The following is a 55,194-nucleotide window of genomic DNA, read 5'->3' as shown; positions in this document are numbered from 1 at the left end:
CACTACCACCCGGCTTTAAAACTCAGAACTGATCCGAAGCTTACTTGATCAACGGCAGAATGCTGTCGATCGACTTCTTCGCGTCACCGTAGAACATTCGCGTGTTCTCCTTGTAGAACAGCGGGTTCTCGATGCCCGAATAGCCGGTGCCCTGGCCGCGCTTGGAGACGAAGACCTGCTTCGCCTTCCAAACCTCGAGCACTGGCATCCCGGCGATGGGCGAGTTCGGGTCTTCCTGGGCGGCCGGGTTGACGATGTCGTTCGAGCCGATGACGATCGCCACATCCGTATTGGGGAAGTCCTCGTTGATCTCGTCCATTTCCAGGACGATATCGTAGGGCACCTTCGCTTCCGCAAGCAGCACGTTCATGTGGCCCGGCAGGCGACCGGCAACCGGATGGATGGCAAAACGCACGGTCTTGCCGGCGGCGCGCAGCTTGCGCGTCAGTTCCGAAACCGACTGCTGCGCCTGGGCGACTGCCATGCCGTAACCCGGGATGATGATGACCGAGTCCGCATCGTTGAGGGCATTGGCGACACCATCGCCGTCGATCGCGATCTGCTCACCGGTCACTTCCATCTGCGGTCCCGTCGTGCCGCCGAAGCCGCCGAGGATGACCGAGATGAAGCTGCGGTTCATCGCCTTGCACATGATGTAGGAGAGGATCGCACCGGACGAACCGACCAGCGCGCCGACGACGATCAGAAGATCGTTCGACAGCGAGAAGCCGATGGCCGCTGCAGCCCAGCCGGAATAGCTGTTCAGCATGGAAACGACGACCGGCATGTCGGCGCCGCCGATACCCATGATGAGGTGATAGCCGATGAACAGCGCCAGAAGCGTCATCAGGATCAGCGTCCAGCTGCCGGCGCCGTTGAAATAGAGCACAAGTAGGATCAGCGAACCGAGAGCGGCACCGGCATTCAGCATATGGCCGCCCGGCAGCTTGTTCGCCTTGCCGTCGACCTTGCCGGCGAGCTTGCCATAGGCGACGACCGAACCGGTGAAGGTGACCGCACCGATGAAGACGCCGAGGAAAACCTCGATCTTCAGAACGGCGATTTCAGCACCGGTCTTCTCGGCAATCTTCAGGGCAAAGCCGGCAAAGTCGCCGAACAGCGACGGCTGGCCAGCCTGGAGCGCGCAGGCAACGGCACTCAGCGGATCGCAAGCGGTCAGGCCGGCTTCCGTCAGCGTGCTGGCGATGCGCCACATCTCGATTTCGGCGTTGAATCCGATGAACACGGCTGCGAGACCGACCAGCGAATGCATGGCGGCGACGAGTTGCGGCATCTCCGTCATCTGCACGCGCTGGGCAACGACCCAGCCGATCCCGCCGCCGATGGCGATCATGACGACAGAGACGAACCAGTTGCCGGCACCGGGGCCGTAAAGCGTCGCGACGACTGCGAGCGCCATGCCGACGATGCCATACCAGACGGCGCGCTTGGCGCTTTCCTGGCCAGACAAGCCCCCGAGCGACAGGATGAAGAGAACGGCTGCGACGACATAGGCCGCTGTGGTGAATCCGTATTCCATGTGTGTGTCCCCTCCCCTAACTCAAGACTTCTGGAACATGGCGAGCATGCGCCGCGTCACCATGAAGCCACCGAAGATGTTGATGCCGGCCATCAGGACCGACAGCGCGGCGAGGATGATCACCAGGAAGTTGCCCGATCCGATCTGCATCAGGGCACCCAGAATGATGATCGAGGAGATGGCATTGGTGATCGCCATCAGCGGCGTGTGCAGCGAATGGCTAACATTCCAGATGACCTGGAAACCGACGAAGCAGGCGAGCACGAAGACGATGAAATGGCTCATGAAGCTGGCCGGCGCATAGAGACCCGCGAGCAGGATCAGCGCACCGCCACCGGCAAGCATCGCCACCTGGTTGCGGGTTTGCGTCTTGAAGGCGACGACTTCCTGGGCCCGCTTCTCCTCGGGCGTCAGCTCCTTCACCTTTTCCTTGGGCTTGGCAGCCGCGATCGCCTGGATCTTTGGCGGGGGTGGCGGGAAGGTGATCTCGCCGTCCTTGGTGACCGTAGCACCACGGATGACGTCGTCTTCCATGTTGTGCACCGGCACGCCGTCCTTGGCCGGCGTGAGATCCGTCATCATGTGTCGGATATTGGTCGAGTAGAGCGTTGAGGCCTGGGCGGCCATGCGGCTCGGAAAGTCGGTGTAGCCGACGATGGTGACGCCATTGTCGGAAACGATCTTCTGATCGGGTACCGTCAGGTCGCAATTGCCACCGCGCTCGGCGGCAAGGTCGATGACTACGGAGCCGGGCTTCATGGCGGCGACCATGTCGGCGAGCCACAGCTTCGGCGCATCGCGACCGGGAATCAGCGCCGTGGTGATGACGATATCGATCTCGGGCGCCAGTTCGCGGAACTTCGCCAGTTGCTTCTCGCGGAATTCCGGAGACGAAGGAGCGGCATACCCCCCGGTCGCAGCGCCATCCTGCGCGGCTTCGAATTCGAGATAGACGAATTGTGCGCCCATGCTCTCGATCTGTTCGGCCACTTCAGGACGCACGTCGAAGGCATAGGTGATGGCCCCGAGCGAGGTCGCCGTGCCGATCGCGGCAAGACCGGCGACGCCGGCTCCAATCACCAGCACCTTGGCCGGCGGCACCTTGCCGGCAGCCGTCACCTGTCCGGTAAAGAACCGACCGAAATTGTTGCCGGCCTCGATGACAGCGCGGTAGCCGGCGATATTGGCCATCGACGACAGCGCATCCATCTTCTGGGCGCGCGAGATACGCGGCACCATGTCCATGGCAACGACAGTCGCACCCTTGTCCTTCGCCTGCTCGAGCAGGACAGGATTCTGGGCGGGATAGAAGAAGGAGATCAGCGTCTTGCCGGGGCCGAGGCGATCCACCTCCGAACTCTCCGGCGGACGCACCTTGGCGATGATGTCGGCCGTTTCGAAGAGGGCGGCGGCCGTATCCACAACCGTCACACCGGCGGCACGATAGGCATCGTCCGACAAACCCGCGGCCTTGCCGGCACCGCTCTCGATGACGCAGTCATAGCCGAGCTTCTGCAACTGGGTGGCGCTATCAGGCGTCATCGCGACGCGCGCCTCACCGGCATAGATCTCCCTTGGCGATCCGATCTTCAATCCCATCTCCCAAACTCCGTTCGAACGGGTTCAACCACTGTCCCCCGCCTTAAAGTCGAAGGACACTCCGATCGCGGACACGAACAGAAGTAAGGGCCCCTGTCTAGTCCAGCAGGCAAAACATGTGACGGTTTTCGCCAGGGGAGCGAGGGCTTAAACCGATTTTTGTTGCAGCGCACACAAGCTTCCAGAAGGAGCGGAGATGGAACAATTCGATCCGCTTCCTGTTGTCAGATGGAACAACAAGGGAGACACACATGCTGCAATGGATCCTGATCCTTCTTCTCATCGCCGCAGTCGCGAGCCTTCTCGGCTTCCGCGGTGTGGCCGGTGCTTCCGTCGGCATTGCCAAGATCCTGATCTTCATCGTCCTGATCGTCATGATCATCGCGCTGTTTACCGGCGTGCTCATCGTCGCCTGACATCGCTCGGATAGACAGCAAAAAGCTTGCGACGCCCTTGGCGTCGCAGGCTTTTGTGTTCGAGAAGATCTGGCTCAGATAAAAGGTCTGACGCGCGTTTCTTCCGGTTTCCATTCGGCGATGTCCTGAAGTCCCTCGGGATCCAGAACGTCACAGCCGCGATCGCGCCACCGGATCAGGCCACGATCAGCGAGCTTCTTCAGCGTCTTGTTGGTGTGTACGATGGAGAGGCCGAGCGTATCGGCAAAGTGCATCTGGGTCACCGGAACATGCCGCTGATTGTCCCCCAGAATGCCGGCGCTCATTCCACGGTCGAACAGGAATGCCAACAGATATGATGCCCGTTCGAGTGCCGAACGACGGCCGATGCTGAGCAGATGCTCATCGAGAATGGATTCTTCGCGTGCTGCGAGCCATGTCAGATCGAAGCTGAGCCCCGGATGGAGCTCGAACAGCGAAAACAGCCGGCTGCGTTCGAAGACGCATAGCGTCATCGGCGTCAACGCTTCGACCGAGTGCTGCATCTCTGCCATGACGGCCCCCTGCAGACCCACCATGTCGCCCGGCACAAGATAGTTCAGGATCTGCCTGCGCCCATCCTCCAGGATCTTGTAGCGAAAGCCCCAGCCCGACAGCACGGAGTAGAGATGGGCGCTACGGGCGCCTTCGACGAGCACAGTGGTGCCGGGATCTGCGAGCAGTTCCCCGCGCTTGAAGGTGGAGACGAATTCGAGCTCCGAGTCGGAGAAGGGCCGGAACCGTTTCATGTGTCGCAGCGGACACTCGTAGCAACTGACCCTTATCGGATTTTGGCGCGGTTCGATTGCCATTGGATCACCTCGTTTGCCTGCCACTGTGTTCCCTATGGAACATCCAAGCTTCGATATGTCTTTTTTAAATGACGCTGATCAGGGGGAGCCTCATAAAGCGCCCCTGACAAAAGGAAAGTTCATGAGCTCAGCGCCGCTCCGTGTTCTCGTTGCCGAGAACCAGTATCTGATCGCCATGGAGGTGGAGCGGCTGCTTGGCGAGACCTTGCCATGCGAGGTGACGATCACCCCATTGGCGCAACTTCGCGGAACACTGGCGGCTGGAATGTTCGATGTGGTGATTGTCGAAGCCGCCCTGACGGAATCCCAGAACCTTGAGCGGGCGCTCGCAATTACGCAGGCGGGGGCGAGACCTGTGTTTCTGTCTTCCTACGATCACCCTGCAGTCAAGGGCACAGTGGCCTCGGTCCATCCAATCGTGGCCAAGCCGCCGCAATCCGATGAACTGGCTGCGGCGGTCTTGAAAGCATCTCATCGTCATAGCCAATCAGACGGCGAAGGCCTTCTTGATGACGGCTGAGCTGTGGGCATCCGGGCCATAATCGCCCTCGCCGCTTACGCCCAGGATTTCCTGCAGCTTGTTACGCGCACGGTTGATGCGACTTTTAATCGTGCCGACGGCACAACCGCAGATCTCGGCCGCCTCTTCATAGGCAAAACCTGATGCACCCACGAGGATGATGGCTTCACGCTGATCACTCGGCAACTGGTCGAGAGCACGCTTGAAGTCCTGCAGATCGAGCGAACCATATTGCTGCGGATGCGTTGACAGCTGCGAGGTGAAAATGCCGTCAGTGTCGGACACTTCACGACCGCGCTTGCGCATCTGCGAATAAAACTCGTTGCGCAGGATGGTAAAGAGCCAAGCCTTCATGTTCGTGCCGGGTTCAAAATGGTCCTGCTTGGCCCAGGCCTTCATGATCGTGTCCTGCACCAGATCATCCGCCACATGGTGCCGACCGGTCAGGGATACGGCAAAGGCGCGAAGGTTCGGCAGCGCTGCCAGAAGGTCGCGCTTGAAGGAGTGGTCAGTCGACTTGTCGCCAACAGTCATCGAGCAGTGTCCTTGATTCGGTTACCTTCGCCGGCCTGGCGCTCAGCCATGTCCAGCCGCTCGAGAAGCTGGAGAAACCGTTCCGGTATCCCCTCTTCCTGCACCGATTGATAGTAGTCGCGCAATTGCGCAGAGACGCCTGGAGGAAAAGCCGCCATTCCAGGCAGGCCGTTCGAGACAGGCGTTTTCTTCGAATGTTCTGTCATTGGGTCCAACGGGTTCCATAGAGTGTCGCCTGACAACGCCTCGGAGCCGATAAGGTTCCAGGGCGTAGATCATTTTTCCGAGCGAGATCCGTCACTTGCCGTCAGGCTCGCGAAACCGTGAAGGAAATGGAACAAAGTCTGATAATCGACGTTCTTCCGGCATCGAAACAGGGAGAATTCAACATGCTCTACTACGCCCTCGTCTTTCTCGTTGTCGCTCTGATCGCCGGTGTTCTCGGCTTCGGCGGCATTGCAGGCGCCTCCGCCGGCATCGCAAAAATCCTCTTCGGCATCTTCATCATCCTGTTCCTGATCTCTCTCGCCATGCGCCTGTTCCGGCAGGCCTGATCGCAAGCTGGATCAAAAACGAGGCCGTGCCCCGAGGGGCGCGGCCTCTTTTTTTCAATAACGCCGATTCAAATGATGATCCAAATCACGGCGGCAACCATCAGGACCAGGATGACACCGAGCGTCGTGACCGTAAAGGCGCCATAGCGGGGCGGCACCTGGGATTCGAGATCCTGGTCAAGCCCGGCCTCTTGCGCGATGTGACGGTTCTGCGCATCGATCCGAGAAGCGTCCGGGGTTGGCGAAACAGGTGAAGTCATCGCATTGCTCCATACCGGTCAGCGGGAATGGGTGGCACCAAGGCCTGGGCTTCGGTCGGGCCCGCCGTGTTGACGGGACTGTCGAGGACAGCAAGCTTCTCAGGGTTGATGGTTTGGCGAATGTTGCGGCCCGCAACCAGATCGGCGGCAACGGGGAAGCAGTCGCCGTAGATCACATCAGTCATGGCCTTGGCGCGCTGAAGTTCTTTCGGCAGCGCCTGATAGCAAGCATCGTCCGTATCGTAAGAAATAACCGCAACCGGATCCTGCAGACAGCTCGTGTCTTGCGGATGACAGGCCACAATGACCAGAAGGGCAGCCATACTGTTCATGATCGGTCTCCGTGTTACTCAAACGTTAACGCAGAGACTTGACAGAGGTTCCGATAGCACCCCAGCGCCGGCAGAAAGCTCAGGAGTGGATGAGGGCGTGAATGAACCGCAGCTTGTCGAAAACGGGTTCGGACAAGACGAAAGGGTAGAGATCCGGCTGGCCCATGCTGCGATTGATGCTGTTGATCGCGAGTGTCAATGGCACCCAGGCGCGGATAAGAGCCTCTGCCCTCTCGACAGTATAGCTGTCGAAGGTCCGCTTGAGTTCGATCTCCGGCATATCGGCTTCGACATCGGGATTGGTTCTGAGCCCGAAGGCATCAGCGGTGTCCAGTGCATCGACGATATGGAAGTAATGGGCAAATGTTTCCGCGAAATCTTCCCACGGATGACTTGCCGCATAAGCGGAAATGAAGTTGCTCTCCCAGCCGAGGGGTGGCCCTTCCGCATAGTGACGCTTCAGCGCTGCACCATAATCCTGGCGTTCGTCGCCGAACACCGCGCGGCAGGCATCGAAGGCGCCCCGATCGCGAACGAGGACGTTCCAGTAATAATGCGCCACCTCATGCCGGAAGTGGCCCAGCAACGTGCGAAACGGCTCACCCAGCGCCACGCGCCGTGCTTCCCGCTCGGCATCGGACGCCTCCGCGATGTTGAGCGTGATCAGGCCCTCTGCATGACCAGTCAGCACCGGCCCCTCTCCGCCGACCTCGGCGTCATCGGCCAGAAATTCGAAGCCGAGCCCATTTTCGGGGGCTTCGGTTCGCGTGGCAAGCGGCAGCTTGAAGCGCAGGAGTGAGTAGAACAGGCCGCGCTTGGCGAGTTCGATCTTCTGCCAGTTCTGCAGATTTTCATGGATGGAGAGATCCGGAATGGTCACATTGTGCCGGCAAGCGACACAGAAGCCGCTGCCGTCGCCATCATCGACCAGCCAGTTGCATCCCCCGAGCGCAGCATTGGCGCACGGGCTGACGGGCGCTGGAAGGATTTGCCCCCGTTCCAGCACATGCGTGCCCGACACTTCCAGCGCCACCATGTCGAGTGACGCCGGGCGGAAAGCAAGCCGCGCACCGCAGGTGACGCAGCCGTCGTTTTCGAAATGCACGACATTGGCGCAGTTGCTGCAACTGAACAGGCGCATGGACTCGTCTTCTTTCAGGTAGACGCCGGACCGGGCGCGAGCGGAATTAGTCGAACATTTCGAGCGGGAAACGCAGTTCGTAACGCACACGCCCATCGCTCAGTTCATGCTTGGCCTCACCATTGACCGAGGCTGGCACGACACGTTCCAGAACGGTGCTCCCGAAACGCGCCGCCTTGGAGTCTTCATCACCGCGTGGCGTGAAGGGCTCGGTCCAGAGGATCAACACCGAAGGACCCTCCGCCGTCTGGATCTTTTCGCAGGAAACCTCGATGGGCTGACGCCGTTGCAAGAATTCCCCGTGACTGACGGCATTCACCACGAGCTCGTGAAGGGCCAGCCCGATATGCAGCGAAGCGTTCGGGGTCAGCAGCACGTCATCGCCTGAAACCTTTACGAGATCCGCGTTCTCCTGGACGTAGCGATCAACCTGCTGCTTGAGAAGGTCGCGGAAATAGGCTCCACGCCAACTGGAATCGGTGATCAGATCCTGCGACTGCGAAAGCGCATGCAGCCTTCCGCGGAACTTGCCGAGGAACATGTCGAGCGTCCCCGAATACCGCGCCGTTTGCGAAGCGATGCTCTGGATGATCGCGAGCAGGTTCTTCGATCGGTGACTGACCTCGCGCAACAGAGCACGCAAAAGCCTCTCGCGGCGACGGTCCTCGGTGCGGTCGATCACCACGGTGATGAGGTGCAGGTCGTGATCCGTCATTTCAACCATGCGACAACGGAACTCGAAGAAGGTGTCGTCACCTGCCTCGATTTCCAATTCCGCCCGGTCCCCCGACTTCACCAGCCCAGACTTCAAATCGGCCAGTTTCTGGCCGATCTCAGGTCCGAAGACAGAGCTGTCGGAAGGAACCGTACCGGGCGGCATGCGCCAACGGGCCGGCAATGAAGTGATGCACACATATGTTCCGTCCTTATCCTGAAGGATAAGGCTGGCGCCCATGTCGATGAGCGCGGTTATGAAGAACTCCCGCAGCTGCTCGTCGCCGCGCTGAGGTTCAAACCATGTCAGTCGATGTACCAAGTGTCCTGCTCCGCCGTCGTTCGGCTTGTTGGCCCGGCGGGCAGCATGGCGCTGCAACCTCGCCCATCATCCTCGTTTAAAACTATGCCTGCTCTGCCACACGCTCATTGAAGAACAGTGCCTGGCTGATCAGGGCCTTTACCATGTCGGGGTTGAAAGGCTTGGTGACGAGGAAGGCGGGCTCAGGTCGTTCTCCGGTCAACAGACGCTCCGGGAAGGCCGTGATGAAGATAACCGGGATCGTGTCGACCTTGAGGATGTCGTTGACCGCATCGATACCCGACGAGCCATCTGCAAGCTGAATGTCGGCCAGCACCATCTTCGGGCTAGTGCGCTTGTAGAGATCGACGGCCTCGGCATGCGTACGGGCGATGCCGGTCACGCGATGGCCCAGATCCTCGACCATCTGCTCGATGTCGAGTGCAATCAGCGGCTCGTCCTCGATGATCATGATATCGGTCGCGACCTGCCGCGAGATCTCCATCGATGCTTCGTTGAACAGGGCGTTGAACTCGCTGTCACCGACACTGAGAATGGCGGCGGCCTCGGTCGTCGAAAAACCTTCGACGGTGATCAGAAGGAAAGCGTGACGCGCACGGGTCGGCACGGATGCGAGGTTTGCCGCAGCTCGCTTTTCCCAGGCAAACGGCGAGGTGATCTGCGGAAGCTCCACCTTGGTGGAATCGTAGATGGTCACGAACAGCTTGTAGAGTGCTACGCGATCATCCCCCGTGTCCGGAAAGATCGAGATGTCGGCGATGAGAGCTTCCAGAACGGCAGCGACATAGGCATCTCCGGATGTCTGCGAGCCGGTGACGGCGCGCGCATATCGCCTCAGATAGGGAAGGTGGACAGCGACGCGGGCAGTAAGGGACATGCAGTTCTCCAATCGATATGGAACAAGGTGCGGACTCGGGTGAAAACGTGGAGCCTGGAAAAAAGTTCCGGCCCTGTGGAACTTTTTTGCATCCGAAACCTTATAAGCGTAATTCTCACCCGGCCTAGAAAAACAATGGAACTGGATGAACATGGCTGAAGGCCCTGCGGACAAGTCGGCGAAATCGAAAAAGCCCTCCGAAGCACAACGCCAGAACGCCAATGCGATGATCGCTTCGAAGCTGCGTGGCTATTACGACGGCATCATCGACGAGGGCACGCCGTCCCACCTGCTTGACCTCCTGGAACGACTGCACGACGCGGAATCCAAGGCGAAGAAATAGGCACTCGGCCGAAAACGGCCAGAGACCTCCGCCACTGGCCGCACAGGATTTAACTCCCCTAGTCGTCACGCCCGTCCCGACCGACACCCTGCATCTTCGCAACCCCGAAGACCAGCGCGGCAATTGCCGCCGTTGTCAGCAAGGACCGCCCCTTCATCATTGCAGGAACGCCCGCGAGCAATTGCAATGTCATGGGATCTGGCAGCTGCGACTTCGCCGCACGGCGACGTGCCTCCATGCGCCGTTCGGTCGCCTTGTTCATGACCTGGATCACGAGAATGACGATCACGCCACACACAGCGGTCAGACCTGCAATGACCAGCGCCGCATAGATCGCGCCGAGCTCGCTGGACAGGTAGAAGCCGAGCGCCAACAACAGAGCCACATAGGCGGTGAGCGCCAGAACACCGACAATTGCGCCCCCGATGAGGGAGCGCGTGATGCGGGTGGCGGTGGGCTGCACCCTGCCGAAGGCGAGGATGCCGAGTTGCCTGAAGAGTGGGAACATGATTAGCGCCGGGTGATCAATGCGAGCACGTAACCGACACCCGCCGCGATGGCGAGCGACTGGAACGGGCGCTGATGCACATAGGCTTCCAACTCCTCCTCGACATTCGCGATGCCTTCACGGGCGCTGTCGACATACTGCTGCGATGTCTCGCCTGCCTGACGAATCTTGCTGCTGCCGAAGGAGGCAACCGTCTGCGTTAGCGCGGCGATATCGCGGCGAAGAGCTTCCAGATCGGCCTGAATGTCATCCGTGGTAGCGCCGCCGACGGAATCGGCCTTCGCTTCGATCCGGTCGGCAAGATCGTTCGCCGTGTCTTCGATCTTGTTAGTGGAGGCGCTCGGTATCTGGGCCATGGGTATGTCCTTCGTTCGTTCAATCGATTGCTGTTCCCGACAGAAACGCCGAGCGGGGGTGAGTGTTCCAATGATCCCCGAGATTATGTCACCAGCAATGTCGGAGACACTTTCGGGTCCTCGCCGCTCGAAGAAACGACGGAACTTCTCCGCTGAGACGACGTTTTCTGCCCCGAGGACATCACGCCTCGACATTTCACCAGACACGGGAGAACACCGATGAATTGGAACCAGATCGAAGGCAATTGGGAGCAGTTCAAGGGCAAGGCCCAGACCCAGTGGGGCAAGTTGACAGGTGACGATCTCGACGTCATCGCCGGCAAGCGCAAGGAACTCTCCGGCAAGATTCAGGCTGCCTACGGCAAGACCCAGGAAGAAGCCGATCGTGAGATCGACGACTGGATGACCCGCAACTAAGACAGCCAGGTTTTACGATGCCGGAAACCCGGAAGCCCCCGCTTCCGGGTTTTTTGTTGCCTCAGGCGGCGACTGTCGTCGCCCCGTAAGTCACACCCTTTTCCTTCAGCCAGCGGCGATAGGCGATGGACGAGGCATCCGCCCGCGTCGGCACTTCCTTGCGCGGCTCGAGCGGCAGAAGCACCGGCCGCTGGTTTTCCAGAATGATCCGGTCCTGCAGAAAGATCATCTGCTGGAAATGGATGAGCTCCGTCGTCGTCGAGACATCGTCGATCAGATACATGATCGGATGCGCCCGGCAGCGGCCCGGATCAAGCGGTTGGACGAAGAGCCCGATGACATCCCAACGGTTGGTGGCGTTGGGACATGTCTTGTAGAGGATCGTCGTGAACGGCGTCATCACCCGGTACATGTATTGCGTGGTGATGCCGTCGGATGCGGACAGAGCCGCCTGCGGCTGGAAGAATGTGCAATTCGTCGCCCAGACCTCGTCTTCCTCGCGCCTGATCTCGACATCGTAGCTCTGCACTTCCGTATGCGGCTCCGCACCCAGAACATCGGTATGCACGAAGGGGAAATGCGCCATGTCGAGAAAGTTCTCGACAATCCTGAGGCCGGACGCCTTCACAGTCACGACGCCACAGGGGACGTAGCGTCGGTCAGGCTCGTCAGCCTCCGGCAGCGGAAAGATCTCGCGCTCGGGCTGGCCGAGCGTCGCCCAGAGAAAGCCGAAGCGATGGCGAAGCGCCAGCGGCTCAGCCCGCCCCTCAGCAAAGACCTCGATCGCCCCATCCGCCTGTTTGACGACGGTGAGATCCGTCCCGAGCAAGCGGTTCTGCGATCGGCCGACCGGGATCACCGCCTCGGTATCGAGCACATACCACTGATCAAGGGACGCCTTGTCGATACCGTTCTGCATAGTCTGTCTTTCCTCTGGAGCACGGGAGAAACCACTTGAACCCCCATCTCGTCGCCCGCTAGATTGCCCAAAAATTAGAGCGCGCACAATTGCAAGGCAACACTGATCCCCATCCGATGACGGCAAAGGCCGACCATTCGACCGTTGGCTTCACCTTTTCCGGGAGGCTGGAGCCGGCTGGCTTCATCGCCTTTGCCGAACATCGCGCGGCACGGCTATCGCTCGGGCTCACGATTGCCGCCTGCGACCACGATCGCTGTCGCCTGACACTCTCGGGACCGGAAGCCCTGATCGATGCCTTCGAAATGGCGGTCAGCCTTGGCCCCTATGACAGCATCGTGCTCGACGTGACGAGATTTCCAACCGACGAAGACCTGCCCGCAAAGGCCGCATCATGACATCAGCCTCTCCCTGGATCCCCGTTGCCCTCTCCGCCGACATCGAAGCCGGAACCTCTGCCGGAACGCTCGTCAACGGCGAGGAGCGTGTTGTCTGGCGCGACGACAAGGGCGAGGCCCATGTCTGGGAGGATCGCTGTCCGCATCGCGGCATGCGCATGAGCTTCGGCTTCGTGCGCGGCGACCATATCGCCTGCCTCTATCACGGCTGGCGCTACGATACCGGCGGCCAGTGTCGCTACATTCCGGCACACCCCGATCTCGAGGTGCCCCAGACCATCAAGGTGCCAACCTTTGCCGCAACCGAACGCGCCGGGATCGTCTGGATGGCGCCGGAAGGGGCTGATGCAGCGGACCTCTCGACACTTGCCGAGACCGCCGAAGCAGTTCGCAGCCTTTTCCTCGACCTGCCGACGAATGCGGCTCTGCTGGCGGTGACCGCAGCCCCACCCGAGGGTTACAGGCCGCTCCCGAGCGAGACCGGCACAGTGACTTTCGAAGGTTACGACGTGGCTGTCCTGATCGCAGCCCAGCCCCGCAACGCCGGCCGGACGGCCTTGCACATCACGGTGAGCGGCAACACCTCCGCCGCCATCCGCCGCGACCTGATTCTCTGGGCCACGGACCTGCGCAATCGCGTTGAATCCCAGATGGTGGAGGCCGCGTGATGATCAGACTTTACGACTACCACCTCGACGAAAACGGTTTCCGCGTCCGCCTTCTCCTCTCCATGCTCGGCCTCTCCTTCGAGACAGTTGCCGTCGACAAGGCACCGGGCCGCGAGCAGGAAAAGCCGCATATGCTGGCGCTCAATCCGACTGGCACGCTGCCGATCCTTGAAGATGGCAACGTCAGGCTTTTCGGCACCGCCGCCATCCTGGCCTATCTCGTTCGCGCCCAAGCGCCTGATAGCCCCTGGCTGCCTGCCGATCCCGGCGACTTCGGACGCGTCCAGCAATGGCTGGGCTTTTCCGGCCGCGAGCTGAAGCCCGCCGTGGACGCGCGCGAGGCCGCCCTCTTCACCTCCGAAGGGGCAAGCGAGGCCGACCTCAAGGCCGCCCGCAAAGCCTTCCGCATCATGGAAGACCACATGACGCTCCGGCAGATCGAAGGCTCGGACTGGTTCGTTGGCGGCACCCCGACGCTGGCCGACTTGGCACTCCTGCCGAGCTTTGCCCTCTCGCGCGACTGCGGCATCGACCACGACGAATACCCGGCGCTTCGCCGCTGGCTGCGCCGCTTCCGCGCGCTTCCGGGCTTCACCACCATGCCGGGCGTACCGGATTACCATTGACCTGCCTTGCTGGCCGAAAGCCGCTCGGCTAGGTCGATGACAACGCAGGGAGGTCCTCCATGATCCGTATCGTCTTTCTCGACCGCGACACGCTGTCGCCGGAAACCGTGGTCCGCGCGCCCTCCGTGCCGCATGAGATGGTAGTCCATGCCCGAACCGAACCGCATGAAGTGGCTGAGCGCATCCGCGACGCCGATGTCGTGATCACCAACAAGGCCCCTGTCCGCGCCGAGGCAATTGCCGGCGCCACAAAACTCAAGCTGATCGCCGTCTCCGCCACCGGCACCGATATCGTCGATCTCGCGGAAGCCAGGGCGCGTGGCATCGCCGTCTGCAATATCAGGAATTACGCCAAACACACGGTGCCTGAACACACCTTCGCCCTGATGCTGGCGCTGCGCCGCTCGATCCTGCCCTATCGCCAGTCGGTGATCGAAGGACGCTGGCAGCAGGCCGCACAATTCTGCTATTTCGATTATCCGATTTCAGACCTCGGCGGCTCGACGCTCGGCATCATCGGCCATGGCACGCTTGGCCAGTCGGTGGGCAAGATCGCCGAGGCCTTCGGCATGACCGTGCTCGCCGCCGGCCGACGCGGCGCAACCGAGCTGAAGCCCGGGCAAACGGCGTTCGACGAGGTCATGAAGCGTTCTGACGTGATCACGCTCCACTGCCCGCTGACGCCGGAAACGCGCGGCGTGATCGGTGCCCGGGAATTCGCGCTGATGGAACGCCGGCCGCTTCTCATCAACACCGGTCGCGGCGGCCTCGTCGACGAACTGGCGCTGGAAAAGGCGCTCGACGCCGGCCAGATCGCCGGCGCCGGCTTCGACGTGACCGATGGCGAACCGCCCGCCCCCGACAGCCCGATGATGCGCATCGCAGCCAGAGACAACGTCATCCTCACGCCACATGTCGCCTGGGCGAGCCGGGAGGCGATCCAGGCGCTGGCCGACCAGCTGATCGAGAATATCGAGCTCTTCCTGGCAGGCACCCCGCGCAATCTCGTGACCTGATCCGACCATCGGCGCACTTGCCCTTTCTCAGCGACGCATATCTAACTCTCTCAAAATACAAGGGAGGACGGCATGCGATATCTTGAGGCGGACTATCAGGGCAATGAGATCCTGACGGGGAAAAAGGGCGCACTCGGCCTCATCGCCCTCAATCGCCCGCGCGTCTTGAACAGCCTCTCGCAAGACATGGTGATGGATTTCGGCAAGGCGCTCGACGCGTTCGAGGCCGAACGCGACGTCGCCGCCGTCCTCGTCACCGGCGAAGGCGAACGCGGGCTTTGCGCCGGCGGCGACATCAGGATGTTCTATGAGAGCGGCAAGGCCGGTGATGGCAAGGCCTCCCACTTCCTCAAGGCCGAATACCGCCTGAACGCCCGCATCGCCGGCTTCAAGAAGCCCTATGTCGTCGTGATGGACGGCATCACCATGGGCGGCGGCGTCGGCATCTCAAGCCATGGCAGCCACCGCATCGTCACCGAAACGACCAAACTCGCCATGCCCGAAACCGCCATCGGCTTCTTCCCCGATATCGGCGCCACCTGGCTCCTGTCGCGCGCACCGGGCGAACTCGGCACCTGGATGGGCCTGACCGGCGAGGCGGTGAACGGCGCCGATGCCATCACCGCAGGCTTTGCCGACTGGTATGTCCCGCCGGACCGGGTGGCCGAACTCTTGGAACGGATCGCCGCCCTCCCCGCGCCCGCCCTTGGCCAATCGATCGCCTCGACGATCCGCGATTACACGGTGGACGGCCCGAAAGGCATCTTTTCCGAAGGCCGAGACATGATCGACCACTGCTTCGCCTTCGACACGGTGGAGGAGATCATCGCCGCCCTCGAACGGGAAAAGGGCGACCTCGCTACCCGAACGCTTGCGGCCATGCGCGCCAAGTCCCCGACCAGCCTGAAGGTCACGCTCCGCATGCTGCGCGCAGCCCGCGCCTCCCGGGACCTCGAAACCTGCCTCGAACGCGAATTCGCCGGCACGCTGCAGGTAGTCAAGGTTCCCGACTTCTACGAAGGCATCCGCGCGGCGATCATCGACAAGGACAGGAACCCTAAATGGGCGCCGGCGACGCTGGAGGATGTGGCGCCGGAGAGTGTGGAGGCGTTCTTTGCGGCGAGGGATGAGCGGTTGTTTGGCTAATCACTCGAAGCTCGGCTACGACTAACGAGCTACCTCCGCGGCTTCCGTGACGAGGTCTTGCTCCGAAACGTTGCTTTCGCCGGATGCGAGCGGGCTGTCGGAAGAAGCAAGACCATCAATCATATTGAAAATGTCATCCCAGAAAGCCGCGTCGCCACCTCTGACTTCTGCAACCCACCGAGCGGCGCTTTGAATATCAGCAACTGTCAATTCCCCGCCGGGATCGGAATATTCCTGGATTCCCTTGGCGACATCGAACGCTTCCCAAGCTGCCATGACCTGGGCTTGGTCAGCCGCAGGTACACCGCGCCCGTAGTCATCGGTCACAGTCACCATTCCGCCAGCTTGGACGAGATTATAGCCAGTCATTTGACGAAATGCTGCAAGTTCGTTCGGCGTGAAAAGGCCCACAGCTTCTACCGCATTGTAGTCATAGCCATTCTGCTCTTCGATCAGATTGGCCAAGATGCTGACGCTCGTGGAGCGCAGCCCGCGTTCAACGTCGGGGATGAACTCGTATCCACCGTCAGCACGGCGCACGTAATTGTCCTGCAGTTCAGGATCCTGGAGCAGGTTCTTGAACAGGCCATTGTCCTTGGATGCATAGTCGCCGTCATTGAAGAACGAGCCGAAACTCTGATCCGGGCTCTTCGCCCCGGAAGCAGAGCTCGAACTGGCAGATTTTGCCACATAGGTGTTCGTGGACTGACTGATCTGCATCGCCTCACTCCGCTTCGCGCTTCTTAGACAAGAGCTAGCGGCAAAAGCTGGCGCGAAACTTACAACCCAAAATTGTCGACGATCTCACAAACCAAGGCGCTCTCACTCAATCTCATACGGCATCGGGTTCCGCACCCGATGATCCACCACCAACTTCCGTTTCAATGGTGGCACAGCGCGGCTGGTGCATTTGATGCGCTCGCAGATGCGGCAGGAAATGCCGATCGGGTCGAAGGCGCCGCGGTTGGAGAGGTCGAGGTCGTCGGCATAGACGAAGGCGCCGGCATAGGAGATCTCGCAGCCGAGGGCGAGCGCGTAGCGCGGATTGGCGGCGCGGAAGCCGGCGGAGCCTTTTGATACCTGGGTGGCGATGCAGAGATAGCGCACGCCATCAGGCGTTTCCGCCGTCTGGCGAATGATCCGGCCGGGCGTCTCGAAGGCCTGATGGGCATTCCACAGCGGACAGGCCGCGCCGAAACGGGCGAATTGCAGGCGAGCTGCGCTGTGGCGCTTGGTGATATTGCCGGCCCGGTCGATGCGGGCAAAGAAGATCGGCACGCCCTTGAGGCCCGGGCGCTGCAGCGTCGAAAGACGGTGGCAGACCTGTTCGAGCGAGGCCTCGAAACGGGCGGCGAGCAGTTCGATGTCGTGGCGGAGATCCCGCGCGGCGGTGAGGAAGCTGCGATAGGGCAGGATCAGCGCGCCGGCGAAGTAGTTGTGCAGTCCCATGCGACAGATCTCGACCGCCTCTTCGCTGCGAAAATTCGCCTGTTTCAGCACCTGGTCGATCTTGGTGGCAGCGGCCAGCTGGGCGATCTGGATGGCGATCTGGAAATCGCGGGTGGGGGCCGAGGCATAGCGGCTGACGGTGAGGATCCGCCCCACCGGATCGAAGCGGCGGATGGCCTCGTCGCCCGCCTCGCCGCGCACCACGCGCACGCCGTGCCGCGCTTCGAGATGGCCCGAGAGCGCCGCATAATTCTCCCCCTCCCCGAGCTGCAGCTCTGTCGCCAGTTGCTCGGCGGCAAGGTCGAGATCGTGGATGTAATTGTCGACGAAATGGAAGAAGTCGCGCACTTCGTCGTAAGGCGTCACCTCCTGGCTGGGTGCCGCCCCCAGCCGGTCGTCGAGGCTCGCCAGCTGCTCGTTGCCGCGCCTGTATGCCTGGTGCGCAGCAATCAGCGCATGGGCAAAGCCGGGTGCATTCTGGGTGACGAGCTTCAGCTCCTGCAGGCTCGGCGAGTAGGTCTCGAACAGCGGATCGGAGAGCGCCTCCGTCAGCGCCGAGAGCAGGCGGTCGTTTTGGCCTGACGACAGCTCGGTGATATCGATGCCGAACTTTTCCGCCAGTGCCAAAAGCACCGAGGCCGAGACCGGGCGCTGATTGTTTTCGATCTGGTTGAGATAGCTGGTGGAAATGCCGACCATATCGGCAAACTGCGCCTGGGTGGTGCCGTTTGCCTGGCGGATGTCGCGGACCTTGCGGCCGATGAAGAGTTTCCCGATGGCCATTTCGCAAATTCGCAATTTTCACTTTGCAAATTCATAAATCCACAGATGCACCTGTTCAACCGTTTTCTTCTGCGGCACAGTGGAATAGGTGTCACATCAAGGCTCAGAAGCCAGAAGACCATTCGGGAGGATATATGCTGACGATCCTGGACCAGCTCGAAGCCCGTCGCGACGAGGCCCGCCTCGGCGGCGGCGAAAAGCGCATCGCCGCCCAGCATGGCAAGGGCAAACTGACCGCCCGCGAGCGTGTGGACGTGCTGCTCGACGAAGGCTCGTTTGAAGAATACGACATGTATGTCACGCATCGCTGCACCGATTTCGGCATGGCCGAACAGAAGGTGCCGGGCGACGGCGTCGTCACCGGCTGGGGCACGATCAACGGCCGCCAGGTCTATGTCTTCTCCCAGGATTTCACCGTGCTCGGCGGCTCGCTGTCGGAAACCCATGCCCAGAAGATCTGCAAGATCATGGACATGGCGATGAAGGTGGGCGCGCCCGTGATCGGCCTGAATGACTCGGGCGGCGCCCGCATTCAGGAAGGTGTGGCCTCGCTTGCCGGTTATGCCGATGTCTTCAAGCGCAATGTCGATGCCTCAGGCGTCATTCCGCAGATCTCCGTGATCATGGGCCCCTGCGCCGGCGGTGCCGTCTATTCACCCGCCATGACCGATTTCATCTTCATGGTGCGCGACAGCTCCTACATGTTCGTCACCGGCCCCGACGTGGTGAAGACCGTCACCAATGAGATCGTCACCGCCGAAGAGCTGGGCGGCGCCTCGACCCACACCAAGAAATCCTCCGTCGCCGATGGCGCATACGAAAACGACATCGAGGCGCTGGAACAGGTCCGCCTGCTCTTCGACTTCCTGCCGCTCAACAACCGCGAAAAGCCGCCGGTCCGCCCCTTCCATGACGATCCGGCCCGCATCGAGATGCGGCTCGACACACTGATCCCGGACTCGTCGAACAAGCCCTATGACATGAAGGAGCTGATCTACGCGCTGGCCGACGAGGGCGATTTCTTCGAGGTCCAGGAAGCCTTTGCCAAGAACATCATCACCGGCTTCATCCGCATGGAGGGCCAGACGGTCGGCGTCGTCGCCAACCAGCCCATGGTGCTCGCCGGCTGCCTCGACATCGATTCATCGCGCAAGGCCGCCCGTTTCGTCCGCTTCTGCGATGCCTTCTCGATCCCGATCCTGACGCTCGTCGACGTACCCGGTTTCCTGCCCGGAACCGCCCAGGAATATGGTGGCGTCATCAAGCATGGCGCGAAACTCTTGTTCGCCTATAGCCAGGCGACCGTGCCGATGGTGACCCTCATCACCCGCAAGGCCTATGGCGGCGCCTATGACGTCATGGCCTCCAAACATATCGGCGCCGACATCAACTACGCCTGGCCGACCGCCGAAATCGCCGTGATGGGCGCGAAGGGGGCCACTGAAATCCTCTACCGCTCGGAACTCGGCGACGCCGAGAAGATCGCGGCGCGGACGAAGGAATACGAAGTCAACTTCGCCAACCCCTTCAAGGCGGCAGAACGCGGCTTCATCGACGAAGTGATCATGCCGCATTCCTCGCGCCGCCGGATTGCCAAGGCCTTTGCAAGTTTGCGCAACAAGCAGGTCGGCACGCATTGGAAAAAGCACGACACGATCCCGTTGTGAGGAAAAGATGAGCGATCAAAAGCCAATTGACGGGTTGCAGCAAGGCATAAATGAACCCGAAACAAAGATGCCGAAGCTCGGGGCGAGCGCTGAGGCGAAGTTGATCATTGAGCGGAAGAAGATCACAACCGAAACCATTCCGGAGGACGTTAGCCGAGCCAAGGCTTCATCATGGCTGGACCTAATATCGCCTCTTACGGAATGGGCCGGGCTTCGTGGCGATCAACTTCGCCATAAACGCGAGTTGTTGCGGGTACATCAAGACAGTGTTCTTTATGACATCGTTCTGCAGGCACGAAGCAAAATCAGAGCAATCGACCATGCTGGAGCGGCAACACCAACGAAGTTCCTTATTCCGTTCATCGAAAAGGCATCTATCGAAGGACCAGAACCGGAACTGCAGGACCTTTGGGCAAGCCTACTTGCGTCATCATACGAAGATTACAAACCGGAATACATCCACTTCTGCAATATAATTTCTCAAATGTCACTATCCCAAGCGAAAGCGCTCAAATCCATCGTAGGAGACGTAAACCAACATCAACTAGAAATTGCGATGGACAACATCAACATATGGTACAACTCGAGTGTCGCTAAAAATAGCATTACTGAGCAATTGAACAAAATCTCCGGAGAATTTTCCGCCGAAAGAATTGCAAATTCCGTCCTTGAACTCCTCGATCATACTGGAATTGCCATTGTAAATATCATGGTCGAGCTTCCTGACGGAAGCATGCTATTCGGAGACGCGGGGGAAAATGAGTACAAGGATGAATTTGAAGTAGACTACAACATACTTGAAGTTATTGGTCTTATAGAACGAATTCACGTGCACTGGTTTGAATATAAGCAATGGGCCACTACGTGTACTTACTACGCTCTTAGACCGCTCGGATATCATTTTGCCTTGCGTTGCGGGCTTGCAAACCGCACCTAAGGTCCAGATTGAACAGCAACCATCAAAGGATCCGATTTCATGAGCGACGAAAAGTTCCCGCCCGAGAAGAACCTGCCGGCCGGCTACGTGCCGCCAAAAGTTTGGACATGGGAGCCCGGCAATGGCGGCGCCTTTGCCAGCATCAACCGCCCGACCGCAGGCGCGCAGACAGAAGTGGAACGCCCGGTCGGCAAGCACCCGCTGCAGCTTTATTCGCTGGCAACGCCGAACGGCCAGAAGGTAACGATCCTGCTTGAGGAACTGCTCGAAGCCGGTCATGAGGGTGCGGAATACGATGCCTGGCTGATCAATATCGGCAAGGGCGATCAATTCGGCTCGGGCTTTGTCGAGGTCAATCCGAACTCCAAGATCCCCGCCCTGATGGACCATGCGCCGAAGGATGGCGGCAAGCCAATCCGCCTGTTCGAATCCGCCTCGATCATGACCTACCTCGCCGAAAAGTTTGGCGCCTTCCTGCCGACGGAAACACGCGCGCGGGCCGAGACGCTGAACTGGCTGTTTTGGCAGATGGGCTCCGCCCCATTCCTCGGCGGCGGCTTTGGCCATTTCTACTCTTACGCGCCGATGAAGATCCAATACGCCATCGACCGTTATGCCATGGAGGTCAAGCGCCAGATGGACGTGCTAAACCGCCACCTCGCCGATAACGAATTCATGGCCGGCAAGGATTACACAATCGCCGATATGGCGATCTGGCCCTGGTATGGACGTCTCGCCCTGCATGGCGCCTACGACGATGCCGGCACCTTCTTAGCCGTCGACGACTACGAACATGTCCAGCGCTGGACGAAACAACTCGCAGCCCGTCCCGGCATCAAGCGTGGCGCCATGGTCAACAAGACCAACGGCCCGCTTTCCGAACAGCTGCATGAACGCCACGATGCCTCCGACTTCTTGACGAAGACGCAGGACAAGATCGCTGCGGCGTAAGGAGAGACCATGCCGAGCTTGCCCGACATGACCAAACATCGCGGTTTCCCCGGCGGCATGCCGGGGACCGGTGTGCAATTCACTATCCGCCGCGCCAATCCGCGCGGCGTGACCCCCATCAAGGCCTTCCCGCGCAAGGCGCGCCCCGGCACCAAGGAACACCGGATCGATGCCGCCTTCCTGCATGCACTCTGGCACCACTTCGGCGCGGAGCCTTTCGAGCGTGGCAATCTCGATGCCGCACGCCTGAGCCTCCTCTTCGGTCGCGAAGTAGTCCCCGCCACGAAGGAATTCGACCCGCTGTCTTACGAGGCCATGCTCGTCATCGACGAGAAGGTGGCGCGCAAGAGCTTCCCCGAATCCTTCGAAGACGTGTTCGAGGTGTAACGCCATGGCAAAAGATTCGCTGATGCCGAAACATCAGGGCTTTCCGCTCGGATTGCCCGGAACCCAGTGGCAATTCACGATCCGCCGGCCGAACCCGAAGGTGACGCCGCTCACCAACTGGCCGCGCCACCGCACCATGGACCCGACCGTGGCGCTGGCCGACCTCGGCTTCATGCAGGCGCTCTGGCAGTTTTTCGGCACCGAAACCTTCGAGCGCGGCAATCTCGACGGCGAACGCCTCTGCCGCCTCTTCGGCCGCGAAGTCATCGCCGCAGAGCGCGGCTTTGATCCGCAATCCTACTTCGCCAAGCTGAAGATCAACGAGCAGCTGGCCCGCAAGAACTTCCCGGAAGCCTTTGGCGACGTGAAGGACGAGCAGAGTGTGGCGAAGGGTTTGAAGAAGAAGGTGCGGGAATAGCGGCAGTCTTCGCGCATGAGCGCCTGGAGGCTGAACCCGGATGATAAACGGCAGGGAGAGAAGAAAATGATCCAGAAAATCCTCATCGCCAACCGGGGCGAAATTGCCTGCCGGGTCATCAAGACCGCCAAGAAGCTCGGCATCAAGACGGTCGCCGTCTATTCAGATGCCGACCGCAACGCGCTGCATGTCGAGATGGCCGATGAGGCTGTGCATATCGGCCCGGCGCCGTCGAACCAGTCCTATATCGTCATCGACAAGATCCTCGATGCCATCAAGCAGACCGGCGCCGATGCTGTGCATCCCGGCTACGGCTTCCTCTCGGAAAACGCCGGTTTTGCCGAGGCGCTGGAAAAGGCGGGTGTGACCTTCATCGGCCCGCCGGTTGGCGCAATCCAGGCCATGGGCGACAAGATCACCTCGAAGAAGCTGGCGGCCGAGGCCGGCGTGTCGACCGTGCCCGGACATATGGGCCTGATTGCCGATGCCGACGAGGCGGTAAAAATCTCGGATCAGATCGGCTATCCCGTGATGATCAAGGCCTCCGCCGGCGGCGGCGGCAAGGGCATGCGTATCGCCTGGAACCCGGAAGAAGCCCGCGAAGGCTTTCAGTCGTCGAAGAACGAGGCGAAGAATTCCTTCGGCGACGACCGCATCTTCATCGAGAAATTCGTCACCGAGCCGCGCCATATCGAGATCCAGGTGCTCGGCGACAAGCACGGCACCGTGCTCTATCTCGGCGAACGCGAATGCTCGATCCAGCGGCGCAACCAGAAGGTCATCGAAGAGGCCCCCTCGCCTTTCCTCGATGCCGCCACCCGCAAGGCCATGGGCGAACAGGCGGTCGCGCTTGCCAAGGCCGTCGGCTATCACTCGGCTGGCACCGTCGAATTCATCGTCGATGGCAAGCAGAACAAGTTCTACTTCCTCGAGATGAACACCCGCCTGCAGGTCGAACATCCCGTCACCGAGCTGGTGACCGGCCTTGATCTCGTCGAGCAGATGATCCGCGTCGCCTCGGGCGAGAAACTCAGCTTCGGCCAGGACGATGTAAAGCTCAATGGCTGGGCCATCGAAAGCCGTCTCTACGCCGAAGACCCCTATCGCAACTTCCTGCCCTCGATCGGCCGCCTCACCCGCTACCGCCCGCCGCAGGAAGGCCAGACGGCAGACGGCACGGTCATCCGCAACGACACCGGCGTCTTCGAGGGCGGCGAGATCTCGATGTATTACGACCCGATGATCGCAAAACTCTGCACCTGGGCCCCGGACCGCCTCACAGCCATAGACGCGATGAGCGAAGCGCTCGACAGCTTCGAGGTCGAAGGCATCGGCCACAACCTGCCCTTCCTCTCGGCCGTCATGAACCAGGACCGCTTCCGCTCCGGCAAGATCACCACTGCCTATATCGCTGAGGAATTCAAGGACGGGTTCACCGGCGTCACCCCGGATGCCACCTCGGCGGAAAAGCTCGCCGCCATCGCCGCCGTCATCAACCACCGCCTACAGGCGCGCGCGATCCAGATCTCCGGCACCATTGGCAATCATACCCGCAAGCTCGGCAAGGACTGGGTCGTCAATCTGGGAGGTGGCGACCATGCGCTGGCCGTCAGCGAGGGCACCGGCAACACGCGCGTCGCCTTCGAGGCCGGCAATGAGCTCGTGATCGCCACCGACTGGCAGCCGGGTCAGACACTCGCCCATGTCGACATCGGCGGCGACACGCTCGCGGTGAAGGTCGACCTCAAGGGCCCCGCCATCCGGCTCCGCTGGCGTGGCATGGATGTGACCGCCCGCGTCCGCTCGCCGCGCGTGGCCGAGCTTGCGAAACTCATGCCGGAAAAGCTGCCGCCGGATACGTGGAAGATGCTGCTCTGCCCCATGCCGGGCGTCATCACCGGAGTTGCGGTGAAAGAGGGCGAGACCGTCGAGGCCGGTCAGCCACTCGCCACCGTCGAGGCGATGAAGATGGAGAACATCCTGAAGGCCGAACGGCGCGGCACCGTGAAGAAGATCGTCGTCAAGCCGGGCCAGAGTCTGGCTGTCGATGAGCTGATCATGGAGTTTGAGGGGTAACAGTTCTTGCAGAGGGAAGCCCCTCATCCGCCTGCCGGCACCTTCTCCCCGTGAACGGGGAGAAGGCCGAGATGGCACCGCTTAGCACCTCCCTCTCCCCGCTTGCGAGGAGAGGGCAGCGTGAGGGGCAAACAGGAATACTAGTCGTCGGCCCGCAGTCCATGCGGAGCAGGGAGAAGACCGGATGACCAAAAAAACCATCGCCGACTGGCAGGCGCTTGCCGAGAAGGAATTGAAGCGTCCGGCAGACGCGCTCACCTGGCACACGCCCGAGGGCATCGACGTCAAGCCGCTCTATACCGCGGACGACATTGCCGGCATCGAGCACCTCGACAGCCTGCCGGGTTTCGCCCCCTTCACCCGCGGACCGCGTGCCACCATGTATGCCGGTCGGCCCTGGACGATCCGGCAATATGCCGGCTTCTCGACGGCAGAGGAGAGCAATGCCTTCTACCGCAAGGCGCTTCTGGCGGGTCAGCAGGGCGTCTCCGTTGCCTTCGACCTTGCCACCCACCGAGGTTATGACTCCGACCATCCCCGCGTCGAGGGCGATGTCGGCAAGGCGGGCGTGGCCATCGACAGCGTCGAGGACATGAAGATCCTGTTCGACGGCATTCCACTTGAGGACATCTCTGTCTCGATGACCATGAATGGCGCTGTTATCCCGATCCTCGCCAATTTCATCGTCACCGGCGAAGAACAGGGTGTCTCACGCGACAAGCTTTCCGGCACGATCCAGAACGATATCCTCAAGGAGTTCATGGTCCGCAACACCTATATCTACCCGCCCGAACCCTCGATGCGGATCATCGCCGACATCATCGAATACACGGCGAAGGAGATGCCGAAGTTCAACTCCATCTCGATCTCCGGCTATCACATGCAGGAGGCCGGGGCGACGCTGGTGCAGGAGCTCGCCTTCACGCTGGCCGACGGTCGCGAATATGTCCGGGCCGCCATCGCCAAGGGCCTTGATGTCGACGCGTTCGCCGGCCGGCTTTCCTTCTTCTTCGCCATCGGCATGAACTTCTTCATGGAGGCGGCAAAGCTGCGCGCCGCCCGCCTGCTCTGGACCCGCATCATGCAGGAATTCGAGCCGAAGAAGGCGTCATCTCTGATGCTGCGCACCCATTGCCAGACCTCGGGCGTGTCGCTCGCCGAACAGGATCCCTATAACAACATCGTCCGCACGGCGTTTGAAGCCATGTCGGCCGTGCTCGGCGGCACCCAGTCGCTGCACACAAACTCGTTTGACGAGGCGATCGCGCTGCCGACCGAATTCTCCGCCCGCATTGCCCGCAACACCCAGTTGATCCTGCAGCATGAGACAGGCGTGACCAAGGTCGTCGATCCCCTCGCCGGCTCCTATTATGTCGAGAGCCTGACCAACGACATGGCGGAAAAAGCCTGGGCCCTGATCGAGGAGATCGAGCGGCTGGGCGGCATGACCAAGGCTGTCGATGACGGCCTGCCCAAGCGCCTGATCGAGGAAGCCGCCACCCGTCGCCAGGCCGCCGTCGACCGTGCCGAGGAGGTGATCGTCGGGGTCAACAAATACCGCCTCGAAAACGAGGAGCCGATCGACATTCTGCAGATCGACAACACCGCTGTTCGCCTGTCGCAGATCAAGCGCATCGAGCAGACGCGCCGCCAGCGCGATCCGAAGCTGGTCAGCGAGACGCTCGCCCGGCTGACCGAGGTCGCCGAGAGCGGTCAAGGCAACATCCTTGAAGCCGCAGTCGACGCCGCCCGCGCCCGCGCCACCGTCGGCGAAATTTCGGATGCCATGCGCGCCGTCTTCGGCGATCACGTCGCCGTCCCCGAAGTGGTGCATGACATCTACGGCAAGGCCTATGCCGGCGATCCGGAAATGGAGACGCTCACGACCCGCCTCAACGACTACGGCAAGGCGGCCTCCAAGCCGCGCATCCTGATCGCCAAGCTCGGCCAGGATGGCCATGATCGCGGCGCCAAGGTGATTGCATCCGCCTTCGGCGATATCGGCTTCGACGTCGTGGCCGGCCCCCTCTTCCAGACGCCGGACGAGGCGGCGGATCTCGCCGTGGCCAACAAGGTCAACGTGGTCGGCCTCTCCTCGCTCGCCGCCGGCCACAAGACGCTCGCCCCGCAGCTGGTCGAGGCGCTTAAGGCCAGGGGCGCCAACGACGTGATCGTCGTCGTCGGCGGGGTGATCCCGCGCCAGGATTACGACTTCCTGCTTGAGAGCGGCGTCTCCGCCGTCTTCGGCCCCGGCACCAATGTCATGGATGCCGCACGCTCCGTGCTTGACCTCCTGGAAGGTCGCCTGCGAAACAGTTGAGGCTGACGGCTCGGGGAAGAGCATGGAGACCTGTGCCCGCCTGCAGCGAAAAAGCTAGAGGGCTTTGCGTATTCACCGCCCCTCGGTGAAGCGCCCGCCGCGGACGACTGATTCAGCTCCGGTCGTCCGCATTCGCCCCGAGCAGTTTCGGCAGGTCGCCGAAGCGGGCGACGAGGCCGAAGATGATGGCAGCGACCGCCACGAACAGGATCGTCACCGACGCCATGACCGGCGTATAGCCGTAACGCAGGGCATTGAAGATCTTGATCGGCAGTGTCTCCATCACGAAACCGACTGTCATGTAGGCGACGATGTACTCGTTGAGCGAGAGCACAAAGGCGAAGGCATAGCCCGAGACGAGATAGGGCGCGATCAGCGGCAAAACGATCGTGCGGAAGATCGTCCGATCGTCGGCGCCCATGGTCGCGGCTGCCTCGACCAGTGAGCGATCGATCGCCGAGAAGCCGAGTGACAGCGTCACCAAGGGCAGCGTCACGAAGAAGATCGCGTGGCTGATGACGGCCGTCCAGGGCTGGCCATAGAAGCCGGTCGCCGCCCAGAAGGTGAGCAAGCCGAGTGCCGTAATGACCGGCGGCAGGGTGAAAGGGGCGATGCCGAGCAGTTGGAACACTTGCGCCCAGGGGGCAAGACGCCGCCAGAGGAACCAGGCGAGCGGCAGGGCGATAGCGACCGCCAATGCAGCTGCACAAAGCGCCAGGATGACCGAGGCGAATAGGGCAGCACGCCAGCCGGGATCGGTGAAGATCGCGCCGTACCACGAGAGCGAAAAGCCCTGCGGCGGGAAGTTGAGGCTCTGCTTAGCATTTACCGAGACGCCGGCGACCACAACGATGGGCGCAGCAAGGAAAATGCCGATGAGCGTGAAATAGAGACGCGTGAGGACCGTGTTCATGCTGCCTCTCCCTTACGACCGATGAGCAGCGTCAGCGCCACCATGCCGAGCGTGACCAGCACGAGGAAGACGGCCATGGCTGCCGCAAAGGGCATGTTGGACTGATAGATCGCCTGGTCGGTGATCAGCACCGACAGCGTCCAGTGCTGCGGCCGGCCGAGGATCTGCGGCAGGAGATAGGAGCCGAGCGCGAAGATGAAGACCATGATCAGCGTGGCGATCAACGTATTGCGGAGCGCCGGCACGACCACGGTGAAGAAGGCCTTGAGCGGCGAGGCCCCGAGCGTGCGCGCGGCTTCGGTGAGCGTTGGATCGAGGCGGACCAGCGCGGGATAGAGCACGAGCACGGTATAAGGCAGCGCCTGGTAGGTCATGCCCGTCAGCACCGCACCAAAATTCGGCATCAGCGCCACCGGGCTTTCCATCAGACCGATCATGACCAACAGATTGGTGATGCCAGCTGTTCGCGAAAACAGCGTCGACCAGGCAAAACCGATGATGACTTCCGAGAGCGACAGCACGGAGAGCAGCGCCACGAGCCACAAGACCTGCGCTTTGCGCGACATCCGGGCGAGCAGATAGGTGAACGGTAAGGCGAGAACGACGCAGACGACGGCGACCGCAATCGCGAGCATCAGCGAGAAGCTGAGTACGCCGCCAAAGAAGAAGCTGAGGAAACGAGCGTAATTGTCGAAAACGAAGTCCGGCGAATAGAAGCCGGTCGGATCCCGCTTGAAGAAGGAGACGGCGATCATCGTCGCGAAAGGCATGACGAAGAACAGGATCAGCATGCCCGCGGGAAAGGCGAGCGGCGCATAGTCGAGCGCGGTCTTTGAGGGCTCGCGTCTCATGCTGAAAGCACCACAGCGGTTTCAGGATCGATGACGATGCCGACATCCTGACCGACGGTCACGACGGGCCGCTCGCGCGGCGTCGAGACGGCAACGACTTCGGTGCCTGACACATCGAGGAAGGTCTCGATCGTGCCGCCGAGATCGCGGATGAAGGTGACCTTGCCGGTGATCCGGCCTTCGCCGGGGGCTGCGAGCTTTACATCTTCAGGGCGAACCGAGAGGCTGGCCGTGGCTTGTCCCGACGGCGCCGAAATGCCGGCAACGGCATGGCCGAGCACAAGCGCTGTTCCACCCTGCGCCGTCAGCGGCAGCAGGTTGGTCGAGCCGATGAAGTCGGCAACAAAACGATCGGCCGGCTTGCGATAGATCTCGATCGGGCTCGCCGCCTGACGGATCTTGCCGCCATTCATGACGACAACCGTATCTGCCATGGTCATCGCTTCGCGCTGATCATGGGTGACGACGATTGTGGTGATGCCGAGCTGCTGTTGCAGCTTGCGCAGTTCCACCTGCATCGCCTCGCGCAGCTTGGCATCGAGCGCCGACAGTGGCTCGTCGAGCAGGAAGAGTTTGGGCGATATGGCAAGCGCCCGGGCAATCGCCACACGCTGCCGCTGGCCGCCGGAAAGCTTGTGCACCGGACGGTCGGCATAGCCGGTGAGGTGGATCATCGCGAGCAGCTCGTCGACGCGCTTCACCTGGTCCTCACGTCCGATGCCACGGATGCGCAGGGGATAGGCGATGTTCTCGCCGACGGTCAGATGCGGGAACAGCGCAAGCGACTGGAAGACCATGCCGAGGTCCCGCTTGTGTGTCGGCACCTGCGTAATGTCCTTGCCATCAAGCACGATCGCACCTTCGGTCGGACTGTCGAGACCGGCGATCATCCGGAGGAGCGTAGTCTTACCGCAGCCGGAGGGGCCGAGCAGGCAGACGAAGGTACCATGCGGCACGGAAAGCTCGACATTGTCGACCGCCGTGAACGGACCGAACTGCTTGGTGATGGAATTGAGGGCGAGGCCGGACATCACGTCTCCGAAATCAAATGGTGTAGGCTCAAAGCCCTTTGGCGCGGCAATAGCATCTCACGCCCGAATTGTCTTGCACACGCTATGTGGTCACATACTGCGCGATATGCGTTTTTGGGCCGGATCGAAGGCCCCTCACCCTACCCTCTCCCCGAAAGCGGGGAGAGGAGAAGTAGGCGCAGAGTGAACCGCTCATCTCCTTCTACCCGCGTGCGGGGAGAAGGTGCCCGGCAGGGCGGATGAGGGGCAAGAAATGCCCAGTAAAATCAACCGACGATCAGTTCCGTCCACTTCTGGTTCAGCCAGTCCGACTTGGTCTGGTAGAGATCGTAACGAGGTGTGATCGGCTCGATGTCAGAAGAGACGGACGCAAATTCGGCGTCGGTCAGGTCGAGCAGTTCGCGCTTGACTGTCGGAGCGGTGCCGACCTTGCGCGACAGGGTCGCCTGGATCGACGGCTGGCACATGTAGTCGATGAAGATGTGTGCCTCTTCCGTCTTGGCCGAAGCGCGCGACAGGGCCCAGCAACCCGAGTCCTGAATGCCGCCTTCCTTCGGGAAAGTCGAACGGACCGGCTGGCCGTCGGCTGCGGCAAGACCCGTGACGTCGTGGTAATACTGGCCCATCGGGATTTCGCCCGACTTCAACGACTGCTCGAACTGCGCTTCGTCACGGTACCAGAGGCGCACATTCGGCTTCACTTCCGCAAGCTTCTCCAGCGCCTTCAGGATGCCTTCTTCGGTGTCGAGCGCATTGGTGCCCCCCATATATGTCTTGGCGGTCACTTCCAGCAGGAAGGAGTTGGACACGAGCGCCAGCAGGCCGAGCTTGTCGGCATTTGCCGGATCCCACAGCGCTTCCCAGGAGGTCGGTGCTTCCTTGTAGACATCGGTGTTGGTGACGAGCGTGATGTACCAGGCAACAGCACCGACGCCTGCGACGCGGCCATCCGGATACTTGTTGACGAAGCGGTCGATCAGGCCAGAGGCGTTCTTGATCTTCGCCATGTCGATCGGCGCCCAGAGCTCCGTCGCCTGGCCCTTCAGCATCGCAACCTGCGACATCATCGAAAGATCGGCGGGTGCCTGACCGGCCTTGGCGGCCTGTTCCAGCTGCACGAGCCAGGCTTCACCGGTCGGCTCGGCGATGGATTCGACGGCAATGCCGGTTGCCTTGGTGAACTCAGGGAAGATGTTCTTGTCGAACGAATCCTTGAAGTAGCCGCCATAGACGCCGATCTTGATCGACTTGTCCTGGGCGCGCAGGATCGACGGCATGGCAAGAGCGCCGGCAACGGCGGCCGAGCCGGCGAGCACGCCGCGGCGGCTGACGGAAGTGGAGAGAATGTCTTTCATGGTCCTGTTCCCTTGTTGTGGTTGAGGCGTTTTCGCCCGTTCGTCTGTATCGGTTGCCGGACGACCTGAGCCGTCCGGGATATCAGCCCTCAGCGGGCCTTGATGGCCGGACTGTAGACCATCAGGCTGAGGATTTCGAAGAGGATTTGTGCGCCGACATGCGCGGTATTGTGGTTCGCGTCATATTGCGGCGCGACTTCGACCACGTCACCGCCAACAAGGTTCATGCCCTTGAAGCCGCGGATCAGTTCCAGTGCCTCGCGTGACGTCAGACCACCCACTTCAGGCGTGCCGGTGCCGGGTGCGACGCTCGGATCGAGACTGTCGATGTCGAAGGAGAGATAGGTCGGGCCATCACCGATGACGGCCTTCGCCTTCTCGATGATCGCCTGGATGCCGAGACCATTGATCTCCTCGGCATGAATGACGGTCATGCCGGACTCGTAGGAGAATTCCCAGAGATATTCGGCAGGTCCGCGAATACCGATCTGGATCGTCCGGACAGGATCGAGCACGCCGTCGAGCACGGCATTGCGGAAAGGGCCGCCATGGTGGAACTTCGTCTGGTCGAAAGCCCCGCCGGTATCGCAATGGGCATCGATGTGGATCATGCCGACAGGGCCATGCTTCTTGGCAATCGCCTTCATGATCGGATGGGTAATCGAATGGTCACCGCCGACGGAAAGCGGCAGAACGCCTTGGGCGACCAGTTTCGTGTGATAGGCCTCGATATCATCATGGCTCATCTCCAGCCGGTAGCGACTGGAAAACGGCACGTCACCGATATCGGCAACCTTTAGGTCGAAGACCGGGGCGCATTCGAGCACGTGGTTATAGGGCCCGATGCGATCGATGGCCCGCAAGGCGCGAGGCCCGAAGCGTGAGCCCGGCCGGTTGGTCACGCCGAGATCCATGGGCACGCCGACGATCGCGACATCGAGATCGCTGACATCAGGATTGCGCTGGTCGACCTGGCGATAGGGAGCAGACACGAAGGTCGGCACGCCGGCATAAGGCGCAGCACGCGTGCCGTTCGAGAAGATCTTCTCGCCAACCTTGGCAAACTTCGGATCGAAGATCTCGCCGGCCTTGTCGTTTCCGTATTTCTCGCGCAGTGCCGCCAGGCGTTTTTCGTCGAAAGTCATGTCTCGTTCCCTGTTTGTGAACGATAGAGAGGGCATCGTCCATTTTTATGGCACGATCCGTGCCTGCCTTTATTGTGAGCATTAACCCGCAACAGACTTGGAAAATCAATTCACGATGTTATAGCATTCGATGTGAGAAAAATTCACGGATCCTGAACCATCAATGGCAAGCCGCCTGCCCCCGCTCAACCCTTTGCGTGCCTTCGAGGCAGCCGCTCGTCGCGGCTCGATCTCGGCTGCGGCGCGGGAGCTGAGCGTTACCCACGGTGCCGTATCGCATCAGATCCGCAGCCTGGAAGAAACGCTGAAGACAGCGCTTTTCGAGCGCGGCGGCAAGCGGTTGAAACTGACGCCGCAGGGCGCGCTCCTCCTGCCAGCCGTCACCCAGGCTTTTGACGGCATTGCAGCGGCAACCGCCCTGATGAACCGCCCCTCGACCAGCGGCAGCCTTCGCATCTCCTGTGTGCCGGCGCTGCTCTCGCTCTGGCTCGTTCCGCGCCTCGGTTCTTTCGTCGATCGCTATCCCGAGATCAGCCTGACGCTGACCTCCAGCAACGATTCCAGCCTCATCTATTCGCCCGACATCGACATCGCGATCCTTTATGGTGCGGGTGGCTGGAAGGATTGCTGGACGCGGCTCTGGAGCAATTTTGACCTCTTTCCTGTCGTCAGCCCGACCCTGCTCAACACGCGACCGCTGCGTTCCGTCCGCGATCTGCACGACCACGTGCTTCTGCATGGCGACGATGGCCGGGAATGGCGAAGCTGGCTCGCCGCCGCTGATCAGCTCGACATGCCGAAGGCTCGCGAACACTTCATGGGCGATGCGCGGCTTTCGACCGAGGCTGCCCGTCACGGCCAGGGCGTGGCGCTCGGCGACAGCATCACGGCGTCCAGCCTGATTGCCGCGGGCGAACTCGTGATCCCCTTCGATCTCGCAGTGCCCGCACCCGATGCCTTCTATGTCGCGGCTCGCAACGACGTGCGCGCGGCCCCGATCGCCAAGGTCTTCATCGACTGGATCTTCGACATGATCGAAACCGAGCGCGCCGCCCAGCCGCGCCCGGCAAGCCGCCCTTCGGGACGAGGCCTGCCCTCGACCCGCAAGCGCAATACAAACACCGCTGGCCAGCTCTTGGAAGAGAGCTGACAACAGACCGAGGAACCTGCCATGCCCGCCGCCCCCTTCAATCCACTCGTCGCAGACCTCTCGGCACCACCAGTGCCCTCGGTCTTCGCCTGGGCGCGCGCCTATGATGGTGCTGCCGGCCCGATGATCGATCTGAGCCAGGCCGTCCCCGGCTATCCGCCGCATCCCGATCTCTTCGGCTGGCTCGCCGAGGCTGCATCCGCCCGGGCGAACGCCGGCTATGGCCCGATCGAAGGCGAGGCGCCGCTGCGCGAGGCCTATGCGGCTGAGGTAGCTGCCGTCTATGGCGCGCCTGTTACCGCTGAGAACATCCACATCACCGCCGGCTGCAACCAAGCCTTCATGGCAACAGTCTCAGCGATTGCGGGGAGCGGCGACGCAGTCGCGCTGACAGATCCCTTCTACTTCAACCAGGAAACCACGCTGGCGATGATGGGTATTCGCCGCGAGCTGATCCCGCTTGATCCGGCCACCGGCTTCGTACCCACCATCGAAGGCATCGAGGCGGTCCTGGCGAAGGGCGTCAAAGCCGTGGCACTGGTCTCGCCCAACAATCCGACCGGCGCCATCTATCCGGCGGACCTGCTGCGCCAGGCCTTCGAGGCCTGCCGCAAGGCCGGTGCTTTCCTCATTCTCGACGAGACCTATCGCGATTTTCTGCCCGGCGAAGGCAGCCCGCATGATCTGCTCTCGGTCGAAGGCTGGGAAGAGAACCTCATCCTCCTTTACTCTTTCTCCAAATCCTTCTGCATCCCCGGCCATCGCCTCGGCGCAATCACGGCCGGCCCTCGGGCCGTCTCCGAGATCGCCAAGGTCATGGACAATCTGCAGATCTGCGCGCCTCGCGCACCCCAAGCGGCCGTCGCCAAGGCGATCCCGGCGCTGAAGGCCTGGCGCGAGGACAACCGCATCGAAATCCTCAAACGCGCCGAAACCCTGAAAGGCGTCATGGCCAAGCTCCCCGCCTGGAAGATGGATTCGCTCGGCGCCTATTTCGCCTTCATCCGCCATCCCTTTGCAGGCCAGGACTCAGCCCATGTCGCGGAAAGGCTGGCAAAGAAGGCCGGCGTGCTCTGTATTCCCGGCGCCTATTTCGGCGACGACTGCCAAGACTATCTGCGCTTCGCCTTCGCCAATGCCGACAGCGCGACGATCGAAGGCCTGGTCGCTCGCCTCTCGACCTTCAAGCTGGACTGATCACTGATGAAGAAGAGTGTGGCGATCATCGGCGGCGGCCCGGCGGGCCTGATGGCGGCGGAACATCTCGCCGGCAAAGGTCATGCCGTCACCGTCTACGACGCCATGCCGACGGTCGGCCGCAAGTTCCTGCTCGCCGGCAAATCCGGTCTGAACATTACCCATGCCGAAGACTATGCGCGCTTCGTGACCCGCTATGGCGCGGCAAACGAAAGACTGCGCCCGGTGCTCGACCTGATGACGCCGGAGGCCATCCGGGTCTGGGCCACGGATCTCGGAACGGAAACCTTCGTCGGCTCCTCCGGTCGCGTCTTCCCCAAGGTGATGAAGGCCTCGCCGCTTCTGCGCGCCTGGCTGAAACGGCTGGAAGGAACGGGCGTGAGTATCCTGACCCGCCATCGCTGGACCGGTTTCGATGGTGATGCCCTGCGCTTCGAAACACCGGACGGATCAAAGCGCGTAATCGCCGACGCCACCCTGCTCACGCTCGGCGGCGCCAGCTGGCCGAAGCTCGGTTCGGATGCCGCCTGGGTGCCTATGCTTGAAGAACAAGGCGTCGACATCACACCGCTTCGCCCTGCCAATTGCGGTTTCGACTGCGACTTTTCCGAGAGCTTCGACACCCGCTTCTCAGGCCAGCCGGTCAAATCGGTCAAGGCGACTTCGGCAGCTGGCACCACCCAGGGCGAATTCGTCATCAGCCGGGGTGGCATAGAGGGCAGCCTGATCTACGCGCATTCGGCCGCGCTGAGAGATGCCCTCGACCAGGATGGCCATGCCGAGCTCATCCTCGACCTCACGCCGGGGCGAACGGCAGACAGGCTCGCAACGGATCTCGCCCGTCAGGATCGCAAGGCCAGTTTCTCGACCCGTCTGAAGAAGGCCGCCAATCTCGACGGCGTGAAGATCGCGCTGCTGAGAGAAGCGACCCCGGAGGCCAACCGGCTCGACTTCATCGAACTGGCAAAACGCATCAAGGCCCTGCCGCTCGCCGTCCACCGCCCTCGTCCGATTGCCGAGGCAATCTCGACGGCAGGCGGCGTCTCTTTGAACGCAATCGACGCGCATTTCATGCTGACATCATACCCCGGCACTTTCGTTGCCGGCGAGATGCTCGACTGGGAAGCTCCGACCGGCGGCTATCTGCTCACCGCCTGTTTCGCGATGGGCATTGCCGCCGCCAACGGCGTCGACCGCTGGCTTCAGGCATCAAGCAGCTGAGCCTCAGCGACTCGCTGTCTTGTGCGAAGAACCAGGTTTGCGGAACTCGACGGTCGTCTTGGCGACCGGAATGCCGAACTTGGTAACGAGCGCCGTATTGAGGACCGTACCATCCTCGCGCAGCACCATCTTGTCCCAGAAGTGAACCTTGTTGCCCTGGGTCTCCGGGCTCAGGTAAACGAGGTAGTTGAAGCGGGCCACCGCACCATTCAGCCGCACCGTGGTCTCGCCGATCACATCTTCCCGCGTGCCGCTATAGATGGTCGGGCTCGTCTTGGTGAAACGCCAGGTCTTGCGATCCTTTGTGCCGTCGTCGAAGACGAAGTCCTCTCGCAGCGTCAGCGTCTTGCCATCCCACTTGCCGGTCAGGTCGACGGTGAAGCTGCGCTTTACGCCGTTGATGGCACGGAACGAACCCACCGCCTCGGTGCGCCCGATGAAGTAGTCCTCGAACGTGAACTTGTCTGCCGCCTGTCCGGCGGACGGCAAGAGGCTCATGGCGAGCCCGACAAGAGCGAAGGTGAGCTTCGGCATGTTATGTCTCCATCGTTGGCGCGTATGTGCACCACTACGGAGGGGATTGGGCGGTGGATCTGGTATCGTACCGGGAAACGAATTCGTGAAGGCGAAAGGCAGCCAAACCCGCCTTACTGGCTGTCGCGCTGATAGATCCAGTCGTGTTCAGGATGGTTCTGGAAACGCCACTTGCGCAAGGGGCCGGCCATGACGTTGAGGTAGTACATCTCATAGCCATGCGGCACACCGCAGGGGTGATGTCCCCTAGGCACCAGGACCACATCACCGTCGGAGACGGCCATGATCTCGTCTAGCGAGCCATCCTCGGTGAAGACGCGCTGGAAGCCGAAGCCCTGGGCGGGGTTCAGCCGGTGATAGTAGGTCTCCTCGAGGTAGGTCATCTCGGGGAAATTATCTTCGTCATGCCGGTGCGGCGGATAGGACGACCAGTTGCCCGAGGGCGTGAAGACTTCCGTCACCAAGAGGCTGTCGGCGACATCCCGGTCTTCCATGGCGATCGGATAGATATGCCTTGTATTGGCACCCTTGCCGCGTTCGACGAAGGAAATCCCCTCAGGCCCGATCTGCTGTGCTTCGCGGCCGGGCATCGCGGGTGCGGTGCAGATGGCGAGCACACAATCGGTCGTGGCCATGGCAGACCAGTCGCTGCCGGCCGGCACGTAGACGCAATGCGGCGGTGTCTTCTCGAACACGGACAAGCGCTGGCCGAGTTCGCCAAACTCCTTGCCGCCACCGGAGATCGTGGCCTTGCCCTCGACGAGAACGAGAATGACTTCAGTCTCACCCGTCGGCTCTGCGGCGCTCTCGCCGGCCTTTAGGCGGTAGAGCCCGAAGCCGACATAACCCCAGCCAGCGGTCGCCGGCGTGATGTCATGCACCTTGCCGGATGTGCCCGAAGGCTTGCGCAACAGATCGGTCATTCCTCGTCTCCCAAAATTATGCGTCTAGTCCGCGTCGGAGCGTTCGGCCTCAGCAGCGATCCGCGCACGCTCGGCCTCTGCCTTGACTGCGGCCTTTTTTATCGTGTGGTCGTACATGAACAGTAATTCGTAGCCGGCATAGAGACCAGCCACGACGAAGACCATCGCCCAACCGGTTGCGGCATTCGAATACTCCACGCCGGCCCAGGCCAGCGGCAGCACCGTGCAGAGAATACGGATCCACAGCGGCTTGAAGAAAGGATGGGTCGGATCGAGGATCTGGAACTTCAAGGCTTTGCTCCCGGCAGTCTTGTGAATTGGTCGCCTGCAATAGAGCCCAAATCCGTGTGCTGTCAAAACACGGGGCGGAGAGAAGTCCCCGACCGGCTCCACTATCAGATCAGGCCGGCATCCTTGGCGAAGCCCTTTAGCGATTTCAGGCCGAGGCTCTGATACTCGAAGGGATTGCGCACGTCAGGATCCTGCTCGGCTTCGATGACGATCCAGCCTTCATAACCATGCTCGGCTGCGATCTTCAGCACCGGCGTGAAATTCACGCCGCCTTCGGTATCGCCGGGCACGGTGAACACGCCGCGACGAACGCCTTCGAGGAAGGAGAGCTTTTCGTTGCGCACCTGATCGGCGATCACGGGACGGACGTTCTTCGCGTGGATATGGCCGACGCGGTGCATGTATTTTTTCGCCACCGCTTCCGGATTGCCGCCGCCGAAATAGCAATGGCCGGTATCGAGCAGCAGCTTGGCATGCGGGCCGGCATGCTCCATCAGCTTGTCGATCTCCGCCTCGGTCTCGACGACCGTTCCCATGTGGTGGTGGTAGACCAGCGAGATGTCCTGCGAAGCCGAGAATTCGGCCAGCGCCTCGACGCCTGCGCCGAATTTTGCCCATTCGGCATCGGACAGAACCGGACGGTCGGCGAGCGCCGTGTCATCGGCGCCATGAATGGCGTTCGAGGTTTCGCAGACGATGATGACCTTGCAGCCCATGGCCTTCAGCACATCGAGAAAGGGCTGCATGGCAGCCTTCTCTTCCTCGATCGTGTTGGTCAGCAGGTTCAGCGAATGCCAGCCGGAGACGAATTTCAGACCGCGCGGCTCCAGCACCGACTTCAATCCGGCAGGATCGGTGGGCAGCTTGTGGCCCTTCTCGATGCCGTCGAAACCGATCTTGGCGGTTTCGTCCAGGCACTGTTCGAGGCTGATATGGGCGCCGAGGCGGCGGTCGTCATCGTTAGACCAGGCGATCGGGTTGGTTCCGAAAAGGATCATGATCAGGTTCTTTCCTTCAGAGCCGCTTCATAGGCAACGCGGGCTTGATTGACTTCAGCGCGGGCCGAGACCTCCGGCACCGCGACATCCCACCAGTAGCCGCCGGCTCCGGTGGTCGGATAAGGATCGGTATCGATGACGACAACAGTGGTCTCGGTCGCCACGCGGGCGGCGTCGAGGGCCGTTTCCAGCTCTGATATCGACGACACCTTATGGGACCGCGCACCCATCGACGCCGCATGAGCGGCGAAATCGATCGCCATCGGGCTGACATTCGTATGGGCGTAGAGGTTGTTGAACTGCACGCCCCCGGTGCCCATCTGCAGCCGGTTGATGCAGCCGTAACCCCTGTTGTCGGTAATCACGAGCGTGATCTTGACGCCCATGCCGACAGCGGTTGCCAGCTCCGAATTCATCATCATGTAAGAGCCGTCGCCGACCATGACGATGACGTCGCGATCCGGTTCGGCCATTTTGATGCCGAGGCCGCCAGCGATCTCGTAGCCCATGCAGGAGAAGCCATATTCCATGTGGTAGGAAAGCGGCAGCTTCGACTTCCACAGCTGATGCAACTCGCCCGGCATGGTGCCGGCGGCGCACATCACGACGGTATTGTCGCGCGAGGCGCGCTGCACGGCGCCGATGACCTGCATGTCGGTCGGCAGCGCATTGCTGTCTACAGGCGCTGCAGTGACCGCATCCGCCTTGGCGAACCAGGATGCCTTGAGGCCGGCATCGGGTGCGGAATACTTGTGATCACCGAGAGCGGCCGAGAGCTTTTCCAGGCCGATCTTCGCGTCGGCCACCAGCGGGATCGCATCATGCTTGGTGCTATCGTAAGGCTGCACGTTGAGCGCTAGGATCTTCCGGTTGGGGTTCTTGAACAGCGCCCAGGAGCCCGTGGTGAAATCCTGAAAACGCGTGCCGACGCCGATGACGAGATCGGCCTTTTCCGACACGACATTGGCACTCTCGGCACCGGTCACACCGACAGGGCCGAAATTCAGACCATGATCCCACGCCAGTGCCGACTTGCCGGCCTGCGTCTCGACGACGGGGATCTGGTGCTTCTCGACAAAGGCCTTCAGCGTGTCGGTGGCGCCTGCAAAATGCACGCCGCCACCGGCGACGATGACAGGGTTCTTCGCAGCCTTGAGCGCCGCAACGGCTGCCTCGAACTCCACGACGTCAGGCTCCGGTCGGCGGAAGCGCCAGGTCTTCCTGGCAAAGAAGCTCTCAGGGTAATCGTAAGCCTCGGCTTGCACATCCTGGCAGAAGGCAAGCGTGACAGGGCCGCAATCGGCGGGGTCAGTCAGCGTGCGCATGGCGCGCGGCAACGCGGTCAACAGCTGCTCCGGACGCATGATGCGGTCGAAATAGCGGCTGACAGGGCGGAAGCAGTCATTGGCCGACATCGTGCCGTCACCAAAGTCCTCGATCTGCTGCAACACCGGATCCGGGCCGCGATTGGCGAAGACATCGCCGGGCACGAAGAGCACCGGCAGGCGGTTGACATGCGCGAGTGCTGCAGCCGTCACCATGTTGAGCGCGCCGGGGCCGATCGACGATGTCACCGCCATGGCGCGACGACGACCGAGCTGCTTGGCATAGGCGATCGCCGCATGCGCCATCGACTGCTCGTTCTGGCCGCGATAGGTCGGCAGCTCGTCGCGAATGCCATAAAGCGCCTCGCCGATGCCGGCGACATTGCCATGGCCGAAGATCGCCCACATGCCGGCGATATAGGGAACGCCATCCTCGTTCATCTGATTGGCGAGGTAGCGCATCATCGCCTGGGCGGCGGTCAGCCGGATCGTTTTCATGCTTTTTCTCCCTTGGCGGAAACCGCCTTCTGCCGCGCAGCATCCCAGATCGCACAGAGGCTCTGGTAACGCGCGGCCATATCCTCCACGGCAGCGGCATCGCTCAGCGAACCGGCAAGCCACTTGCGCGCGGCGTCACCGAAGATCGTACGGCCGACGGCGAAACCCTTGACCAGATCAAACCCGGCAGCAAGCTGGAAGCTCGCTTCCAGTTCTGCCTGCGGCGCATCCAGCCCGAGCACGACGATGCCGCGCGTATAGGGATCGTTGCGCTCGATCGCATTGCAGGCATTGGCCCAGGACGCGGTCGTCTTCATCGGCTCCAGCTTCCACCAGTCCGGATAGACGCCGATTTCGTAGAAACGCTCGATGACTTTTGCCACCGTCTCGTCGTCGCAGGCGCCGACCTTGGAGGGGATGACCTCCAGCAGGAACTCCAGCCGGTTGCGACGCGCGGCGTTGAAGAGCCGCAGCACCGTCTGCTCCTGCTCGGCCTTCATCTCGGGCGTATCGTCAGGATGATAAAAGGCGAGCACCTTCACGACATGATCAACAGGCCATTCAACCAGGCCGCCGAAATCCGGACCGATCTCCGGTTCCAGTGTCAGCGGACGCGAGCCCGGCCATTCGACAGGGCGTCCGATCCACAGACCCGTGCCGGCGGCGCGGTAAAGCGCATCGCGACCCAGGCGGCTGTCGCAGAGCAGGCCGTAACCGGCTTTGCCATCGGAAACCTTCAGCGCCGCATCGAGGCAGAGGTTCTTGAAGGCCCCGATCCGATGCTCAGAAACGCCGGCATCCTTCGCCATGGCTTCGAGCTGCATGCGGTGGTCGAAGGCAAAGACCCGCATTGTCGACCAGTCACCCTTGCGGTTGGTCGACCAGTGCACCTGCTCCAGTGCGGCATCCTTGCGCAGCGCCTTGTTCTGGATGCCGGTCCTGAAGAAATACTGCAGTTCTTCCCAGCTTGGATAGGCCGGCGTGCAGCCGTGGCGGGAGACGGCGAAGGCGCCGCAGGCATTGGCAAATTTCAGCGAGGTCGGCCAGTCTTCGCCGGTCAGCCAGCCCTTGAGCAGGCCCGACATGAAACCGTCGCCGGCGCCCAGCACATTGAAGACCTCGATCGGAAAACCTTCGCCTGTCTGCCCCTCGTCGAGACTGTCTGGGATGGCATCCTCGAAGACAACGGCGCCCATAGGTCCGCGCTTGCAAACGAGCGTGGCGGGCGAGACCTGACGCACGGCTCTGAGCGCCTCGATCGTATCGGTCGAGCCACCGGCAATGTGGAATTCCTCTTCCGTGCCGACGATCAGGTTGAAAAGATGCAGCGTCGATTGCAGCTTACGCGTCACCTTTTCGGATTCGACGAAACGGCTCTCGCCATCGCCATGGCCGGCCAGGCCCCAGAGGTTCGGGCGGTAATCGATGTCGAGCGCGGTCAGGCCGCCTGACTGGCGGGCAATTTCCAGCGCCTTCAGCACCGCCTGCTCCGTGCGCGGATTGGACAGATGCGTGCCGGTGACGCAGACGCATCGCGCTTCGGCTACAAAATCCGGATCGATATCATCTTCCGACAGCGCCATGTCGGCGCAGTTCTCGCGGTAGAAGATCAGCGGAAACTGGTGTTCGTCGCGAATGCCGAGCAGGACAAGTGCGGTCAGCCGCTCCTTGTCGGTCTTGACGCCGCGGACATCGACACCCTCGCGCACCAGCTGCTCGCGGATGAAGCGGCCCATATGCTCGTCACCGACGCGGGTGATCAGCGCCGACTTCAAGCCGAGCCGCGCCGTGCCAGCCGCGATATTGGTCGGCGAACCGCCGATATACTTGTTGAAGGAGGCCATATCCTCCAGCCGACCACCGACCTGTGCCCCGTAAAGGTCCACGGACGAGCGGCCGATCGTGATCAGATCGAGCGAAGCCATGCGATGTCCTCCCTATGATACGGGATCTGTCGCCCCGCCTCGCAGCCGCCCATCGTTTTGGAACGGCCGCCTCTGAAATGGACTATAAATTCTATTTTTCAGAATTTCAATACGGACGTTCAGCCATCCTGTCGCGCCGTACCGACAGCCACGGAGAGAGTGATCGCGAGACAGAGCGTTGCAGATAGCGAGCGAAACGCGCCGAAATCGACTTCTGAGACGGACAGCAGCGTGGCGCCCATGCGGCGGAGCGGGCTGACGACCGTATCAGTGACCGCCACCACCGGAATACCGCGCGCCCGAACCTGCTCGACCAGGTCTAGGGTCTCGGTCGAATAGGGCGAGAATGTCACGGCGAGAAGTGCGTCCCCTTCCCGGATCGCATGATGATTGTCGAGTCGCCCGACAACGCTGTGCAGCATGGCCGGCACGCCCATCTTCTCGAAGGCATAGGCCATGTAACTCGCGACCGGAAAGGAGCGACGCAGACCGATGATATGGATCATCCGCGCCTCGGAAAGCTGCTTGACGGCCGCTTCCATCGCTAGCGGATCAACGGTTTTCACCAGATTTTCCAGCGAAAGTCGTCCCGCCTCCACGAATTCGGCCAGCAGCGCCGACGGCGAGCCTTCGGCCTTTTCTCGCAAATGCTGGAGGCGCGTCGAATAATCCGGCCAGCCGCCGACAAAGCTTTCGCGAAACAGCTTCTGCATCTCGGAAAACCCGGAAAAACCCATGATCTGGCAGAAACGCATGAAGGCGGAAGGCTGGACCTCTGCCCCTTCGGCCATCTCGGCGACGGTCGAGACTGCTATGCGATCCTTATTACCAGCGACATAGTCTGCGCATTGCTTCAACCGCTTGGGCAGGCCGCCCGCGACTTCCAGCAACCGGTCCTCGAACTCCTTGATCGTCTGCGGTCCGCCGCTCTCGCTCATGCCGTCCCCCACCCTCATCCGGACACATAGTCACGCTTGACAGAAACCGTGTCACGATCTAGCAAAATAGAACATATATTCCAAAACATGGCATTTGCCAGCGTGAAATGGAACATCGATCCGGTGCCTCCATCAGGAGCGCCCAACGACATCACAATCGCCTCCTCTTGACGAGAGACCAAGGCGTGACAGGGAGGAAATGAACATGGTCACGAGACTGGCACTTCTGGGCGCCGGCCGTATCGGCAAGGTGCATGCCAAGGCAATCGCCGAAGACAAGCGGGCGAAGCTCGTCGCAGTCGCCGATGCCTTTGCGGACGCCGCAAACGCCATCGCCGCCCAGACCGGCTGCGCTGTAAAGACGATCGAGGAGATCGAGGCCGACAAGGACATCGACGCGGTCATCATCTGCACGCCGACCAACACCCATGCCGACCTGATCGAGCGTTTCGCCAAGGCCGGCAAGGCGATCTTCTGCGAAAAGCCGATCGATCTGGACGTCACACGCGCCAAGGCCTGCCTCGAAACCGTGCGCGCCGTCGGCGGCAAGGTCATGCTCGGCTTCAACCGCCGCTTCGACCCGCATTTCCAGGCCGTGCGCAAGGAAATCGACAAGGGCTCGATCGGCAAGGTCGAGATGGTCACGATCACCAGCCGCGACCCGGGTGCACCGCCGGCCGAATATATCAAGGTCTCCGGCGGCATCTTCCGCGACATGACGATCCATGACTTCGACATGGCCCGCTTCCTACTCGGCGAGGAAATCGAGACCGTCCAGGCTTCGGCCTCCGTTCTCGTCGACCCCAAGATCGGCGAACTCGGCGATTACGACAGCGCCTCGCTGATCCTGACGACGAAGAGCGGCCGCCAGGCAATCATCTCCAACTCGCGCCGTGCATCCTATGGCTACGACCAGCGCATCGAAGTCCATGGTTCGCTGGGTTCGGTCTCGGCCGAAAACCAGCGCCCCGTCTCGATCGAAGTCGCCAACAAGGACGGCTACACCCGCCCGCCGCTGCACGACTTCTTCATGACCCGCTACACGGCAGCTTACGCGGCTGAAATCTCCGCCTTCATCGACGCGCTCGACAATGGCACGCCAATGGCACCCTCGGCAGAAGACGGCCTGATTGCACTGGCGCTGGCCGATGCTGCAGTCAAATCTGCCAAGGACAAGTCGCCAGTGACGGTCAGCTACTGACGATCAATAGCTCCCGCGTGGCCGCAAGGTCACGCAGAATGGAAGCGCCGCCCGAACCTCCTCGGGCGGCGTTTTCGTTTTATCGGACAACCGTCAGACCGCGAGTTCGCGCCGTTCGACTTCGGTCAGCATAGCAAGATCGAGGATCTTTTGCAGATTGGCAGCATGTCGGAAGCTCGGCTCCTGCGCATAGCCGGAGCGGATCGCGGTGATGAACTTCTGATAGTTCGTCTCCACCGGATCGACTTCGATTTCGCGCCAGACCGCCTTTTCGACATCCTCCTGCAGGCAAGCCCTGAGGCTGGAACCATCCAGACGGTGGATCACCTCCAGCGCACCCTTGTCGCCATGCACCCGAAGCCGAAGCTCGTTCAGATGCCCCGTCGCCCAGCGGCTCGCATGGATGACGCCCATGGCACCATTGGTGAACTCGGCGGTCATCGTGAAGCTGTCGTTTGCGTCCAGATCATATTCGCCGATCTTGTTGCCCGGCGCTTTGTCGAACGCCTTCATGCGGGCGAAGACATGGTCGATCTCAGTCACCGCGCCATAACCGACAAAGTCGAGAATATGGATGCCGACATCGCCGAGCACGCCGTTGGAGCCATGTTTGGTCGACAGCCGCCAGAGCCACTGGCTCTCGGTCGACCAGTCGCCCCAGGCCTTGGAGACGAGCCAGCTCTGCAGATAGGAGGCCTCGATGTGGCGCACCTTGCCGATCTCGCCGGCCAGCACCATCTGCCGGGCCTTCTGCACCTGCGCGACATTGCGATAGGTGAGGTTGACCATGTTGACGAGGCCGGACATCTCCGCCGCCGTCGCCATTTCGTCGGCCTTGGCATAATTCTCGGCTAGCGGCTTTTCGCACATGACGTGTTTGCCGGCGGCGATCAGCTTCAGCGTCGTCGGATAATGCACCTTGTCCGGCGTGACATTGGTGACCGCATCGAACTCACCCCAGGCAATCGCCTCGTCGAGCGAGGTGAAGGTATTGGGGATATTGTGCCGGGCGGCGAAGGCTCGCACTGTGGCCATGTCGAGATCGACCGCTGCCACCAGTTGCACGTCGGTGATGGTCGAAAAATTCATGGCATGGGTATTGGCCATGCCGCCGGTGCCGAGCACCAGAAGACGAATGGGGGCAGTGCTCATTTATAGCCTTCCTCGCCGGCCTGATGGAGACGCGGCCCTCGCTCGGTGATTGGCTCCAGCGCCTCTTCAACCGGCACGTTCGGAGCGTCATGCACGGCGCCATAACGCGGCATCGGATTATACGCCCATTTTACACCGTTGCGGATGACCTGCTGCACATTCGCATCGTGATAGGTCGGATAGGTCTCATGGCCGGGGCGGAAATAGAAGATGTTGCCGGCACCGCGCCGCCATGTAAGGCCCGAGCGAAAGATCTCGCCGCCGGCAAACCAGGAGATGAAGACGGTTTCGAGCGGTTCGGGAACCGAGAAGAACTCGCCGTACATTTCCTCGTTTTCCAGCACGAAATTCTCAGGAATGCCGGCTGCGATCGGATGGCCGGGATTGACCGTCCAGATCCGCTCGCGCTCCCCCGCCTCGCGCCATTTTAGCGCGCAGGGCGTGCCCATCAGCCGCTTGAACGGCTTGGCGAAATGGCCGGAATGCAGGACCAGCAGGCCCATGCCCTCCCAGACACGGCTTGCGACGCGTTCGACGATCTCGTCGGACACATCGCCATGCGCCTTGTGGCCCCACCAGACGAGCACATCGGTCTCGGCCAGCCGCTCGACGGAAAGCCCGTGCTCAGGCTCCTGCAGCGTCGCAGTCGTGGCTTCGACCTCGGGATCCTTGTTCAAGGCGCTGGCGATCGTCGCATGCATGCCGTCAGGATAGATGTCCCGGACAATCGCGTTTTCGCGTTCGTGGATGTTCTCACCCCAGACAACCGTTCTGATCGTCATCTGAATTCTCCTTGGTTAGCGCCAGTCAACCGGCGATAAGAAAAGCCTCAACGAGGCCCATCGTTCCGTCAGACGTAGGAAGGAATAGGAACGAAACTAGGGCATGAAAAGAAAAAATTGAAAGCGGTTTGGTCGAACATTTTTGCCGCTGGCGAATTGAGGGGTCAAACAGATTTGTCAAAGCCTGCGCATCGCCTTTCAGAGCGATTGGCGAGAGACGCGGGCCCGTTTCGCGGCCTGTTTGGCAGCGCTTTGACATTGCCTCGCGAGAATTGCCAGAATGCGTGATGGCATGACATAAGCCGGAGGCTAGCGGCGATACTGCCGCAAAGGTGCAAACGACACGGATGAAGCTCAGGGACTTTGCCAGAGAAATCGGACTGTCACCGACGACGGTGAGCCGCGCCTTGAGCGGTTATCCCGAGGTGAACGAGGCGACGCGCACCCGCGTGATGGAAGAGGCGGCCCGCTTGGGCTACCGGCCAAATATCAATGCGGTGCGTCTTGCGACAGGACGGGCGGGCGCCATCGGCGTGGTGATGACCAAGGCCAGCGACTACCAGTTCTCCGAATTCATGAGCGGCATGGCAGAACGCCTGAGCGGCGAGGATATCGACATCCTGATCACGCCGATGACCGAACACGACACGTCAGATGAATTGCAGCTCTACCGGCGGCTGGCGGAAAGCCGGCGGGTGGACGCCGTCGTCATCCATTCGCCCCGCCCGAGGGATCCGCGCATTGCCCTCCTCCATCAGTTGAAACTGCCTTTCATCGTGCATGGCCGCTCGGAGATCGACGTGCCGCATGCTTGGCTGGACATCGACAATGAAGGCGCCGTCCGTCAGAGCACCGAGCACCTGCTGGACCTCGGTCACCGGCGCATCGCGCTTCTCAATGGCCGCGAAGGCCTCACTTTCACGCTGCACCGCCTCGCCGGTTACAAGGCGGCACTCGCGCAGCATGGCATAGACTTCGACCCGAAGCTTGTGACCCATGGCGACTTCACCGACGAGATCGGCTTCCGCTTCGCCTGCTCGGCGCTGGATGAGCGTGCGCGGGCCACTGCCTTCGTGGCAGGCTCAATGATGACGGCACTTGGCGTCTACCGCGCGGCGCGGTCGAAAAACCTGGTCATCGGCCAGGACATATCCGTGATCGCCCATGACGATGTCTTCCCCTATCTGACGGCGGAGAACATGGTGCCTGCTCTGTCGACCACCCGCTCCTCGATCCGCGCTGCAGGCACGCGTATCGCCGACCTCGTGCTGGAGATGCTGACAGGCCGCGAGCCGTCAGACATACGGGAGCTATGGCCGATCGAGCTGATGCTGCGCGAGACGAGTTGCCCCGTGCCGAAGGAAAAAGCCGAATGACGAAGGAAGCCAGCAAGCGGATCATCGTCATCGGCCACATCAATCACGACCGAATCTGGCGGCTGACGGAGCCGCTTCGCGCCGGCGGCCGCATTGCCTGGTCGTCGCGGGAGACCCGCCTCGGCGGCGGTGGATATTTCACCGCCCGACGCCTGCTCGACCTCGGCCACAGAGTGGCGCTGCTCTCGAACCTGATGAGTGACACCCATGGCGAGACTGCGCTCGGGGATCTTGAGGCGGCAGGCTTCGACATAGACCTCATTGCCCGCCGCGACGGCGAAACCGATTTCGCCGACATCCTGCTCGACCCGACCGGCGAGCGCACCATCCTCTCCAGCGTGCGGCGCCTTTCGCGCACCTTCCTGCTGGACGAGCCTGTTCATGCCGATGCCATTTATGTGAATGCGCCGAAGCTGCCGACAGCCATTCTGGCCTCCCTCGAACGAGCCCCACTCGCCGTGTCGCAACTTCCGCTACGCGAGGGCGAGCCCCGGCCGACCGACGTCATGGTGGGCTCGAAAGCCGATCTTCCCGGCATGGCGCTTTCGGATGTCTGGCGCATGGCAGCAGCACTCGGCACAGAGCGCCTCACACATCTGGTAATGACTGATGGACCGGCTACGATCTCGATCTATGACGGACATACAGAACAGAGGGTTTCTCTGACCCACACGGTCAGCGTCCGGGACACGATTGGCGCCGGAGACAGTTTCAGCGCTGGCCTGATTCACGGCTTGCTGGAGGGCCTTGAGATTGCCGTTGCGACCCAGCTGGCCGGGGACATGACCACCCTTTGGCTGGAGAGCCGAGAACAGGCGGCACAGGCCTCTGCAACTGAAAAATCAACACTCTAACATCTTTATTTGATCGCCTTCCGGGAACCGGTGAGCTGCCTGCGAGTTCATCGCTGCGAAATGGAGGAAGGCATGACCGAAGCCGATTTTACCTGGACTCACCCCGTCGAACTGGAGCTGCCCTGCGGCCTGACCCGGCGGTTTCTGAATGCCTATGATGCACTCGACTTTCTCGATGCCGAATGGCCGACGAGACGTGGTTTCGCCTATGAGCGCGCCATCCGCCTGTGCCGGCTCGCCCTGCGCGGCAGCCGCTCCTCGGAACTCGCCCGCAGCGCGTTTCTTGCCGCAGCCACCGAGGCTGGAATTCGGGAATGCACGGATCCGTCCCGCATCATGAGTTTCCGTCAACAACGCAACCGCGCGGTGGCCTGACCGGACCTTGTGCACGGGCGCCGCTGGCGCGCCCTGACGACCGAGATCGTCAGCACATTCAGGTACGATGAATTTGCCCCCGGATCGCCGGCAGAGCCGCGGCTAATGTCAACGCCCTCTCGGCTTCGAGCGCGTTTGGTCGTTACGCGTCTTCACCGCGATCAGTTATCAGAGGTCAGGATGGCCACGGTCTGACCATCCATCATATCCCGCATCAGCACGGCTTCCCTGCCCGCCACTGATCGTCCCGACAGAACCTCGCTCCATGTCCGATCGTGAAAGGCCTCGGGCAGCACGAGCCGGGTATCGCCCCAGAATTGATCGGCCTCCAGACCCTCGCCGTCCCGGAGCATCGCCATTGGCCAACGGCAGGCGATCGTGACCGCCGACTGATCGCCATGCCGGCGGGCAAACGCGATCACATGCTGCTGCCGACTGCCTGCACAGCGCAGCGGAATGTAGTCGCCGCGCGCGAAGAGATCCGGGCGGTTATTGCGCAAGGCAAGGATACGGCCCACCAATGCCTGCTTCAACCAACCGGCCTCCAATGCCTTCCGGTCGGTCCAGGACACCGGCGCATCAGGATCGAACTCTGACAGCGCGGCGAATGCCGGAGGACGGCGATTGTCGGGATCGACGAAACTAAGATCGATGCCCTCGCTGCCCTGGTAGATATCGGGAATGCCCGGAGCCGTGAGCTTTATCGCGGTGAAGCTCAGGCTGTTGATCAGTCCACCCCGGATGATCGGGCGGATCTCGTCGGAGACATCCCGAACGAAGGCATGATTATCGAACATCAGCGTCCGGACGTAATCCTTCACGGCCGTCTCAAAGACATCGTTGACACCATTCCAGTCACTGCGCAGCTTCGCCTCACGGACGGATTTTTCCAGAAAAGCGAGCAGACGCTCGCAAAAATCAGCGACACCCTCCCGATCCTCGGCATCGAGCTCGACAGGCCAATGCGCGACGAGCGCCTGGAAAATCATCCATTCCAGCTCGGGATCTGGTGCCGGACCATCATCGAGGACCTGGACAGCTCCGTTGTTAATCTCGCGCCACCTTTCGAAGAGGCTGACAAACCGGCCGGCATCTTCCGCGAACGCAAAGAGCCGCGCGCGGGCATCTTCGCCCCGTTTCGTATCATGCGTGGACGAAGCGGACAGTCCGACGGGCTGAATGGCCAGCCGCTCTTCCATCGCGGCATGGAAACGGCCAATCCCTCCCTCCTCCGGCTCCAGCTCGCCGCCGACTTCATTCAGCGCCAGGAATTCGACGTGGCGGAAGAACAGCGTGTCCTCCAGCGATTTCGCCATCAGTGGCCCGGTCAGCTGCTGAAAGCGGCGGCGGAAGATGTCGTCCGCGACTCGATCATTCTCAGAGCGTCCGGCTCCCTTGAGAAGATCTATGATCGACCAGGCGGCATCGGCTGCGGTGGCATCCAGCCGAGTCTTTGTAGCCGTCAGCACCCGATCGAGAAGCGCGCGATCCTCCGAGCACATCTGCCCCTGCGCGCCATAGGTCCGATAGCGGGGGAAAGCGAGAAGGAGCTCTTCCAGCCCCCTGCGCATCGTCTCCGCCTCCAGTCCGAGCAGTTCGCTTCCCTGTTCGACCAGCGCCTTGACCTCGCCAGCGAAATTCACCCGGATCATCCGCAGCTTCGCTTCGCGCATCCGGTCGGAAATTGACAAGGCTTCACCGGCAAGCTCGCCATAAGCTTGGCGCAGCGTCAGAAAGCCCTCCATGTCGAGGAAGGCGGGCACCTGCGCCGCGATGAATTCGTATCCTGTCGACCCCTGCACCGGCCAGTCGGTCGGCAGCTGCTCACCCGGAGCGAGGATCTTCTCGACGATGATGTAGACGTCGTCGCCAACGCTGCGGCGCAAGCGCTGCAGATAGCCTGCCGGATCAGCGAGACCATCGACGTGATCGATGCGCAATCCGTCGACATGGCCGGATCGGACCAGATCCAGGATGGTTCGATGCGCATCGTCGAACACGTCTTCCGCTTCGACCCGGAGCCCGACCAACCCGGCGATTTCGAAGAAACGACGATAGCTCAAGCCCTTGGCTGCTTCGGACCAATGCATCAGGCGATAGGGCTGCAGATCATGCACGGACATCAGGAACCTGGTGTCCTGCGAGCGTTCGTTCAAAACCGCGATCAGGCGGTCGCAGCCATCCTCGACACTGAGCGCACGGACAGCGTCGTGAAACGCGCCCTCCGCACCAGCCTCGGCATCACCCGCCAGATCGGCAAGCCGTGCTGCCAGTGCACTGTCGCATCCTTCGAGCACAAGGGGATAGGTCGAAGGTTTCAGCGGGTAGAGGCTGTCGAAATATCCGCTCGCCAGCGTCCCATGGTCGCGGTCGAGCGAAAGCGTAATTTCTCCGTCAGCGACCGCCTGCTCGAAGGGCTTGCCAAGGAACGGCAAGGTAAGCCGCTGGCCCCAGTCGACGTCGAAGTAATGACCGTATCGGCTCGCCTCGCCCCACTCGACGACGCTGTACCACCAGGGGTTTTCCAGGCTTGCCGCCATGTGATTGGGCACGATGTCGAGGATCAGGCCAAGCCCTGCCGACTTCAGCGCACCGACAAGTCGTTCCAGACCCTCACGGCCACCGAGCAGAGGATCGATGACATTGGCATCGGTGACGTCATAGCCATGCGTGGAACCGGTGGTCGCAGCAAAGACAGGCGAAGCATAGAGATGCGTGATGCCAAGCCGTTTCAGATAGGGAACGAGCCCGATGGCGCGGTCGAAATCCATGCCGCCGCGAAATTGCAGGCGGTAGGTCGAAACGGGAAAGGGCATGCCGTCATCCTCGGGTCACGGTGTCAGACACGCCGTAACGCCATCATGCCCCGCTTGTTCCCCGCCCGGCACCTTGCCGACCGCGGCAAGATCTTCTGAGGTTTTGGAGAACGCTGAAAAAACAAAGAGCCACCCTCGCGGGTGGCCCTTTTTTCAAACATTCGAGCTGAAACCGTCAGGCCGCGAGAGCGGTGGGGATCGGGCTCAGCCCCTCGAAGGTCGGACGGGCGATGAAATAGCCCTGGATCAGGTCCACACCGAGATCCGTCAACATCCGCAATTCTCCGGCCGTCTCCACGCCCTCGCACACGGCAGTGACGCCGAGATCGCGCAGCATGTCGAGCGTCCGTCGGACCACGATCTGCTTGACCGTGTCGGTGTCGATGCCGCGGATCAGATCCATGTCGAGCTTGACCAGATCCGGCTGGAATTGGGTCAGGAGATTGAGCCCGGAATAACCGGCGCCGAAGTCGTCGATCGCCGTTTTGAAGCCGATCTCGCGATAGCTCTTCAGGATGTTCAAAAGGTGCGCGGTGTCGAGCTTCTCGACCTCGGTGAATTCGAAGATGATCCGGTCGAGCGGGAAATCCGTGCGTCGCGCGGTTTCCAGCGTCTGGCGAATACAGGCGCGCGGCTCGTAGACGGCATTCGGCATGAAATTGATCGATAGATGCGGCATCTCGTGACGCGGGAAAAGTTCGGCCGCCAATTCGATGGCCCGCACCCTGCATTGCTGGTCGAAAGCATAACGATTGTCAGGATCGACAAGCGAGAGAACCGTTACCGCACCGCTACCGTCTATGCCGCGAACGAGGGCTTCGTGCGCGAAGACCGCGCCGCGACGGGTATCCATGATCGGCTGGAAGGCCATCGAAAACCTGGACCCGAAGCCGGTCCCATTCTTGCAACCCTGGCAGGTCATGAACTCTCCCCGAAACCATGTTCGCAATACAACATAACGGCCTTAAGGAAGATTGAAGGCTGCGACACAAACAGTTTTCGAACAGGCAATGGGCTGCATGTGCAATTCATGACCTTTTTTGGATCACTGATTTAACGAATCGAGATAATCGAATATTATATAAATATGAGGCTGATTCGAGAAAGCCTCGCAGTCTAAATGACTTAGCTGGGGATGCGGACATGACTGACCATACCGAAATTGAGACTTGGGCGATGGTGCGTGCGCAACAGATCGTCATGCAGCAGGGTGCAAACCTCGTCGTAGCGGCCCAAAGGCTGGATCACAGGAAGACCACGGCCAACACCTATGCCTTGCGGACTGCGATCATGGCGTCGCTGATCGAAGCGCTGAAATCTCCACCCGCAGCAACGATGGCGTCACTGGAAGCCTGATCCGGGCAGGCCGGACCTTCCACGCAAATCTCATCACCTGCGGGCAGGCAGCACCCACTTGTCGCCGATGAGGCGATCGTATTCCGCCGGTTCGAAGGCTTCGAAGCCGCCACCCGGATAGAGGGTGAGTTCGCCGACATAGAGATTGTCGCCCGTGTCGAACAGATCGACGCGCACGAAATCGAGGTCACGGCCGAGTGCCTCCGAGAGAGACACCATCAGGTCGAATTGGTCCGGCCGTGGGATTTCCTGCGGATAGGGCGGATAGTAGTCCGGGTCGTAGAAGGGCAGCCGCTCCCAGTCGCGCGAATAGGTCGCGGAATATCCCTGATCGTCGGTGCGCGTGTCGATGATGATATGCGACAGCCGGCCATTGAAGACGAAGCAGCGATAATCCCAGGGAATACCGCCGTCCTTGTTCAGCATCTGCTCGATGACCACCTTGCGATCGACCTGCGAATAGGCCCATTCCCTGTTGTAGCGGGCATGATCGATGGACAGCCACTCGGCGCACGGATCATTGCGCTTGAGCGCTTCGACGTCCTCGGGCGTATAGAGAAACTCACCGAGCCCGCTCGCGTGGTTTGGTTTGATGACCACCGGTAGCGGGATCGTCGACCAGTCGACATCCGAAAGTCTCGTGCCGGCCCAATAGGTCGGGATCACATGCTGGGCACCGACCTTCTCGGCGACAAACTCCTTTACCGCAAGCTTGTCGACGAGTTTTCCATAGAGCGGATTACGGTCGTGGATCTTCCGGTACTGGACCTTTTCCGAAAACGTCTTCGGACGGTCGACATCCGGCCATTCACCCTTGATGCTCCAGAACTTGAGCTGGATGTAGAGCTTGTCCGGCAGCGGGGCGATCAGGCGCCAGAAGATGCGCTTCATGAGATAGCGAAACGAGTTCTGGTCGTAACCAGCCCGGATGAAGCTTTCCTTCTGTTCCTCTGCCAAGACGCCGTCTCCGTTTTCCGGTTGCCGGCGAACTGTAGAGGTCGCGGTTTATCGTCGAGTTAACCGGAAGCCCTGAATACAGCCTTTCCTCAAGCTTGATCGGAGGCCCCAGACATGCGAGCGTCCCGCCATGCGCATTTTGCTCGTGGAAGACACGCTCGACGTCGGAGAGGCCATCTCCCGCCGCTTTGAAACCATCGGCCATACGGTCGATTGGCAGACCGACGGCCGTGCCGCCGCGGACATCCTCGATTTCACCGAATACGACCTCGTCATTCTCGACGTCATGCTGCCGGGCATGGACGGTTTTTCGATCCTGAAGCGATTGCGCGATGGTGGCAGCACGGTACCAGTGCTCGTGCTGACAGCCCGTTCCGAGATCGACGATCGCGTCGGCGCGCTCGATCTCGGTGCCGACGACTATCTCGTGAAGCCCTTCGACTTTCGTGAACTCGAAGCCCGTGCCCGTGTCCTGATGCGCCGCCGCGCCGGCGGCGAAGCGACCAATGTCATCGTCTGTGGCGACGTGCTGCTCGATAGAAGTCAGCGCTCGGTGAAGGTCGGCAACCGGGAAGTGCCACTGAAGCGCCGAGAAATGACGTTGCTGGAGATCCTCGCGAGCCGCCCGGGGCGCGTCTTCAGCAAGGATCAGCTCCTCGACCAGCTCTTCGGCTTTGACGAACCGGCAGGGCCGAACGCGATCGAGCTCTATGTCGGACGCCTGAGGAAGAAGCTAGAAGGTGCCAGGGCCCGCATCGTCACCGTCCGAGGCGTGGGTTATCAGCTGGTGTCCGATGCAGAGGACTAGGCGCTCCCTTTTTGCTCGCCTGGTCATCCGCGTCGCCATGGTCCTGGCAGCTGGCGCAGCAATCCTCATGACGGCTGCCTGGTTGTATGCGCGTGCCGCCGCCGACGAGGCTTATGACCGCCTCCTCCAGGGTGCCGCCATCCAGATCCTCGACAGTCTTTTGGTCGAGGAAGGCCGCATTGCAGTCGACCTGCCATC

At 61.3% G+C, this 55,194-nt stretch carries 59 protein-coding genes (1 of these 59 only partly in view); 27 read left to right on the top strand and 32 right to left on the bottom strand.

Going from position 1 to position 55,194, the window contains the following annotated elements; all coding sequences use genetic code 11:
* Positions 1-40: 40 nt before the first annotated feature.
* A complete protein-coding gene (locus E9677_RS07330; protein WP_136557452.1) occupies positions 41-1,540 on the bottom strand; it encodes an NAD(P)(+) transhydrogenase (Re/Si-specific) subunit beta in 1,500 nt (499 codons plus the stop codon).
* Between the two features lie 21 nt (positions 1,541-1,561).
* Positions 1,562-3,139: a Re/Si-specific NAD(P)(+) transhydrogenase subunit alpha gene (locus E9677_RS07325; RefSeq protein WP_408014696.1), complete on the bottom strand. Its 1,578-nt coding sequence runs from the start codon at positions 3,137-3,139 to the stop codon at positions 1,562-1,564.
* Positions 3,140-3,390: 251 nt separating this feature from the next.
* Here E9677_RS07325 and E9677_RS07320 point away from each other — a divergent pair, with 251 nt between their 5' ends.
* Entirely contained in the window at positions 3,391-3,555 is a 165-nt protein-coding gene (locus E9677_RS07320; protein ID WP_136557451.1) for a DUF1328 domain-containing protein, read from the top strand.
* A gap of 74 nt (positions 3,556-3,629) precedes the next feature.
* Here the strand turns inward: E9677_RS07320 and E9677_RS07315 are convergent, their stop codons facing one another.
* Positions 3,630-4,385 (bottom strand): Crp/Fnr family transcriptional regulator, encoded by a 756-nt coding sequence (locus E9677_RS07315; RefSeq protein WP_136557450.1) that lies wholly within the window; start codon positions 4,383-4,385, stop codon positions 3,630-3,632.
* A gap of 121 nt (positions 4,386-4,506) precedes the next feature.
* Between E9677_RS07315 and E9677_RS07310 the strand changes: the two genes are divergently transcribed.
* Entirely contained in the window at positions 4,507-4,905 is a 399-nt protein-coding gene (locus tag E9677_RS07310) for an ANTAR domain-containing protein (protein WP_136557449.1), read from the top strand.
* Here E9677_RS07310 and E9677_RS07305 read toward each other — a convergent pair.
* Together E9677_RS07305 and E9677_RS07300 are read right to left on the bottom strand one after the other, a co-directional pair.
* The gene (locus E9677_RS07305) at positions 4,873-5,439 is read right to left on the bottom strand and encodes an RNA polymerase sigma factor (RefSeq protein WP_006724650.1); all 567 of its coding nucleotides are present in this window, start codon (positions 5,437-5,439) and stop codon (positions 4,873-4,875) included. The two genes, E9677_RS07310 and E9677_RS07305, sit on opposite strands and share 33 nt — an antisense overlap.
* Positions 5,436-5,645, bottom strand: a complete 210-nt coding sequence (locus tag E9677_RS07300) for a NepR family anti-sigma factor (protein WP_168801148.1) — start codon at positions 5,643-5,645, stop codon at positions 5,436-5,438. The genes E9677_RS07305 and E9677_RS07300 overlap by 4 nt, the downstream gene beginning before the upstream one ends.
* A 183-nt stretch (positions 5,646-5,828) precedes the next feature.
* On the opposite strand from E9677_RS07300, the gene E9677_RS07295 reads away from it, so the two are divergent.
* On the top strand, positions 5,829-5,993 hold the full coding sequence (locus E9677_RS07295; RefSeq protein WP_069043330.1) for a DUF1328 domain-containing protein: 165 nt from the start codon (positions 5,829-5,831) through the stop codon (positions 5,991-5,993).
* Positions 5,994-6,061: 68 nt separating this feature from the next.
* Here E9677_RS07295 and E9677_RS07290 read toward each other — a convergent pair whose 3' ends face one another.
* The 5 genes from E9677_RS07290 to E9677_RS07270 form a co-directional block, all read right to left on the bottom strand.
* Positions 6,062-6,253, bottom strand: a complete 192-nt coding sequence (locus tag E9677_RS07290) for a hypothetical protein (RefSeq protein WP_136557447.1) — start codon at positions 6,251-6,253, stop codon at positions 6,062-6,064.
* Complete coding sequence (locus E9677_RS07285) at positions 6,250-6,585, bottom strand: hypothetical protein (RefSeq protein WP_235882884.1); 336 nt, start codon at positions 6,583-6,585, stop codon at positions 6,250-6,252. Before E9677_RS07285 ends, E9677_RS07290 begins: the two co-directional genes overlap by 4 nt.
* A gap of 79 nt (positions 6,586-6,664) precedes the next feature.
* Positions 6,665-7,726, bottom strand: coding sequence for a zinc-binding metallopeptidase family protein (locus E9677_RS07280; RefSeq protein ID WP_136557446.1), 1,062 nt, complete (start codon positions 7,724-7,726; stop codon positions 6,665-6,667).
* A 46-nt stretch (positions 7,727-7,772) separates the two neighbouring features.
* Entirely contained in the window at positions 7,773-8,762 is a 990-nt protein-coding gene (locus tag E9677_RS07275; protein WP_168801147.1) for a sensor histidine kinase, read from the bottom strand.
* 82 nt (positions 8,763-8,844) lie between these two features.
* Positions 8,845-9,639: a response regulator gene (locus E9677_RS07270; RefSeq protein ID WP_136557445.1), complete on the bottom strand. Its 795-nt coding sequence runs from the start codon at positions 9,637-9,639 to the stop codon at positions 8,845-8,847.
* A gap of 151 nt (positions 9,640-9,790) precedes the next feature.
* Between E9677_RS07270 and E9677_RS07265 the strand changes: the two genes are divergently transcribed.
* A complete protein-coding gene (locus tag E9677_RS07265) occupies positions 9,791-9,982 on the top strand; it encodes a NepR family anti-sigma factor (protein ID WP_136557444.1) in 192 nt (63 codons plus the stop codon).
* Between the two features lie 58 nt (positions 9,983-10,040).
* Here E9677_RS07265 and E9677_RS07260 read toward each other — a convergent pair whose 3' ends face one another.
* Positions 10,041-10,490 carry a hypothetical protein gene (locus E9677_RS07260; protein ID WP_136557443.1) on the bottom strand — a complete coding sequence of 150 codons (450 nt, stop codon included), beginning with the start codon at positions 10,488-10,490 and terminating at the stop codon, positions 10,041-10,043.
* Positions 10,491-10,492: 2 nt separating this feature from the next.
* Positions 10,493-10,846 carry a DUF883 family protein gene (locus tag E9677_RS07255; RefSeq protein ID WP_136557442.1) on the bottom strand — a complete coding sequence of 118 codons (354 nt, stop codon included), beginning with the start codon at positions 10,844-10,846 and terminating at the stop codon, positions 10,493-10,495.
* Positions 10,847-11,065: 219 nt separating this feature from the next.
* On the opposite strand from E9677_RS07255, the gene E9677_RS07250 reads away from it, so the two are divergent.
* Positions 11,066-11,263 carry a CsbD family protein gene (locus tag E9677_RS07250; RefSeq protein ID WP_113375905.1) on the top strand — a complete coding sequence of 66 codons (198 nt, stop codon included), beginning with the start codon at positions 11,066-11,068 and terminating at the stop codon, positions 11,261-11,263.
* A 61-nt stretch (positions 11,264-11,324) separates the two neighbouring features.
* Here the strand turns inward: E9677_RS07250 and E9677_RS07245 are convergent, their stop codons facing one another.
* Positions 11,325-12,182 (bottom strand): aromatic ring-hydroxylating oxygenase subunit alpha, encoded by an 858-nt coding sequence (locus tag E9677_RS07245; RefSeq protein WP_136557441.1) that lies wholly within the window; start codon positions 12,180-12,182, stop codon positions 11,325-11,327.
* 89 nt (positions 12,183-12,271) lie between these two features.
* Between E9677_RS07245 and E9677_RS07240 the strand changes: the two genes are divergently transcribed.
* The 5 genes from E9677_RS07240 (at position 12,272) to E9677_RS07220 (ending at position 16,036) form a co-directional block, all read left to right on the top strand.
* Positions 12,272-12,580 (top strand): hypothetical protein, encoded by a 309-nt coding sequence (locus tag E9677_RS07240; RefSeq protein WP_235882883.1) that lies wholly within the window; start codon positions 12,272-12,274, stop codon positions 12,578-12,580.
* Entirely contained in the window at positions 12,577-13,248 is a 672-nt protein-coding gene (locus E9677_RS07235) for a Rieske (2Fe-2S) protein (RefSeq protein ID WP_136557440.1), read from the top strand. Before E9677_RS07240 ends, E9677_RS07235 begins: the two co-directional genes overlap by 4 nt.
* Complete coding sequence (locus E9677_RS07230) at positions 13,248-13,874, top strand: glutathione S-transferase family protein (RefSeq protein ID WP_136557439.1); 627 nt, start codon at positions 13,248-13,250, stop codon at positions 13,872-13,874. The genes E9677_RS07235 and E9677_RS07230 overlap by 1 nt, the downstream gene beginning before the upstream one ends.
* A gap of 59 nt (positions 13,875-13,933) precedes the next feature.
* Positions 13,934-14,890, top strand: coding sequence for a D-2-hydroxyacid dehydrogenase (locus tag E9677_RS07225; protein WP_136557438.1), 957 nt, complete (start codon positions 13,934-13,936; stop codon positions 14,888-14,890).
* 72 nt (positions 14,891-14,962) lie between these two features.
* The gene (locus E9677_RS07220) at positions 14,963-16,036 is read left to right on the top strand and encodes an enoyl-CoA hydratase/isomerase family protein (RefSeq protein WP_136557437.1); all 1,074 of its coding nucleotides are present in this window, start codon (positions 14,963-14,965) and stop codon (positions 16,034-16,036) included.
* Between the two features lie 21 nt (positions 16,037-16,057).
* On the opposite strand, the gene E9677_RS07215 is transcribed toward E9677_RS07220, so the two are convergent.
* Positions 16,058-16,756 (bottom strand): hypothetical protein, encoded by a 699-nt coding sequence (locus tag E9677_RS07215; protein ID WP_136557436.1) that lies wholly within the window; start codon positions 16,754-16,756, stop codon positions 16,058-16,060.
* Between the two features lie 102 nt (positions 16,757-16,858).
* Positions 16,859-18,268 carry a helix-turn-helix domain-containing protein gene (locus E9677_RS07210; protein ID WP_136557435.1) on the bottom strand — a complete coding sequence of 470 codons (1,410 nt, stop codon included), beginning with the start codon at positions 18,266-18,268 and terminating at the stop codon, positions 16,859-16,861.
* A 134-nt stretch (positions 18,269-18,402) separates the two neighbouring features.
* On the opposite strand from E9677_RS07210, the gene E9677_RS07205 reads away from it, so the two are divergent.
* From E9677_RS07205 to scpA, 7 genes are all read left to right on the top strand, one after another.
* Positions 18,403-19,935 carry an acyl-CoA carboxylase subunit beta gene (locus E9677_RS07205; protein WP_136557434.1) on the top strand — a complete coding sequence of 511 codons (1,533 nt, stop codon included), beginning with the start codon at positions 18,403-18,405 and terminating at the stop codon, positions 19,933-19,935.
* A gap of 7 nt (positions 19,936-19,942) precedes the next feature.
* Positions 19,943-20,872 carry an Abi-alpha family protein gene (locus tag E9677_RS07200; RefSeq protein ID WP_136557433.1) on the top strand — a complete coding sequence of 310 codons (930 nt, stop codon included), beginning with the start codon at positions 19,943-19,945 and terminating at the stop codon, positions 20,870-20,872.
* A 39-nt stretch (positions 20,873-20,911) separates the two neighbouring features.
* Positions 20,912-21,823, top strand: a complete 912-nt coding sequence (gene yghU / locus E9677_RS07195; RefSeq protein ID WP_136557432.1) for a glutathione-dependent disulfide-bond oxidoreductase — start codon at positions 20,912-20,914, stop codon at positions 21,821-21,823.
* Positions 21,824-21,832: 9 nt separating this feature from the next.
* A complete protein-coding gene (locus E9677_RS07190) occupies positions 21,833-22,210 on the top strand; it encodes a hypothetical protein (RefSeq protein WP_136557431.1) in 378 nt (125 codons plus the stop codon).
* A gap of 4 nt (positions 22,211-22,214) precedes the next feature.
* Positions 22,215-22,628, top strand: coding sequence for a hypothetical protein (locus E9677_RS07185; protein WP_136557430.1), 414 nt, complete (start codon positions 22,215-22,217; stop codon positions 22,626-22,628).
* Between the two features lie 66 nt (positions 22,629-22,694).
* Positions 22,695-24,704 carry an acetyl-CoA carboxylase biotin carboxylase subunit gene (locus E9677_RS07180; protein ID WP_136557429.1) on the top strand — a complete coding sequence of 670 codons (2,010 nt, stop codon included), beginning with the start codon at positions 22,695-22,697 and terminating at the stop codon, positions 24,702-24,704.
* A 184-nt stretch (positions 24,705-24,888) separates the two neighbouring features.
* Positions 24,889-27,024, top strand: a complete 2,136-nt coding sequence (scpA, locus tag E9677_RS07175) for a methylmalonyl-CoA mutase (RefSeq protein ID WP_136557428.1) — start codon at positions 24,889-24,891, stop codon at positions 27,022-27,024.
* 112 nt (positions 27,025-27,136) lie between these two features.
* Here scpA and E9677_RS07170 read toward each other — a convergent pair whose 3' ends face one another.
* From E9677_RS07170 to speB, 5 genes are all read right to left on the bottom strand, one after another.
* A complete protein-coding gene (locus tag E9677_RS07170; RefSeq protein WP_136557427.1) occupies positions 27,137-27,937 on the bottom strand; it encodes an ABC transporter permease in 801 nt (266 codons plus the stop codon).
* Positions 27,934-28,788 carry an ABC transporter permease gene (locus tag E9677_RS07165; protein ID WP_136557426.1) on the bottom strand — a complete coding sequence of 285 codons (855 nt, stop codon included), beginning with the start codon at positions 28,786-28,788 and terminating at the stop codon, positions 27,934-27,936. The genes E9677_RS07170 and E9677_RS07165 overlap by 4 nt, the downstream gene beginning before the upstream one ends.
* Positions 28,785-29,819: an ABC transporter ATP-binding protein gene (locus tag E9677_RS07160; protein ID WP_136557425.1), complete on the bottom strand. Its 1,035-nt coding sequence runs from the start codon at positions 29,817-29,819 to the stop codon at positions 28,785-28,787. Before E9677_RS07160 ends, E9677_RS07165 begins: the two co-directional genes overlap by 4 nt.
* Before the next feature lie 266 nt (positions 29,820-30,085).
* Complete coding sequence (locus tag E9677_RS07155) at positions 30,086-31,096, bottom strand: ABC transporter substrate-binding protein (RefSeq protein WP_235882914.1); 1,011 nt, start codon at positions 31,094-31,096, stop codon at positions 30,086-30,088.
* 167 nt (positions 31,097-31,263) lie between these two features.
* Complete coding sequence (gene speB, locus E9677_RS07150; protein WP_136557423.1) at positions 31,264-32,319, bottom strand: agmatinase; 1,056 nt, start codon at positions 32,317-32,319, stop codon at positions 31,264-31,266.
* 163 nt (positions 32,320-32,482) lie between these two features.
* Between speB and E9677_RS07145 the strand changes: the two genes are divergently transcribed.
* The 3 genes from E9677_RS07145 to E9677_RS07135 are packed head-to-tail and all read left to right on the top strand — an operon-like array spanning position 32,483 to position 35,887.
* Positions 32,483-33,469: a LysR substrate-binding domain-containing protein gene (locus E9677_RS07145; protein WP_136557422.1), complete on the top strand. Its 987-nt coding sequence runs from the start codon at positions 32,483-32,485 to the stop codon at positions 33,467-33,469.
* A gap of 21 nt (positions 33,470-33,490) precedes the next feature.
* Complete coding sequence (locus tag E9677_RS07140) at positions 33,491-34,666, top strand: aminotransferase (protein ID WP_136557421.1); 1,176 nt, start codon at positions 33,491-33,493, stop codon at positions 34,664-34,666.
* A gap of 6 nt (positions 34,667-34,672) precedes the next feature.
* A complete protein-coding gene (locus E9677_RS07135; RefSeq protein ID WP_136557420.1) occupies positions 34,673-35,887 on the top strand; it encodes a TIGR03862 family flavoprotein in 1,215 nt (404 codons plus the stop codon).
* 3 nt (positions 35,888-35,890) lie between these two features.
* Here the strand turns inward: E9677_RS07135 and E9677_RS07130 are convergent, their stop codons facing one another.
* The 7 genes from E9677_RS07130 to E9677_RS07100 all read right to left on the bottom strand — a co-directional run bounded on the left by E9677_RS07130 (position 35,891) and on the right by E9677_RS07100 (position 43,319).
* On the bottom strand, positions 35,891-36,421 hold the full coding sequence (locus E9677_RS07130) for a DUF3833 family protein (RefSeq protein ID WP_136557419.1): 531 nt from the start codon (positions 36,419-36,421) through the stop codon (positions 35,891-35,893).
* Positions 36,422-36,534: 113 nt separating this feature from the next.
* Positions 36,535-37,344, bottom strand: a complete 810-nt coding sequence (gene iolB, locus E9677_RS07125) for a 5-deoxy-glucuronate isomerase (RefSeq protein ID WP_136557418.1) — start codon at positions 37,342-37,344, stop codon at positions 36,535-36,537.
* 24 nt (positions 37,345-37,368) lie between these two features.
* Positions 37,369-37,635: a hypothetical protein gene (locus E9677_RS07120; protein WP_136557417.1), complete on the bottom strand. Its 267-nt coding sequence runs from the start codon at positions 37,633-37,635 to the stop codon at positions 37,369-37,371.
* A gap of 104 nt (positions 37,636-37,739) precedes the next feature.
* A complete protein-coding gene (gene iolE / locus E9677_RS07115) occupies positions 37,740-38,633 on the bottom strand; it encodes a myo-inosose-2 dehydratase (protein WP_136557416.1) in 894 nt (297 codons plus the stop codon).
* Positions 38,634-38,635: 2 nt separating this feature from the next.
* Positions 38,636-40,456, bottom strand: coding sequence for a 3D-(3,5/4)-trihydroxycyclohexane-1,2-dione acylhydrolase (decyclizing) (gene iolD, locus E9677_RS07110; RefSeq protein WP_136557415.1), 1,821 nt, complete (start codon positions 40,454-40,456; stop codon positions 38,636-38,638).
* Positions 40,453-42,381 carry a bifunctional 5-dehydro-2-deoxygluconokinase/5-dehydro-2-deoxyphosphogluconate aldolase gene (locus E9677_RS07105; protein ID WP_136557414.1) on the bottom strand — a complete coding sequence of 643 codons (1,929 nt, stop codon included), beginning with the start codon at positions 42,379-42,381 and terminating at the stop codon, positions 40,453-40,455. The genes iolD and E9677_RS07105 overlap by 4 nt, the downstream gene beginning before the upstream one ends.
* A gap of 119 nt (positions 42,382-42,500) precedes the next feature.
* Complete coding sequence (locus tag E9677_RS07100; protein ID WP_136557413.1) at positions 42,501-43,319, bottom strand: MurR/RpiR family transcriptional regulator; 819 nt, start codon at positions 43,317-43,319, stop codon at positions 42,501-42,503.
* Positions 43,320-43,524: 205 nt separating this feature from the next.
* Between E9677_RS07100 and iolG the strand changes: the two genes are divergently transcribed.
* Entirely contained in the window at positions 43,525-44,520 is a 996-nt protein-coding gene (iolG, locus tag E9677_RS07095; protein ID WP_136557412.1) for an inositol 2-dehydrogenase, read from the top strand.
* Between the two features lie 93 nt (positions 44,521-44,613).
* On the opposite strand, the gene E9677_RS07090 is transcribed toward iolG, so the two are convergent.
* Positions 44,614-45,672 carry a Gfo/Idh/MocA family protein gene (locus E9677_RS07090; protein ID WP_168801146.1) on the bottom strand — a complete coding sequence of 353 codons (1,059 nt, stop codon included), beginning with the start codon at positions 45,670-45,672 and terminating at the stop codon, positions 44,614-44,616.
* The gene (locus tag E9677_RS07085; protein ID WP_136557411.1) at positions 45,669-46,454 is read right to left on the bottom strand and encodes a ThuA domain-containing protein; all 786 of its coding nucleotides are present in this window, start codon (positions 46,452-46,454) and stop codon (positions 45,669-45,671) included. Before E9677_RS07085 ends, E9677_RS07090 begins: the two co-directional genes overlap by 4 nt.
* A 347-nt stretch (positions 46,455-46,801) precedes the next feature.
* Between E9677_RS07085 and E9677_RS07080 the strand changes: the two genes are divergently transcribed.
* The 3 genes from E9677_RS07080 to E9677_RS07070 all read left to right on the top strand — a co-directional run bounded on the left by E9677_RS07080 (position 46,802) and on the right by E9677_RS07070 (position 49,059).
* On the top strand, positions 46,802-47,830 hold the full coding sequence (locus E9677_RS07080) for a substrate-binding domain-containing protein (protein ID WP_136557410.1): 1,029 nt from the start codon (positions 46,802-46,804) through the stop codon (positions 47,828-47,830).
* Positions 47,827-48,684: a PfkB family carbohydrate kinase gene (locus tag E9677_RS07075; protein ID WP_136557409.1), complete on the top strand. Its 858-nt coding sequence runs from the start codon at positions 47,827-47,829 to the stop codon at positions 48,682-48,684. The genes E9677_RS07080 and E9677_RS07075 overlap by 4 nt, the downstream gene beginning before the upstream one ends.
* Positions 48,685-48,756: 72 nt before the next feature.
* Complete coding sequence (locus tag E9677_RS07070; protein WP_136557408.1) at positions 48,757-49,059, top strand: DUF982 domain-containing protein; 303 nt, start codon at positions 48,757-48,759, stop codon at positions 49,057-49,059.
* Positions 49,060-49,220: 161 nt separating this feature from the next.
* Here the strand turns inward: E9677_RS07070 and treY are convergent, their stop codons facing one another.
* On the bottom strand, positions 49,221-51,875 hold the full coding sequence (gene treY, locus E9677_RS07065) for a malto-oligosyltrehalose synthase (RefSeq protein ID WP_136557407.1): 2,655 nt from the start codon (positions 51,873-51,875) through the stop codon (positions 49,221-49,223).
* A 175-nt stretch (positions 51,876-52,050) separates the two neighbouring features.
* Positions 52,051-52,797, bottom strand: a complete 747-nt coding sequence (locus tag E9677_RS07060; RefSeq protein WP_136557406.1) for an EAL domain-containing protein — start codon at positions 52,795-52,797, stop codon at positions 52,051-52,053.
* Between the two features lie 221 nt (positions 52,798-53,018).
* On the opposite strand from E9677_RS07060, the gene E9677_RS07055 reads away from it, so the two are divergent.
* Entirely contained in the window at positions 53,019-53,231 is a 213-nt protein-coding gene (locus E9677_RS07055; RefSeq protein WP_136557405.1) for a hypothetical protein, read from the top strand.
* Positions 53,232-53,264: 33 nt separating this feature from the next.
* On the opposite strand, the gene E9677_RS07050 is transcribed toward E9677_RS07055, so the two are convergent.
* Entirely contained in the window at positions 53,265-54,188 is a 924-nt protein-coding gene (locus E9677_RS07050) for an ATP-grasp fold amidoligase family protein (protein ID WP_235882882.1), read from the bottom strand.
* A gap of 130 nt (positions 54,189-54,318) precedes the next feature.
* Here E9677_RS07050 and E9677_RS07045 point away from each other — a divergent pair, with 130 nt between their 5' ends.
* Positions 54,319-54,996: a response regulator transcription factor gene (locus tag E9677_RS07045; RefSeq protein WP_136557404.1), complete on the top strand. Its 678-nt coding sequence runs from the start codon at positions 54,319-54,321 to the stop codon at positions 54,994-54,996.
* Positions 54,983-55,194 carry the 5' end (the start) of a sensor histidine kinase gene (locus tag E9677_RS07040; protein WP_136557403.1) on the top strand. 1,183 nt of this gene lie beyond the right edge of the window, so the window shows 212 of its 1,395 coding nt (coding positions 1-212); its start codon is at positions 54,983-54,985; its stop codon lies beyond the right edge, outside the window. Before E9677_RS07045 ends, E9677_RS07040 begins: the two co-directional genes overlap by 14 nt.

This window comes from Peteryoungia rhizophila (assembly GCF_004912145.1).
Lineage (GTDB): Bacteria > Pseudomonadota > Alphaproteobacteria > Rhizobiales > Rhizobiaceae > Allorhizobium > Allorhizobium rhizophilum.
The sequence above is the reverse complement of the archived record's forward strand: the minus strand, read 5'-3'. Positions and strand labels throughout refer to the sequence as shown.

Excerpts from the sequence above, each read along its gene's own strand:
- E9677_RS07330 (WP_136557452.1), bottom strand. The coding sequence starts at position 1,540 with ATGGAATACGGATTCACCACAGCGGCCTATGTCGTCGCAGCCGTTCTC.
- E9677_RS07325 (WP_408014696.1), bottom strand. The coding sequence starts at position 3,139 with ATGGGATTGAAGATCGGATCGCCAAGGGAGATCTATGCCGGTGAGGCG.
- E9677_RS07320 (WP_136557451.1), top strand. The coding sequence starts at position 3,391 with ATGCTGCAATGGATCCTGATCCTTCTTCTCATCGCCGCAGTCGCGAGC.
- E9677_RS07315 (WP_136557450.1), bottom strand. The coding sequence starts at position 4,385 with ATGGCAATCGAACCGCGCCAAAATCCGATAAGGGTCAGTTGCTACGAG.
- E9677_RS07310 (WP_136557449.1), top strand. The coding sequence starts at position 4,507 with ATGAGCTCAGCGCCGCTCCGTGTTCTCGTTGCCGAGAACCAGTATCTG.
- E9677_RS07305 (WP_006724650.1), bottom strand. The coding sequence starts at position 5,439 with ATGACTGTTGGCGACAAGTCGACTGACCACTCCTTCAAGCGCGACCTT.
- E9677_RS07300 (WP_168801148.1), bottom strand. The coding sequence starts at position 5,645 with ATGACAGAACATTCGAAGAAAACGCCTGTCTCGAACGGCCTGCCTGGA.
- E9677_RS07295 (WP_069043330.1), top strand. The coding sequence starts at position 5,829 with ATGCTCTACTACGCCCTCGTCTTTCTCGTTGTCGCTCTGATCGCCGGT.
- E9677_RS07290 (WP_136557447.1), bottom strand. The coding sequence starts at position 6,253 with ATGACTTCACCTGTTTCGCCAACCCCGGACGCTTCTCGGATCGATGCG.
- E9677_RS07285 (WP_235882884.1), bottom strand. The coding sequence starts at position 6,585 with ATGAACAGTATGGCTGCCCTTCTGGTCATTGTGGCCTGTCATCCGCAA.
- E9677_RS07280 (WP_136557446.1), bottom strand. The coding sequence starts at position 7,726 with ATGCGCCTGTTCAGTTGCAGCAACTGCGCCAATGTCGTGCATTTCGAA.
- E9677_RS07270 (WP_136557445.1), bottom strand. The coding sequence starts at position 9,639 with ATGTCCCTTACTGCCCGCGTCGCTGTCCACCTTCCCTATCTGAGGCGA.
- E9677_RS07265 (WP_136557444.1), top strand. The coding sequence starts at position 9,791 with ATGGCTGAAGGCCCTGCGGACAAGTCGGCGAAATCGAAAAAGCCCTCC.
- E9677_RS07260 (WP_136557443.1), bottom strand. The coding sequence starts at position 10,490 with ATGTTCCCACTCTTCAGGCAACTCGGCATCCTCGCCTTCGGCAGGGTG.
- E9677_RS07255 (WP_136557442.1), bottom strand. The coding sequence starts at position 10,846 with ATGGCCCAGATACCGAGCGCCTCCACTAACAAGATCGAAGACACGGCG.
- E9677_RS07250 (WP_113375905.1), top strand. The coding sequence starts at position 11,066 with ATGAATTGGAACCAGATCGAAGGCAATTGGGAGCAGTTCAAGGGCAAG.
- E9677_RS07245 (WP_136557441.1), bottom strand. The coding sequence starts at position 12,182 with ATGCAGAACGGTATCGACAAGGCGTCCCTTGATCAGTGGTATGTGCTC.
- E9677_RS07235 (WP_136557440.1), top strand. The coding sequence starts at position 12,577 with ATGACATCAGCCTCTCCCTGGATCCCCGTTGCCCTCTCCGCCGACATC.
- E9677_RS07230 (WP_136557439.1), top strand. The coding sequence starts at position 13,248 with ATGATCAGACTTTACGACTACCACCTCGACGAAAACGGTTTCCGCGTC.
- E9677_RS07225 (WP_136557438.1), top strand. The coding sequence starts at position 13,934 with ATGATCCGTATCGTCTTTCTCGACCGCGACACGCTGTCGCCGGAAACC.
- E9677_RS07220 (WP_136557437.1), top strand. The coding sequence starts at position 14,963 with ATGCGATATCTTGAGGCGGACTATCAGGGCAATGAGATCCTGACGGGG.
- E9677_RS07215 (WP_136557436.1), bottom strand. The coding sequence starts at position 16,756 with ATGCAGATCAGTCAGTCCACGAACACCTATGTGGCAAAATCTGCCAGT.
- E9677_RS07210 (WP_136557435.1), bottom strand. The coding sequence starts at position 18,268 with ATGGCCATCGGGAAACTCTTCATCGGCCGCAAGGTCCGCGACATCCGC.
- E9677_RS07205 (WP_136557434.1), top strand. The coding sequence starts at position 18,403 with ATGCTGACGATCCTGGACCAGCTCGAAGCCCGTCGCGACGAGGCCCGC.
- E9677_RS07200 (WP_136557433.1), top strand. The coding sequence starts at position 19,943 with ATGAGCGATCAAAAGCCAATTGACGGGTTGCAGCAAGGCATAAATGAA.
- yghU (WP_136557432.1), top strand. The coding sequence starts at position 20,912 with ATGAGCGACGAAAAGTTCCCGCCCGAGAAGAACCTGCCGGCCGGCTAC.
- E9677_RS07190 (WP_136557431.1), top strand. The coding sequence starts at position 21,833 with ATGCCGAGCTTGCCCGACATGACCAAACATCGCGGTTTCCCCGGCGGC.
- E9677_RS07185 (WP_136557430.1), top strand. The coding sequence starts at position 22,215 with ATGGCAAAAGATTCGCTGATGCCGAAACATCAGGGCTTTCCGCTCGGA.
- E9677_RS07180 (WP_136557429.1), top strand. The coding sequence starts at position 22,695 with ATGATCCAGAAAATCCTCATCGCCAACCGGGGCGAAATTGCCTGCCGG.
- scpA (WP_136557428.1), top strand. The coding sequence starts at position 24,889 with ATGACCAAAAAAACCATCGCCGACTGGCAGGCGCTTGCCGAGAAGGAA.
- E9677_RS07170 (WP_136557427.1), bottom strand. The coding sequence starts at position 27,937 with ATGAACACGGTCCTCACGCGTCTCTATTTCACGCTCATCGGCATTTTC.
- E9677_RS07165 (WP_136557426.1), bottom strand. The coding sequence starts at position 28,788 with ATGAGACGCGAGCCCTCAAAGACCGCGCTCGACTATGCGCCGCTCGCC.
- E9677_RS07160 (WP_136557425.1), bottom strand. The coding sequence starts at position 29,819 with ATGTCCGGCCTCGCCCTCAATTCCATCACCAAGCAGTTCGGTCCGTTC.
- E9677_RS07155 (WP_235882914.1), bottom strand. The coding sequence starts at position 31,096 with ATGCCGTCGATCCTGCGCGCCCAGGACAAGTCGATCAAGATCGGCGTC.
- speB (WP_136557423.1), bottom strand. The coding sequence starts at position 32,319 with ATGACTTTCGACGAAAAACGCCTGGCGGCACTGCGCGAGAAATACGGA.
- E9677_RS07145 (WP_136557422.1), top strand. The coding sequence starts at position 32,483 with ATGGCAAGCCGCCTGCCCCCGCTCAACCCTTTGCGTGCCTTCGAGGCA.
- E9677_RS07140 (WP_136557421.1), top strand. The coding sequence starts at position 33,491 with ATGCCCGCCGCCCCCTTCAATCCACTCGTCGCAGACCTCTCGGCACCA.
- E9677_RS07135 (WP_136557420.1), top strand. The coding sequence starts at position 34,673 with ATGAAGAAGAGTGTGGCGATCATCGGCGGCGGCCCGGCGGGCCTGATG.
- E9677_RS07130 (WP_136557419.1), bottom strand. The coding sequence starts at position 36,421 with ATGCCGAAGCTCACCTTCGCTCTTGTCGGGCTCGCCATGAGCCTCTTG.
- iolB (WP_136557418.1), bottom strand. The coding sequence starts at position 37,344 with ATGACCGATCTGTTGCGCAAGCCTTCGGGCACATCCGGCAAGGTGCAT.
- iolE (WP_136557416.1), bottom strand. The coding sequence starts at position 38,633 with ATGATCCTTTTCGGAACCAACCCGATCGCCTGGTCTAACGATGACGAC.
- iolD (WP_136557415.1), bottom strand. The coding sequence starts at position 40,456 with ATGAAAACGATCCGGCTGACCGCCGCCCAGGCGATGATGCGCTACCTC.
- E9677_RS07105 (WP_136557414.1), bottom strand. The coding sequence starts at position 42,381 with ATGGCTTCGCTCGATCTGATCACGATCGGCCGCTCGTCCGTGGACCTT.
- E9677_RS07100 (WP_136557413.1), bottom strand. The coding sequence starts at position 43,319 with ATGAGCGAGAGCGGCGGACCGCAGACGATCAAGGAGTTCGAGGACCGG.
- iolG (WP_136557412.1), top strand. The coding sequence starts at position 43,525 with ATGGTCACGAGACTGGCACTTCTGGGCGCCGGCCGTATCGGCAAGGTG.
- E9677_RS07090 (WP_168801146.1), bottom strand. The coding sequence starts at position 45,672 with ATGAGCACTGCCCCCATTCGTCTTCTGGTGCTCGGCACCGGCGGCATG.
- E9677_RS07085 (WP_136557411.1), bottom strand. The coding sequence starts at position 46,454 with ATGACGATCAGAACGGTTGTCTGGGGTGAGAACATCCACGAACGCGAA.
- E9677_RS07080 (WP_136557410.1), top strand. The coding sequence starts at position 46,802 with ATGAAGCTCAGGGACTTTGCCAGAGAAATCGGACTGTCACCGACGACG.
- E9677_RS07075 (WP_136557409.1), top strand. The coding sequence starts at position 47,827 with ATGACGAAGGAAGCCAGCAAGCGGATCATCGTCATCGGCCACATCAAT.
- E9677_RS07070 (WP_136557408.1), top strand. The coding sequence starts at position 48,757 with ATGACCGAAGCCGATTTTACCTGGACTCACCCCGTCGAACTGGAGCTG.
- treY (WP_136557407.1), bottom strand. The coding sequence starts at position 51,875 with ATGCCCTTTCCCGTTTCGACCTACCGCCTGCAATTTCGCGGCGGCATG.
- E9677_RS07060 (WP_136557406.1), bottom strand. The coding sequence starts at position 52,797 with ATGACCTGCCAGGGTTGCAAGAATGGGACCGGCTTCGGGTCCAGGTTT.
- E9677_RS07055 (WP_136557405.1), top strand. The coding sequence starts at position 53,019 with ATGACTGACCATACCGAAATTGAGACTTGGGCGATGGTGCGTGCGCAA.
- E9677_RS07045 (WP_136557404.1), top strand. The coding sequence starts at position 54,319 with ATGCGCATTTTGCTCGTGGAAGACACGCTCGACGTCGGAGAGGCCATC.